This is a genomic window from Paenibacillus sp. NPDC058898 (assembly GCF_049316025.1).
GTDB lineage: Bacteria > Bacillota > Bacilli > Paenibacillales > Paenibacillaceae > Paenibacillus_AQ.
Genome location: NZ_JBMOSM010000002.1, coordinates 1 through 57,671, shown reverse-complemented (window position 1 = coordinate 57,671; position 57,671 = coordinate 1). Strand labels below are relative to the sequence as shown.

Below are 57,671 nucleotides of genomic sequence, written 5' to 3'. Positions count from 1 at the left end.
TATCATACCAAAAAAGGAGTGTTGCGATATGGATCATGAGTTCAACCGGAAGTGGCTGGAGGACAAATTTGAAAACATCCGCAGCCGTACCTTAAAAGTGCTGGTGCAGTTAAACGATGAGCAAGTTAATTGGAGGCCCAACCATTCCAGTCTAAGCATATCGACGTTGATCAGGCACATCGAAGGCAACATTCAAGAGCGGGTCATGAAGGGGATTCTGCATCAAGATGTTACGCGGAACCGGGAGGAAGAGTTGACGCAAGTTTTTGTCAGCCGGGATGATCTTATACAAATCGTGAAGAATCGGTTTCAGTTCCTGATCGATACGGTAAAATCCATGCCGGGCGAAGACTTTGAACAGGTTCAATCGGTACGCGGAAAAGAACGCAGCAACCTCGACATACTGCATCAATGTGCTACGCATTATTCGGAGCATATGGGTCAGATTTTTTACATCGCGAAGCAGTGTTTGGCGGTTCAATATAAACCCACATCGATCTAATAAAGTAAGTCCCCCTTAGATGGCGCTTTCAGCGATCAAGGGGGACTTTTTTATTTTACGGTTGACCAGGAGAAGGGACCTGGTGAGTTTCTTTTTTCTGCATAATGCTCGTCAGCGGCTCGGGCTCCTGATATGTGATCGATTCATTGATTCCCGCATCCAACTGTCCGTTATTGAACTGGACACCTATAAGATGCGTACCGGAAGGCGATGAAATACCCAAAGCGCGTCCGTTGGTGGAGGTTCCGTTCAGGCCCTCATTGTTGCCCGGCGTGAAGACGGCCAGCAGTTGAGAAGGCGAGAGCTTATCTCCGGAGGCGACGTTATAGTTGGCAAGGAACTGCTCCATACTCAGGTCATAACAGCAGGGCTGCTTCTTGATCCAAATCACCTTGGTTTCATTTGGGCGGATGATGGTTTCGGTGCTGAAGCGATCCTTTGTAATGGTCCAGCGATTGGACTTGGATTTATCGAATGGGAGGGCAGGGTCGTAATAGTAGTAGATTTGATATCCTTCCAGGTCGATTTCCCGGTCAGTCGGGTTGTAGATCTCCACATAATTGTAATTTCCTTGCTCGTTCGAGTTAGCGACCACTTCAGTGATGTGCAGAGCCGTGGTCAAGGGCAGCCTAGGAACCGTTTCTTCGGTGGTTTTGTTGGATTTTTGCAGGGTACCTTCCATCAGGACGGGGTAATGATCGCTAGGGTATTGGCCATCTTCATTGTAGTTGATAATCTCACTGTGCAGGACATTCCAGCCCTGGCTGTGCAGAATCCAGTCGATCCGGTTTCCGCTGCCGCCGCCGGTAGGGTCTTTGTAATTATGGAAGGTTCCCAAGTCATCGTTGGTTCGTTTCTTGGCGGTGACATGTGCATCCGACAACCCGTTGCTCGTAAAAATCGAATACGTATCGCTTCCCGGAACAGTATTGAAATCGCCGGTCACAACTATGGGGATATCCGAGGCAAAGGCCTTCATCTTATCAACGATGAGGGCGGCGCTCTTCTGCCGGGAAACCTCGGATTGGTGGTCCAGATGCGTGTTGACCATATAAAAGGTTTTGCCATTCTGAAGATCCTGAAAGCGAACCCAGGTTGCCATGCGCGGAATCTGGTTACCCCAGCTGGCGGAGCTGATCGTCTGCGGCGTATCGGATAGCCAGAAGTGAGACTGCTCCAAAGGCTTCAGCCGCTCTGTATTATAAAAAATCGCCATGTACTCCCCTAAGCTCCCGCCTTCACGCCCGACTCCAATCCGATCATATCCTGGCAGATCGTTCTCCAGATCGACGATTTGCCGGTGAAGTCCTTCCTGCGTCCCGATGACGTCCGGTTTATGCTCCAGAATCAGGTTCTTCGTAACAGGGCGGCGGTTCTCCCAAGGTTGACTGTCATTGGCGGCATAACGCAGGTTGAAGCTCATCACGCGTAAAGGTCCCGACGATGCTTCAGCCGCGCTTGCCAGTTCGCTGGAAGCGGATAGCGGCGCCGTCGTCAGAAATGTAAGCATCATGAACAGGCTGGTGATTTTGGGGATTCTCATTAAAATTCCTCCTTCGTCATGTGCAAGATGATGTTTCTTCTAAAGCGGATGTTAATTGTTAACCTGTCCTCCCTTCCTGATTTGCCCATATCATATCTTATTTTTAGCTGGTTGCGTATTTACAATTTTTTAGGTTTTTGCTTTCGTTTTGGATATTCGTGGAGGAAATGGATGAGCGTATCAGGAATCATGGCTTGAAGAGGCTACATGGGAAAGAAGGGTGTATTGATATTGCGATCATTACGATCTAAGGCCCTGCCGGATTGCGCGTAATGTGCGTTAACGGTAGAATGATGTTAATCAGCAAATATTTCATCCAAGAACCCTCCTCGTGGTTAACGCCAAAGGTGGGTTCTGTCTGTTTATAATCATGCGTAAAGGAATGTGGATATGACGAAAAATGGAATTGTACTTGTGGTTAGCGTTACCCTTGTTCAAGGGGATCAAGTGCTCATCATCCAGGAAAATAAACCTTCGGTGCGGGATACCTGGAACTTCCCTGGCGGGCGCATCGAGCCTGGGGAAGCTTTGCTTGAGGCGGCTATAAGAGAAGTGAAGGAAGAGACAGGATATGATGTCCAATTGACAGGCACTACAGGGGTTTATCAATTCCTCAGCAGTTTGAATCACCCTGTCATCATGTTTCATTTTACCGGAGAAGTGGTGGGAGGCTCGCTTCAATTGGGAGCTGGCGAGATTAAGGATAGCCGGTGGGTTATGCTGCCTGATATCTTGGCAGATGACAGCATGAATTTCCGGGATGTCGAAGTCATGAGACAGATCCTGGAGAGCCTCAGAAAAGGCGTGCAGTACCCGCTTGAGCTGTTTCATCCGTCTTTGCTTCTAACTTCTCGGTCATCGCATATTCATAATTCTTAGCGGATTATTTCGTATTATTTTTTTGAATAAAGGAGCGAAAGAGGGATGATCCAACTTAAAAAAATCGCTTTTGGCGGATTCGTTGTCATCGGTATGTTCATATTACTGTACCTGATGACAGAAACGCATCATGAAATTCAAAGAGCGTATTATGATTTATCTCCCCAGCAATTCTTGCTATTAAAGATGAGTTTATTGGGATTTCTGTTCGGAGTTTTAATAGAATGGAGAGCACTTTGGGATTTAATTAAGGGGCATGTTCGAATAAGCTGGCTGTTATTGCCTGCTGCTATACTTACGGTCATCATCTTCATTCCTAGTATTTATTGGCTCGAGTGGTTTGGACTTGGAAGGCTGTTTGTTATAGAGATATTCGGGAAACCGGAAATTCACATGCTGCTTTCCGTGTTCTCCGGTGTATTGTTTATACGATCTATCTGCAACAACAAACATAGGTCTAACCCATAGATGGGGACTAGTAATAGGATGAGAAGCATGGTGGTTCTTTACTGCTGTGGAACACCGTTCATATGTTTTTCGTATGTGAAGGATACGATTGATGTATCGAGGAGGTAAGGAAGTGGTCAGCATCCGTTTTCCCCTGGGTTCCTTTGAACCAAAGGTGGAGCCGACATTGGAGGAGAGGCAGAGGTTTATACAACAGATACCTTCAATCGTACCGACGCTCCGGCAAATCATAATGAAATGTCCCCTTTCCCAGCTGCATAGGCCTTATCGTGAAGAGGGGTGGAGCATTCAGCAAATCGTGCACCATCTGGCTGATAACGACATGAACGCATACTTGCGATTTAAACGTGCATTGACCGAGGAGGAGCCGGTGGCAAACTCATACCGGGAGGATTTATGGGCTGAACTGAGTGATTACACGGAGGTTCCCATTGAGAACTCGCTTACGCTTTTGGAAACACTTCATTTTCGTTTTCTTATACTGCTGAAGGACTTACAGCCCGAGGATTTCAAAAGAACCATGAGAACCCAAGTGCTTGGCAGCATTACCCTGGATATCGCGCTGCAGCGATTTGTGTGGCACAACCAGCATCATATCGCGCAGATTACATCCATATTGAACCGTGAAAACGCGAAGTTACATAAGGAGTGAGCCCAATTGAGCTGGAGATCCAAGTATGCTTTTGGAGGCATTGTGTTCAATCAGAATCAACAGGTCCTGATGAGAAGTCCGAGCGGCCATTGGGGCGGCTATGTTTGGACCTTCGCCAAAGGCGGTGCTGAATTAAGCGATAGCTCCCCGGAAGAAACCGCAACCCGGGAAGTGTTGGAGGAGACAGGTTATAAATGCAGCATTATCGCGGCCATTCCGGGTGAATATGAATCGGATACATGCGTGACGAAATATTTTTTGATGAGTCCGGAAGGTTGGAGTGCTAAGTATGATGAGGAAACGCAGGAAATCAAGTGGGTTGGCGTGGAGCAGGCCTTTGAAATGATAGAAATGACATCAACCCCAAAAGGTAGACAACGCGATACAGATGCATTAATCAGTGCGATATATACGATGAGGGCATTGATCATAGAGAACAGATTCTAGTTATCCATTTTATTAGGAATCCAAAGGAGCCATCAAATCATGGGAATGTCAGATTACTACAAGGATCTAAGAGAACAGATCGGAGACCAGTTAATATTTATGCCGTCCGTTGCCGGCATTATCCGCAATGATCAAGATTTTGTTTTATTTGGAAGAAAGCATCATGAAGATTTATGGGGACTTGTGGCCGGTGCCATCGAGCTGGGAGAATCCCCGGCAGAGGCGATGACCCGCGAAGCGAAGGAAGAAACCGGGCTTGATATCGTGCCTGAACGAATCATTGGGGTATATGGTGGAAAAGAACGCCGATATACGTACAGCAACGGACATCAAGTGGAGTACCTCACCATTGTGTTCGAGTGCCACGTCATCTCGGGTGAGTTGGATCGTGAAAATGAAGAGTTTGCGGAACTCGTGTTCTTTCCGGAGGATCAGCTGCCACCCACGGCTTTAAAATATCCGGAGCATATTTTCATCAAAGCCAATGGAGAGCGGGCTCATTTCTGAAGGGTATGACAGACGGTGCCTAAATACAGCATACATGAATATAACTTGGAGGTGAGCAGTCGTGCCAGAGAGGGAATACACAAGATGGAATCCGCATGCTGCCGTTCTCGGTTTAGTCATGGGCATATATGTTGTGGTCTATGCGGGCGTAATCATCCGGTTGATCTATCATTATCATATTGCGGTGTCATTCGTATCTGTATTTTTGGTAGCTTTGCCGGTATTGCTGCTGCTGTTCATATTGTTTCTAATATCAAAAAAAAACCTGGAGCAAGATAGAACGAATGCATTATGTATCAACCGTCATAATTGGTGCAATGCTCATTGGTTTTTCAATATATGCCTTGGGTTATAACAAGTCACAACAGCACTTTGATTACAACCGTTGGGTCGGTTATCCAGAACAAAGATCGATCATGGTGGACGATTTTTTACAGAGACATGATTTGATCGGTTTAAGCCAGGGAGAAGTGACGGACCGTCTTGGCGCCAATGATAATGCCAAATGGGCTAATGACGAAGAAGATAAAATTGTGTATGACCTTGGGTCACAGCGAAGGGCGGATTTACAAGTGGGAAGGTCTCTTTATTTACTTGGATGACCGCGGATATGTCATTAGCTATGAGATTTTGCCGAAGTAGAACATACAGATGAGTTCTCTTTCCTGAACCTAGACAATAGAAAGCAGGTTGCCTATGACATTAAAATCGATATTCTTCGATCTGGATGAGACATTAACGGATAGAAGGCAGCGATTCACTTGTTCATTGAGCGATTGATTGCCAGGTACTTCCCGAATACCGATGAAGATACTCAGCTCATGATAGCCAAGCGATTCAAGGAAGCGGATCATAATGGCTATTGGGATAAGCAGGAAGTTTATCAGATGCTGGTCGAGCGGCTTCAGTGGGTGAATCCGCCTACGGCTGATGAATACCTGACATTTTTCAGGGAAGCCATCCCGCTTTGTATTCAGCCGATGGATCAGCTGTTTCCCGTACTGCGTCATTTGAAGTCTAAAGGGCTGAGGCTTGCCATCATTACCAATGGAACCGTTCAAGTCCAAGAAGGAAAGATTCAACGATTGGGTATACGCGAGACGGGAAGTGGGATTCTTCAGAAGAAGTGAAGCCGTATAGGACGATACATAAGCTGGAAGAATTGATTCGTATTTATACAGAACACCATGAAAGCTAGCAATGAAGGTAGAGTCCAGTGGCATTGGAGGTGCAGGAATTGAAGCGTTTTAAAAGCGATAATGGGCAAAAGCTCATCTATGAATCCTACGACCGCTTGCTTGCGGGATGGGCGGTACCATATGAGTCGCACAACATATCCACTTCGTACGGTATAACTCACGTGATAACGGCAGGTTCACCTGATCTTCCTCCGCTGCTGTTACTGCATGGAACCGGCGATAACGTCGCCATGATGTGGATTTATAACGTGGCGGAGTTATCCCGGAACTTCCGGATCATTGCGGTGGACAACATCGGAGGTTCAGGAAAGAGCGAGCCGAACGACAGGTATGCTCGTGATTTCAAACAAGCTGAATGGCTCGACGAGATCCTGGAGGCGATGAATGTTGACACCGTGTATATCGCCGGCGTATCCTATGGAGCTTATTTGGCCTATCATTACGCCATCGTCAGACCGGATCGGGTGAACAAGATCGTATGCTTGGCCGGTGGCATTTCCGGAAGCCAATTCGAAGTGATGAGCAAGATGATGAGGGCTTTTCTACCCGAAGCTTTGTTCCCATCGGAACGGAATGTGCGAAAGTTGCTCCGTAAGCTGTGTGGCACACATGCAGATGCTTTTGAGAATAACCCGGAGTTAATGCAGCACTGGTACTATCTGCTGAAGTATTTCAATAATCGGTCCATGATGAAACATACCATTACTATTTATTCGGCTGCCGACGTTCAGGCTATTCGCGACAAATCCTTGTTCGTTATGGGCGAGCAGGATTTGCTTAGTTATTATCCGAAGGCGGTTGCCAGACTGAAGGCGAATGGGATGCGGTACCGCATCGTTAAGGACGCTGGCCATGCGATCAATCATGAGGTGCCGGAGCTCGTTCATGAAGAGATAATAGGCTTTTGCAGGGAAGCTTGAGGGAAGTGTAATGACAATGAAGATTAAATATCTCACCGGTCTGTTCATCAATGCTCTGGTCTGTCTAATATTGGTTCTACTGGGGAATGCCATGACCCCGAAGCCCGGCACTAGTTCTGGAAACGGAAATCCAGTCATCCTGCTGTTAATCCCTCTGAGTATTCTTTTCCTGGTGCTTGTTCTTCAATGGATTCGTATGTTCAAGAATCTTAAGATGTCCCTCAGCAAGTTAAGCATGCTGATCTTAGCCCTGGCCGGCTATATCGTAGCGGGTTATGTATATCAGCTTCATCGACTCGAAGCCTATAGAGAAGTCCTAGCCGAGGCGTTCGAATTGAGGTGGGGGACAGCGGACTGGCAACATATTGAATCCATTACGACCGGCGGCCTCCTTTCGATACATTTGAACAATCAATTTTTCAACTGGAATACGTACTTCATGATGATCGCCTTCTCGCTGCTGCTGTGCTTCATATACAAGTGGATACAAGGACTTGCAAACCGCAGATATGACGGAACATCAGCGAAAAAATAAAACTGACAGCTGGGTGGATAGGAGGGAATGATGTGCCATACTTCGATAGGACGAGAAAGTGCTCCATCGTATTCCTAACCCTGAGCGCATTTTTTTTCATTGTGACGGTAATTACGTTTTTTAACAGCGAGTTCCCCGAGATTCTGGCATACAACTTTACAAATGACTTGAGAGGCAGCTTGCTTACGGTTATTTTCCTGTTAATCTCCATTATACTGCTGGTTGTTGGCATAGCGATGAGGGCGATGTTTAAGGATGCGAAGGAAGACTTTTATCGGATTGACAAGCTGTTGCGCGACTTGGAAAAGAGAGATTGATCGTACCAATTCAGGGGAGTGAATATCAAATGGTTATTGAAGAAATATACGGAAAACAGGCAGAAGCCTATGAGTTGATGGTTAGCAGACAGCCCGATTTATCCGAAATCATTCATGGAATCAGGTCATATGAGGGGCTGGATGTACTTGATTTGGGGGCAGGATCTGGCCGGTTATCTATGCTGCTTGCCCGTGATGCCAGATCCTTGATTTGTACCGATATATCCGAGCCTATGCTGAATATTTTAGATGACAAATTATCTGAAGCGTATCATTCGCGTAATTGGACTACCGTAGTCGCTGATCATCGCAGCCTGCCGGTTGATTCCTCAAGTGTAGATCTGATCGTATCGGGTTGGAGTATTAGTTATCTCGCTGATTCAAGCCAAGAACAATGGAGTGACAATCTCGGACGTGTCATGGATGAACTGCAGCGAGTGAGACCAGGCGGGACGATCTTAATTCTGGAAACGATGGGAACGGGCACGGAGACACCGAATCCTCCGGATTTCCTGACCGGCTATTACGCTCAATTGGAGCATCGATACGAATTTAGCCATCAGTGGATTCGAACGGATTATGTGTTTGATACAGTAGAAGAGGCACTGCAAAACACGGGATTCTTTTTCGGTGAAGAGTTAACGAACAAGATCCAGGCGAACCAATGGTCAACGGTGCCGGAGTGCGCCGGGATCTGGTGGAAGCATGTTTAACTAGGAGGTGACGCGGCCTCATGGAACTTCTAATGTATGTGATCTTGTTTATTCTTAACATACCGATATACAAGTGGATGTTTAGACGGATTTTTGAAAATGTGGATGATCTGAAGCAGTCGGTGAAGTATTCGTTTACGCCGGATCTCATCTCCTTGTTCCGTAGACGTTTTTGGAAGGATCAGTTCGGGGAGCTGAAGATGTCCGTTTTCTATTTTTGTTGTTTAGGAATCTTTGTCATAGAATGCGTAGTTGTGACCTGGGTGGTCGACATGATCTTTCATTTATAGTGCCGATGACTGGGTGTCCCTAGGTAAGAACAGGTCTAACGAAGGGCGACTTTCGCAGGTGCCCTTTTTTAATTCGCTATAATTCAGCATATACCCACACTATTCGATGGTAATCTAAAATTTTTACTTGGTTCCAATGGCCGATGGTGAGAATTACGGCGTTTGTGGCACAGTATTACCAAGCTACTTATGAAACCGTATTCATTAATCTTATTTCATCGAATCGGGAGGGAAATGAATGAAACGAAACAGGCGACAAGGGATTGCTGCAGCTATTGCAGTATGGATAGTACTGTTATGGCTGCCGACAGCCGAAGCGGCCCAAAATCAGCCTGAATTGCGAAACCTCGCTGCAGGTATCGGGTACACATGGTCGGAGCAGCCGGAACCAAGCTATGGGGATGCGGGGAATAAGTTAACGGACGGGAAGTACGGTTCGACGATCTTCACGGATTCGGCATGGACAGGACATCTCCGCAAGTCCACGCGCAGCGTCATCTTCGACCTAGGGGAGAAGAAATCGATCGCTCGGATTCAGGCGCATTTCCTCCAAGATTCTTCGGTCGGTATTGCCTATCCGAACACGGTATCCATGTATGCGTCCAACGATGGCTCACAGTGGGGAACCCTCGCGCACATCCCTAGCCGCGAAGTGAGATGGGCAGATGTTCCTCCGAGCACCCAAGGCTATATCTGGGACGGCAATGAGGATGGATTAGCTCAGCATCACCCCAATGCGACAATGGCCTATGCCCAATATGTCAAAGTCACATTTACCACCGATGTGTTCGTATTTTTGGATGAGATCGAGATCTGGGGCACGGATGGCAAATTGAACAAAGCCAAGCAGGTATCTGCGGATCGGCTTGCTTATCAGGAACCGGGGAAGGCAACTGGTGGCATGCGTAATCTCGTGCTGTTGAATAACGGGAACGGTCCGGGTAGGGCTGATACCTGGACGAAAGACAACCTTATGCCATACGTGAGTTATGTCAATGGACAAGGTGAGCCGGTGGATTGGTTGTTCGACGGGGTGCTGTTCCAGAGCGAGCAATCGCCGAGTGGACAGGATTTCACGAAGGGAACCGCTACCTTCGGCGATTGGAAGGGGTATTTAGACAAGATGTTCACGGATCAGGGCGATCTGCAGCATTTGAATGAAGCGGTAACTGAAGCGGGGCGAAAGCTGGGAGAACAAGGTCATAAGGTGAACGTTGTGCTCATGATGCCAAACCCAGGTGATACCGTGTCGGATTTCGGGGATGTGGATGGCGATGGCGTGACTGAGAATTTTAATTCTTCCGTTATCGGAGTCGAAGCGGCTTCCGCCAATAAGCAAAAGGCGGTTACCTGGTGGATGCAGCAGATCAAGCAACGGTGGAAAGAAGAGAAGTACCCGAATCTGAAGCTGAACGGCATATATTGGGGCGGTAAAAGCATCAGTATGACCGATCTGAACGAAGTGAAAATAATCCAAGGAACGAGCAAGCAAGTGCATGAGAAGGGTGTGAACTTCTACTGGATTCCAACCTTCCAAGGTAACCGGAATTATGACTGGAAGGCTTTAGGATTTGACGCCGCGCTGCTGGAGCCGGGTGCTTACGCTTCCGCTGTTCCGCAGCGCGTAGAGGATGCCGCAGGTTTAGCGAAGCAATATCAGATGGGAATCGAGCTGGAGTTCGATGAACAGATGAATACCGACACCGATAAGCAGGCGCGATATGTCGATTTGCTGAACGGAGGCATTGACTATGGCTATATGAACCAAGCATTTATGGCATTCGATCAAGGCAATACGGCATCCTTGCTTCAGAGTGCCGAGTCTAGCGACCCCTTGGTTCGTCAGAATTATGACCTCATGGCTCAGTTCGTGACAGGGACGTATGCGAAGCCAAGACCTTGCTCCAAGCAGCCAGAAGACCCCGTGGCTTCGGATGCGACGCAATTCGTGGTGAAATGCGGCACTGAAATTACGGTCGCCCATAAATACAATGACCAAAGCGATATGTGGATCGTATTCGATCGTTTTGGTGCGAATAAGTTGGAAGGGCTCAAGGAATGGCGACTGGCCGAGAATACGGGAACGACGGTGAATCCGGATATGTCTCGACCATCGACGCTTCTTCAGGCGGATGTATCGGACTGGATCGGGCCTTACGTGGTGAGAGCGAATGCGAACGGCAACGGCAATCCGTGGGATTTCACAGGGGGCAACCACAACTACGATGGCGGCAGCACCAGCTCGCATACAGGAAGGACGGATTCGTTCCGCGTGTGGGCGGACGGTATGGAAGTAGCGGATGGTACCGTGACGGCGAGTGTTTATACCAAGATCGTAGTGGTCAATCTGATCCAAGCCTATAACACGAAAGAGGCGGATGGTTCTGGAAGACCCGTGCTTAGGGAGACTGTCACGTACGAGATCTCGGGCGGTCATGTACAGGTCCATAATGAAATCGAGGCGCTGGAAGACATCACGTTCGATACGTATTACGGACTTCAGTCGGTGAATGGCGCATGGAACGATACGGTTCGCTACTTCGCAGGCGATCAGGAAGTTGCTTCAAGCCCTGCGAATAGATACAGCGATTCAGGCACGAAAGCCGTGAATCCGAATGTCGACAGCTATCAACTCAGCTCAACCGATCAGGGAGGATTCCAGCACAAACTGCGTGTAAGGTTGGATCGGCAATATGGTTTAGGGGCTTTAGCGAATCTCGCTGACCATATGCCTGTCATCTTTACGCAGGAATACGGAAAGACCTATTTCTTGCAGATCAAAGGGATGACACCGGAATTGAAACAAGGAGAGAAGTTCGCATGGCAGGGCAGCTATGAATTCTATGCCGAGAACTGAACCATGTGGAAATGCTGCTGCAAAAGCGACGAAGGAAAGATTCATCTCCTGCCTGCACTGCCAGCCATGTGGTCAATGGGCAGCGTGACAAGGCTTAAGGCGAAAGGAAATATCCAGGTGGATATGAGGCGGGAGCATGGGAAGTTGATTGCCTTCTTGATCCGAAATGGAAAGAGTTTGCCAAACTTTACAGAATAGTATAAACCGGCTGCAATCATGCAGCCGGTTTATGTTGATTCGGGTCAAGCAGGGTTCAACGCGGTTATTGATCCAACACAGTTGGCTCAAGCGCAACATTTTTGTAGTCCAGTATTTGCTGTAGAAAGCCACCCAATCTTGAACTTCTCTAAGCGGCTCGGCGTTTAGCCTAAATCGCGTTTCTCTGCCTACTTTCCGGTCGAGCACCAGCCGGCCTCTTTAAGGATGGTCAAATGCTTGATACCGCTGTACGGCCCATTGAAAATTGTGCCTTTAGTTCATGAAGTGGTTTCTCCTCTGTTTGTGATAACAGATGAATCAGTTGACGCCTAGTGGGATCTGCAATTGCGTCAAATACATCGCGGGACGGATTATTCTCAATCACGACAACCCTCCTAAAAGTCTTATTTTTGTTGTTAGTAATCTAATGGTGTATGAAGGGACCGCCGTTAATTTCACCGCCTCTGCATCATGATTTTATAAGTGGAATTTTCGAATTCAAGCCTAGAAATGACGATCACTCGATTAGAGATTTAGTGTTAATCTCTAATGTTTATTCTTAACTAATACCCAAATAAGGCATCCTTTTTGATATTCCGCTTAAAAATCTGATTATGTAGCAAATGGCTAGAAATAGAATCTACCAATGACTTCGGACCCGCAATAAAGTATTTCCCATTGTTTTTTATATAAGGCGTTAAACGATTCAATTTCCTGATGTAAGTCTTCCTTTGAATCAAGATAAGTTACAGTTAATGAAGTATTGTTAGCCATTTCATTTAGCTCATTCTTGTAGATATAAGACTTTTTACTATCCAAATAGAGCAGCTTTTTATGTTTCTCGTCACTATTCCCTTCTGCCTCTAATTGTTTAAGGATCGACCGAAGGATTTCCACCTCAAGCATTTACGGGGGCGGTTTTGATGAGCCAGCGGCCTCAGCTAACACTTCATCCGAGATACCAGCAAAGCCATGACCTTTGGGAATAAATTCTCTTAAAAGACCATTGCCGTTCTCATTGGAGCCCCGTTGCTAAGATATGGCTTTGCTCTTCCTCGCTGGAAATGGCCTAAATAAAATTTCAAGAACTTGTGCAGGTTTATTACGGAGCAATATGCCCAATGACAACGAATAATATATCTCAATTGATTTGCCAAGGAAAGGTCACTGTATTTGCTGCAACACGCACATAATCCAGTTGGCAGGATTCCTTGGTCAGTAGAAGCTTTTGACAAGTTAATCAATTTAGAGTAATATCCACATGTAATAATTACACAGGTAAGAATAAGGATCTGAGTACAAGGCTGTCTCTTTACAGGGGGGGGCTTTTTTTGCGTTTTACGTGTTAGGAATCGAGTTATGGGGGTGGAAGCTATAAATACCGCTAATCGTAATCAAGTACTTATTGTTGAAGATGATGCACATATTAGACGTTTTGTATCGATAAATTTAATAAATAACGGATTTGTGGTGAGTGAGGCTGCATTTGGAGGAGAAGCGATACAACTCTTCACTACGAATCGACCCGATGTTGTTGTTCTGGACATTATGCTGCCAGATGCTGATGGATTTGAAATCTGCCGACAGTTAAGAGAGATAGAGCCTGCGGTCATCATCGTCTTTTTAACTGCCCGCGGACAAGATCTGGACAAGATCAAAGGATTAGAAATCGGAGCTGATGATTATATTGTCAAACCGTTTAATCCGTTAGAGCTTGTAGCACGAATTAATGCGATATTGCGCCGAACAGAAACTGCTCTAAAACCGCAAAGATCCGTGATTCAATCCGGTCCAATTCGGATGGATCTGAATTCGAATAAAGTGTTCAAACATGACTTCTTTATTGAATTAACGCCGAAGGAATTTCAACTAGTTAGAACCTTTCTAGAACATCCCGATACAGCACTATCCCGGAATGAATTATTAAATCTCGTATGGGGAGAGGATTATATCGGAGATCCTAAAACAGTAGATGTTCATGTGCGAAAGTTACGGGAAAAGATTGAAGATGATGGCTCTAACCCACATTGGATCGAAACGGTATGGGGAGTAGGATATCGCTTCAGGAAGGACGGTTAAGAAGTGGGTATTCAGAAAAGATTAGTAGGAAGTTATTTTGTGGTCATCTGTATCACTGTTCTCATTCTGGAGATTTTTCTCATGGTTTACGTGAGATATTATTATCTTCATAATGTTGAGCGGATTCTGATGAATCAAGCGGAGCTGTCTGCTTCTTTTTTTCAGCAATATTTTGCCGATGAAGATCTGGAGAAACAATCGTATCGATTATTAAAGGGGTTTGCACATAACTCGGATGCGCAAGTACAGATTATTAATTCCCCAGGCCGACTTTTGCAGGACTCTACTGGACTTCCAGGCGGCAATGACATGACTACGTATTTAGATGTACGAACTGCACTCCAAGGACAACCCGGCACATGGAGAGGCAAGGACCCTTCCACCCAAGAAGCGATATTAGCGGTATCTTATCCCTTACGAGCCAATGATATCATCGTGGGAGAAGTCAGATTTGTCACTTCCTTGACTGAAACACTACAGACGGTTAATCGTATTGCAATCGTACTGATCTGTGTAGGTCTGTTTGTTCTTGCGATTGTAACCGTTCTTGGACTATTGTTGTCTCGGACCATCACGAGATCAATTAAGGATCTTAAACAGGCGGCAGATCAGATGACAGAAGGAGACTTCAGCATAAGAGTACATAAACGCTATCAGGATGAGCTGGGTTCTTTGGCTGATACGTTAAATATGATGGCAGGTAGAATTTTGAAGAGCGAACAGCTTAAAAATGATTTTATTTCATCCGTGTCCCATGAACTGCGAACGCCATTAACGTCAATTAAAGGCTGGGCCATCACGCTGAAATCGAATGGGAGTCACAACGAGCAAATCCTTAAAGAAGGATTTGCTATTATTGAATCAGAAAGCGACAGGTTATCTCGTATGGTGGAAGAACTGTTAGATTTCTCTAAACTGGATAATGGAAGAATTGTCTTACACTCAGCACCTGTTCATCTATCAGAATTATTGCAGCATGTGGGTAGACAACTTGCCCCAAGAGCAGCTCGGCAAGGAGTCTCACTCGAAATACAAACTGAGGAGAATCTCCCTACCATTCATGCGGACGAGAATCGATTGAAGCAAGTACTAATAAATTTAATTGATAATTCACTCAAATTTACAGATGCCAATGGTCGAATTTTTATACACGCTCATACAGCTCTAGAACAAGTTGTTATTACCGTTGAGGACACTGGGTCAGGAATCTCAGAGGAGAATCTAGAGAATGTGCTGCAAAAATTTTACAAAGTAGATCCACAAGCACCTGGCAGTGGTCTGGGTCTATCCATATCAAATGAGATCATTAAGTTACATCATGGAGAATTACGCATAATTAGTGAGGTAGGTAAGGGTACGAAAGTCCAGATCTACTTGCCGATATAAGAAAATTATAAAATTTAACTTTTTCATAACCACTTCGTTCCCTTTCAAAGATATTATAGTAAATAACCTTGACAATCGAGGAGTTGGTAATCAGAATGCTCAACAACAAACTCATTAGAATAGGTTTCATATCAACTACGTTATTGTTGCTCGGAGGATGTGGGATTCCCGCAACACCAGTAGATATGATTAAGCCTCCATTATCAGAAGCAAGTATTCAGCGAGATAAAATTAATCATGAACTTATTAAATTACTACCTAACGAGGTTCAATTGTTAGTTCCTACGCAGGGGAACAACGGTAATGACATCTCGTTCGGAGATATGGACGGGGACGGTATCGATGAAGCCGTCGTTGTATATGAAGAGAATAAAGCGACAGGTAAAATGTTGAAAGCGGCGCTATTTAAGCAAGATAATGAGGAGTGGCGAATCGTCTCGGAAGTCAAGGGCTTTGGTTACGGCTTGGAGTATGCTGGATTTCCAGATATCGATCAGGACGGTCGATCCGAGCTCGTGCTTGGCTGGTCGCTAGGGGCTGCAGGAAATGGTCTGGACATTTATGGCTTGAGTGAAGATAAATTGAAGCTGTTATCCAAGGAGGAGTATCACGGTAAGATCGATCTTGAATATCCTTCCCAAGGATTGTAGTTAAAATGGGGGAGGTGTCCTATGATTTGAACGGTAAAATAAGGGGCCGACCTGAATCATAAAACACAGTAGTCCGTGGCATTACGTCATGAAACAAGGCGTATTTGCGCTCATCGGATTATTTGTGATGTTCATTTTTAGGGGGATTCCTACAGAAATTCAACAAAATAGAGGTAGCCATCATGTTTATCACCCACATAATTTCAAAACTGGATAAAACTATGCTGTTCATTATAGTATGTCTTGTTGCAATTGGTACGATTGCTATTTATGGAGCCACAGTGGATACGAATTTAGAAGGCCTTCACATTAGTTATTTATATCTATTCGGTGCATTCTGCATTCCTATGCTGGCTCTCGCATTGTTAGATTATAGAGTTCTGTTTGGTAAGCTATCTTACGTTCTCTATGGAATTGGCATAGGGATGCTGGTTCTTGTCAAGTTTACCGGAGAGAACATTAACGGTGCTGTTCGTTGGCTAAGTATTGGAAGTTTTCAGCTTCAACCTTCTGAATTAGCTAAATTATTTACAGTGCTTCTGATTGCTCATTTATTAGGCAAGCGAGAGGGAGCTCAGCTTCGTATTGTTCAAGATATATTACCGATTTGTATCATTTTTATGATTCCTATCATCTTAATTATGCAGCAGCCGGATTTAGGCACTTCTCTAGTTTTTGTGGGTGCACTGCTTAGTATGCTGTGGATGGGTAACATCCGTTCATTATATATGATTCTGTTCATCAGTATTATGATCATTACGGTAGGCATAATATTATGGCTATATTATGCCAATTTCGAATTGTTATCCAAGATGGTAGAGCCTCATCAAATGTCAAGAATTCAGACTTTTCTTGACCCAGCCAGCGATCCCGATAAATCATGGCATGTTAAAAACGCACAATATGCGATAGCTTTGGGAGGATTGACTGGAAGTGACGTATCTTTTTTACGTAGAGGGTTTGTTCCTTATGCGTATTCCGATTCGATCTATGTGGTCATAGGCGAGGAATATGGTTTTTTGGGTTCTGCGGTGCTGTTGCTGTTATATTTCCTTCTCATATATCGCATGGTTCATATCGTCAAAGATAGTAGAGAACTTGCAGGGGCATATCTTGTTACCGGGCTTATAGGAATGTTAGTCTTTCAAATTTTCGTTAATATAGGCATGCATATCGGTTTGGTACCCCTGACGGGTATTTCCTTACCGTTCATAAGTTATGGAGGCAGCTCACTACTTAGTAATATGATTGCAATTGGTTTGGTGTTAAGTGTCAAATTTCATAAAAACGATATCTATATAGAATGAACTAAAGACAACCTTATTATTACAGAAATAGAAAGCAGGTTAAGACATTGGGCATATCTCAAACAGATGATCTCGTATTTCAATTCATCAATCAAATGGCAGTAACATTCTCTGCATTAAATCCATTTATGCGTTTTTTATCAGAAAAAGCGGAATACCTCTTTTACATGGGGATTATTGTTTATTGGTTTACTCGCATCCATAAGAACAGGCAAATGGTGATAACAACTCTCTTGTCAGCTTGTGTTGGATTTAGTGTTGGTAGTATACTTTCTCACTTTTTTTTTAGGGATAGGCCTTTTGTCCATCATACGGTTAACCAATTAATTGAACATTCCGCTAACGCTTCATTTCCAAGTAATCATTCGATTGGGGCCTTTGTAATCGCAACAGGTATATGGTTGTTTCGTAAGAAAGATGGCGTAATTTGGCTTATATTGGCAGGTTTAATTTCATTCTCCCGAATTTGGAATGGTGTTCATTATCCTTCTGATGTCATCACGGGAGCATTTATTGGTGTAATTAGTGCATTTATGATTTATCAAATGGTTCATCGATGGTCTGTAGCTCATAAATGTTTGAACGCTGGCATCAATCTTTATGAAAAAATCGAGAAAAATATTTGGAAAAGTTATAAAAAAGCTTCTAAACTCAAAAATTGAATATTATTAGAATTGAGTGGAGGAAATTATGTCTATCAAACCCAAGAGAAAAGCATTTCGTAAAGTTATGATGAGCATTGGCCTTGTTATGAGCGCCCTGATACTTGGAGTTGGAATCTATGCGGGGTATATATATTATAAGGCGGATGCTGCGATTCAACGTGTGGCAGCTCCAAAGCAGGCTGATGATCCGATTGATTATGTAAAGAAGGAATCGATTCAACCTATGACATTTCTTTTGGCGGGTGTAGATAGTCGGGATGGTGGTGGTGGGGTGATGAATACAGATGTTCTTATGCTTGTCAGTTTCAATCCACAAACCCAATCTGCTAGTTTGTTGTCCCTGCCGCGTGATTTGTTGCTAAAACCTAAATCATTGCCTGCTCATAAATCCAATTATTATTATGCGTATTACTATATAAAGGATAAGTCAGAGGCTATTCCTAATACAAAACGTTTTTTCTCTGATTTGCTAGGTTTTCCGATTGATCATATGGTCGTGTTGAATTTTGATGCCTTACGGCAGACCGTGGACGCGCTTGGCGGACTGGAAATCGATGTCGACATGGATATGAAATATAACGATTCCGCAGACGGAACGCGTATCGATTTAAAAAAGGGCTTGCAGACTCTTAATGGTCAACAAGTGCTCGACTATGTCAGGTATCGTAAATCAAATCAAGGGACGCGGGAGTCCTCCGATTTCGCACGTAACGATCGACAGCAGCAAGTGATCAAGCAGATCATTGAGAAATTGGGGGATTTTCAAGGGATTTCCCAATGGGGAAACGTATTGGACATTATCGGTGAAAATGTGAAGTCTGATATTCCTGAATCTGATCTTCAACAATGGATCTATAATTTCCCGAAAATCAAACCGAATCAGATTCGTTCATTGCAGTTGGAATCCAGTTGGAAAAGTCCCTATGTTTACGTAAACAAAGAGGATTTGCAGCAAGCGTTGATAGATCTGGCTGATGAAGCAGGTATCCGTTCAGAAATTTCGTTTAAATGGGAAACTATTGGGGTACTGGAGTGATCCGTGCATTGAGTCCTTTAGTTGGTCAGACCTGATTTAACTTCATCTCAACTTTCGCTATTTAAACAATTAAACAAACCCTTGATGTAACTAGGTAAACTAGAGATCCAATCCTGCAGTTGACATAAAACAGATGTTTGATTCTTCTGGTTCTGTGCTTTAGCAAAAATGAAGTCATGAGTTGCTGGAGCGCAATCTGGTAGACCAGATCGCGAAATCGCCGGTCCGACAGTGGAAATTAGAAGTCGACATGCTTGCTATACTGGCGGCTACAGCGGCTAAGACCCCGCCTCCGACTGATATCAGATGAATTATTGGAGAACCTTTTGACGTCCTGAATTTGCGTTTATCTACCATTCAGGATCCGATGGGCGCCGTAATCACTATGCAATCACTAAGGATGCCCACTACTTGAATATGAGCATGGCGGCCGAAGGAGGGATACATGACACCTGTTCAGTACCGCCAAAAGGCCCTTAAAAAGCTGTCTGATTTACTGTTGACAATCCACAGGCGATGATGAAGCTACTGCGGCCCCCGCTACTTATGTTAATCTGTCTACTAAAGAACCCTATTTAGAGAGAGGGATGTTACTTGAACAGAAGCGTGTTATATATTGAAGATAACGAGAAAATAGGCAGCCTGCTAAAAGAAGAATTAGAACAGCGAGGGTTTTCAGTTCAATGGCTGCTTTCGGGTGAAGGCGCCGAAAAAGAAATAAATCAGCATGAAGTCGTTATTTTGGATATCATGTTACCCGGCTTGGACGGATTTACGGTGGGTAAACGATTAAAGAAAGCAGCTCCTGCTATTCCTATTTTGCTGTTATCTGCTCGAACATCGATAGATGACAAGGTAGACGGTTTACAATTTGCGGATGACTATGTAACGAAACCATTCCATACGGATGAATTGGTTGCAAGATTAGAAGTATTAATCCGTCGAAAAGGTGGAACGCCTTCTGAACGCATTTCATTAGGAAATCAGATTGAAGTAGATCCGGAAGGCCGAATGGTATTTGACAAACGCACAGGAGAAGAAATTATATTGACAGGGAAGCAACATCAAATCTTATTGTACTTCTTACGGCACCCTAATCAAGTTTTAACCAAAGAACAAATTTATGAAGCCATTTGGGAAGAAGCTTATATAACGGGTGACAAAACACTAATGGTGCATATCCATCGATTGCGCCAAAAGCTGGAACGTCATCCGGATTCCCCGGAGATTATTGAAACGCTGAAGGGGATAGGCTATCGGGTGAAATTATGAAGCAAAACAAATCATTATTTCGTCGTTTTCTAAAAGTACACTTTCTATTTATCTTTTTACCTCCGACCATGCTTATTTTCATCAGTGCGTTTGTTGGAGTTTCAGATATCCATGAAAAAAACGTAAATACGTTAAATCTGTTTTACGTTACCGTGCTATTGTTTGGTTTCATGATGGTCGCATTTGTTATATTGTCTTGGCTGTTTTTCTTGAGACTTCAAAAACGTCTCGCCGGCTTACAGGAAGTCATGTCTTTTTCAGCTAATAACAATTCATTTCCTAAACCCATATCTGTTCAAGCGGATCGTATGGATGAGTTAGACCAATTAGGAAGTTCTTTTAATTGGATGATTCAGCAGCTTGAAGGCAGTCGCAAGCGAGCATATGACGAGGAACTGTTACGACATCGGCTCATTGCGAATTTATCTCACGACTTAAGAACGCCACTTACCATTTTGAGAGGACATGTCACCAGACTAAATCAAGAATCCTTGAGTTTAGAAGGACAAAATTCGTTAACAGAGATTAACCATACGATTACAAGAGTCGGGGAACTAATGGATGATTTACTTACCTATACATTGCTTACATCAGGAAAACATCCTTTTCGGCCCGTTTCAACAGATATTGGGCGTTTAGTAAGGGCATCTGTTGCTGCGTGGTATCCTGTATTTGAGGGAAAAGAAATCCAGCTCGATGTAGATTTACCGACAGAGGAGACTTTTTATTGGGAAGTAGATCCTCAATGGATGGCACGGGTTCTGGATAATTTGTTTCAGAATGTTATTCGCCATGCAGCAGAGGGGAAATATGCCAACATCGTGGTTGAAGTTGAAAAAGAACGAATCATTGTTGCAGACAGAGGTCCGGGTATGGATAACTCCTCCTATGCGAGTGGGGTGGGGATTGGTTTATCGACTTCAAATTATATGTTGAAAAAAATGAAGCTGAAAGCTGACTTTACATCCAATGAAAATGGCACAAGTGTAGCCATTGGTAGGGCGTAACCTAAAGTTAACCCAGAAGTAAACAGCAGGATAACCGGGATGTAACTTTGCCTCTTTATAATGAGAACCATAACAGAAAGGAAGTGTTATGGTTGCTTACATTTAATAACATAGTCAAACATCGCGGGACTCAAAAAATCTTATCAGGTATCAGCTTTAAAGCCAGACCGGGTAGAGTAACCGGTTTTTTAGGCCCAAATGGGGCAGGAAAAAGCTCTACGCTTCGCATCCTGCTTGGATTAGACCGTGCAACCTCGGGGACTGCACTAATTCATGGCAAGCCATTCGCAGAATTACATCATCCTCTAGCAACAATAGGCGCCGCACTGGATGGATCTGGAGCTCATCGTGGGCGAACAGGACGGGCCCATTTACGTTGGATTGCTCGTGCCGCAGGATTGCCTCGCTCACGCGTTGAGGAAGTTCTGGAAATCGTAGGTCTTACGAATGCGGCTGGCAAAAGGGTTGGAAGTTATTCCCTGGGTATGGCGAAAAGACTTGGCATGGCAGCGGCTCTGCTTGGAGATCCCGAAATATTGGTTTTGGATGAACCCGTAAACGGGCTTGACCCGGAAGGAATTCGATGGATCCGGACATTTCTGCGTGAACGCGCCGAGTCCGGAAACACGGTGTTGCTATCCAGTCATCTCATGGGGGAGCTTGCAGAGACGGTTGATGATGTGGTGATTATTAAGCATGGAACCATCGTTGCAGATGGAACATTGGAAGAAGTCATAGGTAACCACTTCTCGCTGGAGGAAGCCTTTTTTGCCCTGACATCTGACAAAGCAGGTGACGTTGTATGAGAGCATTCAAAGCAGAGCTATCTAAATTGTTCTCCCTGCCGGGCAGTTGGCTTGCCTTTCTTATTGGAGCATTTGCCCCAGCGGTCATTGCTGCCTTGGACAGTATAGCGCAAAAAGAAGAGATTATTGCCGGAGTCAGCACACGGCTATCGGAAGTTGGCTTTATAGGATTAGGTCTTGGTGTGCAAGGTGTCATTATTCTAGGTGTGCTTGCCGTCAGCAGCGAGTATTTGACAGAGAGCAGCGAATCAGGTGGAGGACAACAAATAACAACCAGTTTAACGGTTGTTTCATCAAGAATTTATTTATTGCTGGCAAAAGCAAGCGCTGTGACAGTCATCGGCATACTGTTTAGTATTGCTGCTATTATGACAACGTTGTCAGCCACGCATCTTATTCTTGGTGAATATACCCCTGCATTTGAATGGTCTAAACTGATCGGTGTAGTTTGTTACTGGACATTCACTGCTCTTTTGGCATTTGGGATTACGGTTCTAACTAAGAATGGCATGATTCCGCTTGCTGTGCTCATCATCAATACATCGGTTGTATCCTTCAGTTTCCTGCTTTCCAAGGTTACAAAGTTGGCGTTATACTTACCGGATCGGGCTGGTCTTGAAATGTTTATGTTTATGAACGACAGCTTTCTCACCCCGTTCGCAGGCGGTTTAGTCATGTTTGCTTGGGTAGTCGTTCTTTTCATTGTTGCAGCTGTTGTATTCCATAGGAGGGACGTTGCAGCATGAGTACCCCTTCTAGTAAAAAGATAACACGAATTCTTGGTGCTGAACTGGACAAATTAGTAACATTACCTTTGACATGGCTCACTCTTATAGGCACATTCATTGTTAATTTAGTTTTAGCCGCGGCTTTTACTTCGGTGGGTCTGCAGGGGGTTGCAGGGACGCAAAGTATGCTGAATATAGGTTTTGCTTCTATAGGATATCTTCAAGCAGGATTCGTTATGCTGGGGATCTTGGCTACTTGTTCGGAGTATACCGGTGGACAGATTCGAACGACATTAACTACGATGCCTTGGCGTGGGTTTCAATTATCCATGAAGCATCTCGCATTGGCAATAATAACCATTCCTGCGGCTTTTATTATTGCTGCATCAGGTGTGCTGTATACGTATATTAAGATGAGAGACACAGCCGTAGGGTTTGAAATAGACACAATGATCAAGGCCTTATTCGGCGCGACAGGCTACCTAGCATTAACCACTCTTCTTAGTGCAGCTATAGGTGCTTTATTAAGACGAACCACTCCAGCTCTATTGGTACTGCTTGGTTATTATTTCGTTGTCAGTCCATTGGCGAGTGATTATCTGCCTAGGTTAAAAAGATATTTTCCGGATACGGCAGGATATGATATGTATATGCCGCCTTCTCCCGATGAAATAAACGTCTTTACGCCAATGCAAGGGACAGGTATTTTAGCGTTATGGACACTGTTCTTTATTACAATAGCTATTGGATTTTACTGTAAAAGAGATGCCTAAGTTTGGGTCCCGTTAGATAGAGAATTACAGGGCGCTTGTTGAGTTCATTGAAAAGAATAAAATCTCAAGGAGCTTCATACGTGCAGCTGTTCAGGATCCGTTACAGGCAAGTCAACTGGAGAGTAGAACATACTGGATTCATCTCATTATTAAATGGATGTAATTTTTGTTTTATAAAGAAGCATCGATCGATACACATACGAATTGAGGACATCTATTTCTAGTCCTCTTTTTTTGCTTTCTTTGCGGGCAGGCCATAGCGAAATGAGGCCATATTGCATTTTAACAAATGGGTCGCTCCAGATGCGTTACATACGGATATAGATCGGAAGATCGTTGTATAGTAAGCGCTTTACCCTCGCTTCTATAATGGTAGCAAGCTGTAAAAGGCGCTTGATGCTATAACGGCCTGAATGCAGCATAGATGCACGCAGAAGGAGGCAATCCACAGATGTTAGGAAGCAGCGATACGGCGGTGAACGTGGGGGTGAATGCAGAAACTCACATTCGCTTGGCGAATGGCCTGGTGGCTATTGAGGTAGATTTGGAAAAAGGCGGTTATGCCTACACAGGCAGCAGGGGATTCGCTCTGCAAGAAGTACGAAGCGGCTTTCGATGGCAGGGCCGGGAATACCATACGGGACATTACGACCGTCACTATATGATGGGGCAGCCGGAGAAGATCCAAGATTCGTTCGGAACGGGAATCCATGCCGTGATTAAGCATGAATCGGATCTGCTCCCAGGCCTGGAACAGCATTTTTACGTCTATGAGGGAACTTCATCTTTCATCACAAGAGTCGTCATTGTCGGTCAAGAGGACTTAAAGGTAAACCGCATCGCGGTGGTGAAAACCGATAGCGTATCGAGAGGGAGCGAGACGGTTCCGGGAGAAGCGCTGCATGTGCTGCGCGTGCCGTATGACAATGACAAATGGGTGCGCTACCTGACGGAGACGGCCCCGCTGGAGACGGAAAGCTACGAAGTGACGGCCTTGTTCCAGCCGGATAGCCGTAATGGATTGATCCTGGGATCGATCAGTCATGACGTGTGGAAGACCGGCATTCGCGTGAAAGGGGAAACCGCTGGCAAGCTGGATGAACTGGAACTGTACGCTGGCGCGGCCGACATCATGACCCGAGATTCCCAGCCGCATGGCTACGTAAGAGGAACTCGCGTCGCATCGCCGCTGGTTATGGTAGGGGATTACGACGATTACCGGACAGGACTCGAAGCGTATGGGGAAGCGAATGCGAAGATAGCGCCTGCTCTGAGCTGGGACGGCGGCGTCCCGATCGGTTGGAACAGCTGGTCGGCCGCCATGAGCACGCTGGATTACGATCTCTATGTGGCGACGAGCGATTTTCTGAAGCGGGAGGTTCAGCCGCAGGGCTTTCACAACGAGGATACCCTGTACATGAATTTCGATGCGTTCTGGGATCGCCTGACGCCTGCCGAGATGGAGGATGCCTTGAAAAGGGTCCGCGAGAACGGGCACAAACCCGGTACATACTGGACGCCGTTTGCGTTCTGGGGAAGTCCGGCTGGGTTCGGCAGCCCCGTGGAGGGCACCGATGGGAAGTACACCTATGGCGATATCCTGCTTCGCGACCAGGATGGCGAGATTTTGCCGGATGTTGACGGCGGACTTGCGATTGATCCTACGCATCCCGGGAATCTGGCGCGAATCGATTGGTTCATGGATAAATTCGTCTCCGAGGGATTCGAGTATATCAAGCTGGATTTCATGGCTCACGGGGCTCTGGAAGGCAAGCATTACGACCCGGATATTACGACGGGGATCGCTGCATACAATTACGGATTGTCGTATCTGACGGATAAACTCTCCCCGGAGCGGATCGGCAGACCGTTCTTCATCAACCTGTCGATTGCCCCGCTGTTCCCTTATTCCTATGCGCACAGCCGCAGAATTTCCTGCGATGTGTTCGGAACGATCAAGGATACGGAATATTTGCTGAACTCGCTGACGCACGGGTGGTGGATGAACGATACGCTGTACCGTTTTAACGATCCGGACCATGCCGTGATCTATAAAAGCTTCAATCAGGATTCGACGACCCGCCATGAAGGGCGAAGCCGTCTGACCGCGTCCGTGATCTCGGGAACGGTGCTGCTGCTGGGCGATGACTTCCGGCATGAGGAAGCGGCATGGCGGGCCAAGAACTGGCTGGGAAATGAGGCGATCATCGAGATTGCGAGACTGGGCAGAACCTTTGTGCCCGTAGAGGGGAATCTCGGGAAACAGGCTGCGGATATGTTTGTGCTGACCCATCCGAGCGGAGCGGGAACCACGTATATTGCCGTGTTTAACTTTGACGGGGCCGAGTCCGTGCAGAAGACGGTTTCCTTGGAACGCTGCGGCCTTGAGGCGCACGCTTCTTACACGGTTCTGGATGTGTGGGAAGGAACGGCAGGTCAATCGGAAGGCACGCTTGTGGTCGAGCTGGCGCCAGCCGAATCGAAAATCCTGAAATTAAGCCGAAATCAATAGAAGGAGGAGAGGTCCAGTGCGTATTCATCCGTTCAAATTCTTCCAAAAGCCATTCATGCTCTTCTTATCGTATCTGTTAGCGGTGCCTGTGTTAGGCAGTTCCTTGGCTTCGGCAGAACAGCAGCCGAGTCAGGTGGCCGGAGGCATCCTTTCCTACGAGGCCGAGGCATCTCAGAACACGTTTACCGGCAATGCAGGAGCGGTCGATTGCGGCTTCTGTTCGGGCGGGCAAAAAGCCGGCAATCTATACGGCGGCTCCACGCTGACGTTCAACGGGATTCAGGTTGATAAGGCCGGTATCTACAATATGAACATGTTCTACATCTCCGGGGATTCCCGCGCGGCTTCGATCTCCGTGAACGGAGCGGAGAAGGAGAATTTCAGTTTTCCGAAAACAGCGGATTGGAACACGATCGGCACCTATCAGATTCAAATTTACTTGAATCAGGGCAGCAACACGATTCTGTTCGATGACGCAGGCGGATACTCGCCCGATTTTGACAAGATTGAGCTGACCTTTGATTCAGCCGGCGAAAACGGATCAGGCCCAGATGGCAGCATTGGCGATTTAGGCAAGCAAAAGAAAGCCACGAGCTATGGCTCCATTACCTTAACCGAATATGCCAACGGCTTCAAGGTATCCAATCCTACGTATGAGCTGCTGTACAATACCTCGACCGGATTGTCGCAATACAATTGGAACGGCAAAGCGGTTGCCAAGGGGTTATACAGCGAGATCCAGCTCGACCGGATGGTTGCAAGTACAGATTATAAACATCATAAATTCTATAAAAATCAAGTGGTCCCATTCCAGGATGCCACCGGCAAGGGCATCAAGGTGACGGTCGTGAATGAGGATGGGGGAATGCCATCGCTCAGCCAAATCTATTACGTCTATGAAGACGGGCCGTATCTGCTTACGGAAACGGTCGCTTCCCATCATTCCGCAATTTCTACGGGGAACATCGCACCTATCGCAATGGAAGCGAGAGGCGGCATCGACGTCGGCAGCTATGACGATAACCGGGTTCTCGTCGTTCCGTTCGACAACGATGCTTGGTCCAGATACCAAGCGAAGTCGATGAATACCGGCCTCAACAACGGCCTGTATGTCAGCTCTGAGCTTACGGCCATCTATGACAATACGAGCCGGAACGGCCTTGTCATCGGATCGGTGACGCATGACACGTGGAAGACCGGCATCTATTGGAGCGGCTCGAATGACAAATTGAACAAACTGCGCGTATATGGCGGATTTACGTCATCCACCTCCACGTGGGACACGATCCCGCATGGAAAAGTAACGGGCAAGCAGATTGCTTCGCCGAAAATCATGGTCGGCTTTTTCGAGGACTACCGGACCGGGCTGGAGGCGTTTGGCCAGGTGAATGCAGCAATCCAGCCTCCGTTAGCCTTTGGCGAGAACATTCCTGAAGGCGTTCCGGTCGGCTGGAACAGCTGGGGAGCTTATGCCAGCGATTTGAGCTTTGACAAGGCGGTTTCCATCTCGAATTATTTTAAAGACCATATTCAGAACCATTCCTTCAACAATGAGGGCAATATCTACATCAATCTCGATTCCTATTGGGATAACATGACGGATCAGCAGCTGACGGATCTGGTTCAGCTCATTCATAGCAATGGACAGAAGGCCGGCATCTATTACTCGCCGTTCGTGTACTGGGGCAACAATATGCAGCAGGAAGTCGAAGGGACGAGCGGTAAATATAAATATGGCGATATCGTGCTGCGCGATTTGGACGGCAACGTGCTGCCGACGCTGGACGGCGCTTATGCCGTGGATCCGACGCATCCGGGCGTGAAGCAGCGGATCGATTATTACATGAATACGTTCAAGAGCAAGGGCTTTGAATATATCAAAATCGATTTTCTGAGCCATGGGGCAATGGAAGGAAAGCATGATGACCCTAGCGTTCAAACCGGCATCCAGGCCTATAACCAAGGGATGGCTTACGTGAATGAAGTGCTGGACGGCTCCATGTTCATCAGCGCTTCCATCGCGCCGTTGTTCCCTAGCCAATATGCGCACAGCCGCCGCATCTCCTGCGATATCGACGGCAGCATCGGCAGCACGGAATACCAGCTGAACAATCTCACGTACGGCTGGTGGCAGAACGGAACGATCTACCATTATACCGATCCGGACTATATGCACTTAACCAAAGGCGGATCGATGGAAGGCGCGCAGTCTCGCGTCAATGCGGCCGCGATCTCCGGTACGGTCTTCCTGAATTCGGATGACGTAACGGATGCGACGGCACGGCAGTATATGGAAACGCTGCTGACCAACCCGGAAGTAAACGGGCTTGCCATGAAGGGCAAGGCGTTCCGGCCGATAGAAGGCAACACGGGCACGCAGGCAGCGAACGTATTCGTGATGGACGATCAGGGAACTCACTATGTAGCCGTGTTTAACTATACGCAAAATGCGGCACAGCACACCGTGGATCTCGTTCGGGCCGGTATCGCTTCGGAAGGGGCAGCGTCCTATACGGTGACGGATGTATGGAGCGGCCAATCTCAGACGGCGTCTGGCTCTTCGCTGGATGTGACGCTAAAAGCGGCCGAATCCAAGCTTTATAAAATCGTCCCTAATCCATAACAAGAAGTCATCAATTCATCATGTACATCTGCAAGTTCATCGCGGTTCTCGGCTCCACCGGGGATCGCGATTTCTTGCTTTTGCTGTAAGGGTAGTGCTTGTCTCTATATTGGAAAATCATATGAAGAGGAGAAAACAACATGTCAGATATGAAGCTTTGGTATACGAAACCGGCCCAGGGCTGGTCGCAAGGACTGCCGATCGGCAATGGCCGAATGGGGAATGTGGTGGTATCCACTCCTGACAGAGAAATATGGAATATCACCGAAACCACCTATTGGTCCGGCCAGCCGGAGCCGGCTCAAGGGCAAAGCAACAGCAAAGCGGTTTTAGAGCGGATGCGGCAGTATTTCTTCCAAGGAAATTATCGCGAAGGCGATCGACTGGCCAAGAAGCACCTGGAGCCGGAAAAATTGAATTTTGGCACCAATCTGGGACTATGCCAAGTCGTTCTGGAGTTTGACCATAACGTGAAGCCATCCGAGGGCGGGAGACAAAATACAGCAGCTGAACTGCTGTTCCATCGGGAACTGGATCTACAGGAGGCAATGGCGCGTTCTTTTTGCGAGATCGATGGAGCGGAGATGACGCGAGAGGTATTTGCTTCCCATGCTGATCAGGTCATCGTTGCGCGAATCCGCAGCAACCATGGCTCATTAGGCGTGTCATTCTGCATTTCGATTCGAGGGGAGAATGGTCCTTTTCATGCTGCCGTTACTGGGAAGGATACGATCGAATTCAAGGGACAGGCGCTGGAAAGCGTACATAGCAACGGGGAGTGCGGGGTGTCCTGCCAAGGCCAGCTGCGCGTCGTAACGGAAGGAGGGCAGGTGAGCTGCACGGATGACACCATAAACGTATCTGGAGCGGATGAGGCGGCGATTTATTTTGCGGTGAATACGGATTATCGTCAAGAAGGCGAGAGCTGGCGTGCGAAAAGTGCGTTGCAACTGGAGCAGGCCCTTTTGAAAGGGTATGACGAGCTGAAAGCCAAGCATTTGGCGGATTATCAGCCGCTGTTTACCCGCGTACGATTGGACCTGGGAAGCTCCGAACATACCAGTCTGCCTACAGACGAGCGGATCGGCAGGTTTAAGCAGGGCAAGCGGGATGATCCGGCGTTGTTTGCGTTGTTTTATCAATATGGCCGGTATTTGACGATTAGCGGGTCACGACAAGACTCCATCCTGCCCATGCATTTGCAAGGCATATGGAATGACGGCGAAGCCAACAAAATGGCCTGGAGCTGCGATTATCACCTGGACGTGAACACCCAGATGAACTATTTTCCGACGGAGGCCGCGGGCTTAAGCGAGAGCCATGAGCCGCTCATGCGGTATATCCAGCAGCTATCGGTTGCCGGTCGCTCGGCTGCGCGCCATTATTACGATGCCGACGGCTGGGTGGCCCATGTTTTCTCCAATGCCTGGGGATTTGCGTCACCAGGGTGGGGGACTTCCTGGGGGCTGAACGTGACGGGCGGATTATGGATAGCGACGCATATGATGGAGCACTACGCGTACAACCGCGATCAGGCTTTTCTGGAGGAGTTGGCTTATCCCGTGCTGAAGGAGGCCGCAGCCTTTTTCATGGATTACATGACCGTGCATCCGAAATATGGCTGGCTGGTGACAGGTCCGTCGAATTCGCCGGAGAACAGCTTTTATACCGGCCATCCGGAGGATGGGCATCAGCAGCTGTCCATGGGTCCGACCATGGATCAGGTCTTGATTCGGGATCTGCTGGCGTTCTGCGTGAAGGCAGCACAGACGCTGGGCGTGGATGAGGAGCTTCGGCAGAAGTGGCTGACGGCACTGAATCAACTGCCTCCGCTGATGATCGGCAAGAAGGGGCAGCTGCAGGAATGGCTGGAGGACTATGAGGAGGCGCAGCCGGAGCACCGCCATCTGTCGCATCTGTTTGCGCTGTATCCCGGCAGCCAAATCACCCCGCATCGTACGCCGGAACTCGCTGCGGCAGCCCGAGTGACACTGGAGAACCGGAACAGCCGGGCCGACCTGGAGGACATCGAATTTACTGCGGCGCTGTTCGGACTCTTCTACGCCCGATTGCATGACGGAGACCGAGCGGCGCAGCATATCGCCCACCTGATCGGGGAGCTGTGCTTCGACAACATGCTCACCTACTCCAAACCCGGCGTAGCCGGAGCCGAGGCCAACATCTTTGTCATCGACGGCAACTTCGGCGGCACCGCCGCCATTGCGGAAATGCTGCTGCAAAGCCACGAAGGCGAGATTCATCTTCTGCCCGCACTGCCGGCAATATGGCCGACAGGCAGTGTGAAAGGGCTGAAGGCAAAAGGGAATATTGAGGTGGATATGAGCTGGGAAGATGGGAAGCTGGTTGAGGCGAGGGTGAAGGGGAATGAGAGCGGGAGTGTGAAGGTGTTTTATGGGGGGAGGGAGATGGGGGTGAAGGAGAAGGGAGAGTGAGATAGAAGCAAGGAGTACAGGAAATATAGAAGAGAATTATTAACATTTAATAGTGGCATCTAATACAAACAAGATGTCACTTTTGTGGTACAATATTCCTATTATTAATTAATCCAAAAGGCCCTTAATATCATATGGAAGGGTGTTTAGTTGTGTATTAGAAGCAATAACCAATCTAGCAATTGCCTTATCAGTTTCGTAATGATCAGATTAAACACATTTCATGCTTAATATATGATTGAATCCCAAAAAAACATATCATTTGTGAGATAGACCCTTTTTAGGGCAATCAATATATAACTATAGATATGGGTGGTGCTGTACTTGTTAGAGAGGCGAAATAAGATTGCCAGTGTACTCACATGGATAGGGGTTGCTATTATCGTAGCGGGTATCGTTTTAGGTTTAGTTTTAGGAAAAATGGATGTCGGCACCTATAGAGAGTCGTATGAACGAGTGTGGTTATTAACAATCATTTATTGGGCTACAGGATTGATATCAGGAATGGGTATTATCGGATTATCAGAAGTTATAGAACAATTACATAGTATAAATTTGAAGATGGGAAAAGAAGCAGAGCAAGACAATGATGATTTGGAATTAATAAATGGGTAATTCGGGGGTTGAAATGTTAGTAAATTTAGAATGTCCTGTAGAATTGCTTGAATATGAATTATATGAAAGCAAAAGCACTGGTAGGATTTACTGTTCATTAACGTTTAATAACGTGTCAGACAAAATTGTTAAAGGACTTAAGGCTACTCTCTATTGTTATGACCAATTTGGCGATTCTGTTGGTGAAGGAAATAATAGCTTAGAATGTAAAATTGAATTTAATGAAGATTTAATACAGAATCGAAAACGAAAAACTGACAACAAGATATCACTGTCCGATTTTCAAAATGTTAGGAAAATAGAAATTGATGTAATAAAAGTCTTATTTGATGATGAAACGATCTGGAATAAGGGCACATCAGAATTAGAAAAAGTCGAATTAACCAAGATAGAGAATAAAATGCTTTTAGAATTTGTTAAGGGTCGCGCAGGATCGGATGCCAAGTACTTTGCTAAAAAGTATGATGATAAATGGGTATGTGTTTGCGGAAGGCTAAACTATGACGATCTATCTACTTGTAAAAGGTGTAAAAGAGGAAGAGATGATGTATTAACTGAGTATAGCGATGAGGAAAAGATTAGGAACGATGTGAAAGCTTATGAAGTAAAGAAAGCTGAAAGACAAAGAATGGTAGAGGAAGAAAGAGAACGGCAATTAGAAATCAACAAACTAAAGGCAAAGAAAGTGACCAAATATAGTTCTATTGTTGCTGCTATAGTACTAATCGTTGGAGTAACTGTATTTGGATTTAAAACGAATTTTACGTTTTCTATGGCAAAACAACAGTTGTTGAAGGATAAGGAATTGGGCGAAACAATAAAAGATGAGGGTTTAGTGAAAGATGATTTTTTATTAGAAAATGGGGGTGGAGAAAATCTTCAAAATAGCAGGGAAGAAAAGTCTCTAGAAATGAACGGCATTATCGACTCTTCATTTGTAGAGGGTGGAGGGAGCAATGGGCGTGGAGATTTCACAATTAAGTATCGTAAAGACGGTAGCATCAAAAGTAAACAGATCGATGATATTGTGGAGCCCCTCATTATAGATATTGATAACAATGGCGTGAAAGAGATTGTGATAAGTCATGGAATATATTTATCGGAACTTAGTAATGCTCAAATGCCGTTTTGGGATGATGTATATGATTTCGATATTGCCAAAGAAGAGTTGGTTTTGGCGAGCAGGCAATATCCAGAATATTATCGAAGTTATTACATACCATCCAATAAGAAACGAGAAGCTGAAAGCACTGATGCTGTCGAAAAACATACACAAGCAGTGCTTATACAGGCAGCGACTGATTTGATTGATGGGAATTTCATTCCCGATGTTAATCAAGAGAAAATCACCAAACTACTGGAAAATAATGCATCGACAGATAAACTGAATATAATCGGAGAAGATGATATTTTTTATATTCACGGTATTACACTTGGTATGAATATAAATCAAGCCATTAAGATACTGGGTAAACCTGATGAATCTTTTGAGGTGAACTCGAAAGTCGCGGTTTGGTATTTCGAAAACAATTTAGAGTTAGTTGCGGAATATTGGAATGATACCATACATTATATCGATTTAGGTGAATTTGATCAGTTGGCCATGGAGCATAAAATGAACACCTTGGGGGAGCCAACGAGACAGTATCAGGATGAATATGAATACATTACTCCCGGCCAGACGCTTAGATTTCATTCTATGTCAAGTCCAGGAAGCTTCAGAGTGCAGCTTATGGATCCTGAATCGCCTTAGAGGGAATGAAAACAAGTTACTGTAATTTTATATCATATGAAGCTTCCACTAATTCATCCCTTTCACCGTCTCTACACATGTGGTATAAGGGAGCATACCTGCCTTCTTATCTATCGAGTATAACTGACGTTTATTTGACCCACACGTACCTGTCATTGATGGGATGTTCGTTTGAATCAATTCTAGTTGAAGTTTATGCATGTGGTAAGTAGGAGCTTTTTTTATTAATGTATAAACAATAAGGGGATTATTTAGGAGCAGCTAAACGGCTCAGACTTGCATGGCGTAAACTTTAACGGTACAAAACTTACCGATAAGCGGGACAATCTTCGTAATAAATGCTAAGCCGAATAGTGAAGCTTTATGTAAAAAGGAAAAAGCTCTTTCAGTATGATGCTGAAGAGCTTTTTCAGCTTATTCTGCTCTAACTTTTGGGATAAGGATTTTTATGATTTGTCCTGTTTAACAGATAGTCAGTACTTGTCTGATGCAGATCAGCAAGTTTGATCAAAATAACAACCGGTATGTTTACCTCTCCACGCTCGTAATTACTATAAATTCGCTGACTGCAACCGAGATATTCCGCAACCTGCATTTGTGACATATCCTTATCTTCACGGAGATTTCTGATCCTCTCAAACATAGTTACCACCTCAATGCTCATCATACTTTAGCGAGCATACCGCTATTGATTTTTAGCGATATAATCGCTAAGATGAGATTAGTATGATGAAATAGGAGGGGATTTAACCATGGGCAGTCTCTTGGAGAAGCTTTTTTATGGAAATATCCATCCCGACGAACACATTCATCCCGATAATCCAGAATACAAGTTACTGAACGAGAAGATTTCAAAAACAATAGAGTCCTATCACAAGAAGCTTTCATCAGAAGAGTACGATGAGTTGGAGGAGTTAATTGACTTGCTAGGACAAACGACATCCTTGTATTCTGCTGCCGCTTATACAGAAGGGTTCCGGTTGGGGGCATTGGTGATGATTGAGGTGTTGGAGGAGAAACGGAGATTGGTAATCGAGGAAAGAATTTAAGAGAAGCGTATAAAGAGTCACACAGCTTTCTATTTAAGAAAATCACGGGACGATGGTGAATTTGAAGAGGTTCTCTCGAAGCATAGGGATACCCTTCGGGCCTTGGTAGAGAATCGAAATTGGACCTATAGGCTATACGAAGAAGTGGCTTCTGGGGAAAAAATCGAGTCCCGGAAAGAAATGCAGAAGTTACTTCGGCATGTTGAAGACCAGCTATATGATGGAGTAGTGGTCACGGACATTGACCGTTTGGGTCGGGAAGAAAATAAGGATTGGGCACTAAAAAAAAGACGTTTTTGAACTCCGAGACGGTAATCATTACACCGAACAAGATACGATCTGGAAATAGACAATGACGATGTATCTTTTGATTTCACGTCCATTTTTGCCCGAATAGAGTACAAAACGATTAAGCGAAGAATGAAGCAGGGCAAAGAGGCTGGAGCGAAGAAAGGCATGTGGACAAACGGAAAGCCACCGTTTCCATACTATTATGATAAGAACACAAGGTCAGTACTGGTGGATGAAACGAAGCGTCCGATTTACCGAGCGATTGTAAAGATAAATCTTAATGGAACAAACCTGGGGCATATCGCCATTTGGTTGACAGATAACAAGATACCCATGCCATACAACATTAAGCCGGATGGAAAGAACAAGGGCTGGTCAAATATTACGGTTCAACGGTTGCTGGCAAGCGAAATCCATTGGGGTACATCACTTATGGCAAAACCCGTTCCAAGTGTGGTCAGGTGGAGCTTGTACCCGAAGAAGAGCGGATTAAAGTCATGGGAACACATGAAAAGCTGAATACACCGGAAGAACATGAAGTCATAATGGAGCGGCTGCTTGAAGAACAGAATGCTGAACCCAAATTTTAGACGCAACATTTTTCCTTTGTCAGGCTTGCTTTATTGTGAAAAATGCGGTTCGCAGATGAGGTTCCGGGTGGGAGAGAACAAGAAGCAGGGACAGCACTGGAGTGCATTGTGCTATCACCAGTATAAAGAAGGCAGCAAATGTGAGCAGCGTGGCAAGGTAATGGATTCCGATTTTTTCAATGCTCTGTATGATCGGATTATCTATGTTGATCCAAACATTTTGCGGGAGATTGAAATGCATGGGATTCGTTACAATGATACACAGGTCATTATCGAGGTCAAAGAGCAGGAATTGAAAAAGCAGAAGCGGGCATTGGATAAGCTGCATGAATCGTATGAAGAGGACATGATTACGAAGTAGGTATTTTTGGAGCGTAAGCTGTAAGGGCAAGGCAGATACAGAAGTTGGAGGAAGAGTTGAAGGATTTGCGGAAAGTTGTAGTAGATGAAGGAAATTATCTGACTGTGGAGCAGATATATGAGCGAGTTGGGCAGTTTAGGGAGTTGTGGAGTGTCGCGGTGACGAGTGAAGAGAAGAATCGGGCGTTGAAGAAGCTGGTGGAGCGGATTGTGTATAATCGGGAAGGGAATGGGGGGGAGTTGAGGGTTTGTTATAGGTGAGATTTGAATAGTGCTATTGTAGACTTCTGGAATAAGTTCCAGAAGTCTCTTTTCGTATGGTACAATATACCTAAATTAGCTATTATCAGACATAGAATCGTAAATTAGAAGCACATTAAGTTTTTTGCTGATTTTGGAAATCGATAATTATAAGTATGATTTGATCGTTATATCTCATGAAACGAGGAGGTTAACCATGTATATACATAAAATGATGATTAATAATTTTAGAAATTTCAAAGAACAAGTAATAGAATTTAATGATGGAGTGAATGTAATTATTGGTCATAATAATGCTGGAAAGTCAAATTTACTTAAAGCATTAGCTTTGGTACTTGATTCTCAAGGAACAAAGCGATTGAATGTTTATGATTTCAATAAAAATGTTACACTGGCAGAATTGATAGAGAATCCACCTCAAATTAACATATCTTTAGTAATAAAGCAGAGCTTAAATGAAAATTTGAATTCTGATGATTTAGTGACAGTTGGGAATTGGCTTACCAAGTTAGACGAACCATACGAGGCAGTGTTAACCTACGATTTTTTTCTTCCTGAAAAAGAAAGAGTTAGTTATGTAGAAGCTATTAGAAATGCCCCTGATCTAGATATAGCTTGGAAAATAATCAATCATGACTTTATAAGGCACTATGTCTATAAAATATGGGGTGGAGATAAGACTGCTCAAAACGTTGCTGATAGTGAATCATTACAGAAGTTTGATTTTCAATTTTTAGATGCAATCCGTGATGTTGAGAGAGATATGCTTTCAGGAAGAAATTCTCTTCTTAAAGATGTGTTGGACTTTTTTATGGATTACGAAATTAAATCAGATTTAGATAAATCTGAGGAAGTAAAGAAAATAGAGATTAAGCAGAAGAAGAAGGATTTTAGTGAGATTGCAGATACGTTATTACGTGACTTACAAAACAGAATGAGTGTTGGTAAGGAACAGATTTTATCATATGCCAAAGATACCGGAGCTTCATTTAACAAAGCAATACCTAATTTTGAAGGAAGTCTCTCAGATGTGGAAATTTTCTCTGCACTTAGGCTTATTGTTGAATATGAATCCGGCATAAAGATACCGGCTACACATAACGGTCTCGGGTATAATAACTTAATTTTTATGTCACTGCTTCTATCAAAAATGCAAGTCAATGCAGACGGCAAATATTTAGGGAGTAATGCGAAGGTATTTCCGATATTGGCAATTGAAGAGCCTGAAGCACACCTGCATCCAGCCATGCAGTATCAGTTTTTAAAATTCTTAAAGAAAAATAAAAATGAAAAAAAGGTTAGACAAATTTTTGTTACCACTCATTCAACGCATATTACCTCTTCTGTTTCTCTAGATGAGATGATTTGTTTGCATAGCGATGGAGGAAACACCTCTGTTGGATATCCTGGAAAAGTATTTCCCACTGAGGAAAGTAGTAAAAAATATGTACAGCGATTTTTAGATGCGACCAAATCAGATATGCTTTTTGCTCAAAAAGTAATTTTAGTAGAGGGTTTAGCAGAACAATTGTTGCTGTCAGTTTTCGCGAAATATGAAGGTGTTTCTTTAGAAGAAAATCATATTGCAGTTATAAATGTGGGTGGTAGATATTTCAATCATTTTTTACATCTGTTTGACAGTGAGAAAATAAATACTCTAAACAAAAAAATTGTTTGTTTGACAGATCAAGACCCTGAAAGAAAGAAAAAATCATCTAACACTAATTTCAAAAAATGCTATCCGTTTGAATACGACGCTAATACTAAAGAGTATGAGTATAAAAGAAACACTTCATCATATCAACCAGGTACTCACCCTAATATTGCATTTTTTAGTCAAGATGAAGTTGAAGGAAAGACACTTGAATATGATCTGATTTTATTTAACCCTTCCCTCGAAATATTAGTGACAGATTCTATGAAAAATCAAGATGAAATTAAAAACTTAATGAAGCTTTATACAGACCAAAAACCACAGACAGATTACGAATCCATACTGAGAAAAAGCGATGAGAATGATAGAATTATTGAAGGTATTAATCAAAATACTTCTTGGAGCGAGCAACAAAAATGTAGAGTATTAATTGCTTCACGATATCTTAATTCAGTAGGGAAAGGAGAAAACGCTTTGGAGCTTGCATATATTTTGGATAAAAATTTAGAAAACAAAGGAACTGATAAATATAAAAATTTTATTGTTCCTGATTACATAAAAGAAGCCATTGCGTGGTTATGTAAATGATCCCAATAAACTCTGATACATTGATTCCTATTGAGCACCATTTTCGAGTCTCTGCTGGTCCAGGGGCAGGGAAGACTCATTGGTTAGTTGAACATATTAAAAATGTTCTCCATAAATCAACAAGATTAGAGAAAACTCGTAAAGTAGCGTGCATTACGTACACGAATATTGGAGTAGAAACGATTTTGAACCGTTTAAACACTACAATAAACCAAGTTGAAGTATCTACTATCCATAGCTTTCTATACAAACATATTGTAAAACCATACGCCGTTTTCCTTGTTGATGATTATGGATTAAATGTGGAAGCAATGGACGGGCATGATGATATTATTTTATCAAATTATTCTTTTTTAAACGAATGGAAAGACCGAACTCAACAGCAAAGATTCAAGGAAGATAAATTAATTGTTGAAGCTTTAAATTCAACAAAATGGAAATTTGATGATTTAGGAGCTTTAGTAGTAAAGCCTGATTATCCTCGTAAGATTGGTAAATATTCTATCAAGAATGATTCGTACTATGAATATAAAAAAATGGCGTGGGAAAGAGGTATAATTCACCACGATGATGTACTCTTTTTTAGTTATCAATTAATTAAGAAGTATCCATTTATTTTAAAAGTGTTACAATCCAAATTCCCATACTTTTTTGTTGATGAATTCCAGGATACAAATCCTATACAAGTGAAGATTATGGGGTTAATTGGAAAAAAAGAAACGATAGTTGGGATAATTGGTGATAAAGCTCAGTCTATTTATAGCTTTCAAGGAGCAGAACCATCTCAGTTTCATTCATTTAACTTAAACAACATAGTTGACTATGTAATGGAAGATAACAGACGAAGCACAAATCAAATTATAGATATTTTAAATACAGTACGTGTAGATATAAAACAAAACAAATACAGAAACATAAACGGAGAAAAACCCATAATCATTGTGGGAGAGCGGCTTGATGCCCTTAGAATAGCTAAAGAAAAGAGTAATAACGAGTCGGTAAATTCTTTGTCAAGAATAAATATAATCTCGAATGCAATGAAAAAGGAAATTAAAGGAGATTTATTTAATAATAAGCTAATTGAAGCACTTTTAACCGAAGATAATCCTAGCAGTAGCAATAAATACAGAAGTAAAGTGATTATTGCTTGTATAAAGTCAACTGAGTTTGCTCGCCAGAACGAATTTAAAAGTGCAATAAAAGAATTAGAGAGAATTTTCAAAGATAAGAATGACAAAGATAAAGGAAGAAAAGAAGCTCTGAAACATCTTTGTGTACTCCTTTCTCAGTATGGGGACTTTAAAGAAAAAAGCCTACTAGAATTCCATTCTTTTGTAAAAAGAAAAATAAAACCTGACATATCAAATTTAGCAAGGGGCGCAGCTAAGAATTTCTATGAAGGACATAGTTACCAGCAATTAGCTTTGTGTGTAAGAATTGATGAAGATACTAGCAGACACAAAACAATTCACAAAGCAAAGGGAGATGAATTTAAAAATGTCTTGGTTGTTCTAAAAGAAGAGAGTGACATCGAGTTTTTACTCAGCCCTAATTTGAACGATAAAGACAAAGAAGAGCAAAGGGTAAACTATGTAGCAATAAGCAGAGCTACCGATCGTTTATTTATCAATGTGCCAACATTATCCGAAATAGAATCTAAAAAGTTAAAATCTCTGTTTGACATTATAAGAAATGAAACATAAATATTTCATTAGCGATTAGAATCATTTCACAGGAAACAAAGAAAGTAAACGTACTGGGTTCATTCCCAATTAATGAAATAACTAAACTAATGACCTCTAGAAGTTTCTCGGAGTTTAGCAGAAAAAAGGGAGAAGAAAATGATAGACGAGTTATTGAAATACTATAAGAGTAACTTATCAACCTATTCATTAGTGTTCAAGTATATGCCATTTTTATATGCTATGGTCTCATTCCTGTTCGTATTATTTATAATTTCTGGATACATTCTGATATTAATCTTACCGTTAAGTTTCGCTGTTCCAAGTTATGCTAAAGGGTCAGCTATTTTTTTCGGGGGAATATTGATTCTGTCAGTACTAATAATAAGTATTTTTGACACAAAGGCTAAAAGAATTTTGAATAATCATTATTCTATTAAAGTTAAAAAAGGTGGTTGGAGAACAGAACAGTTTGAAAATATGCAGAGGCAATTTCTTATTGAATACTTGAAAAGTAAGGAATTATATTCTGAGGAAAAGTTGAATTTATTAATTAAAATATTAGAAAAAGAAATCGTGCGAAGTAAACTCCCAACTTTTTTAGCTCCCGGTGCTTTTTTAGCATTATTTATACCAGTTTGGTCACAGTATGCTATATTCTTTTTTAAAGCTTTTGATAGTACAGAATTCAATGAATCAACCAGTGTTTTTGTAACTTTTACTTTAGTAGCATTATTTATTTCAATGGGTATAGGAACTTTTAAAGCGATGTTTAGTTTAGTTGAAGATTATTTCATGATAGAAATAAATATTAAAAAGAGATTTTTGGAAAAAGTGGAAGATGCGTTGCTCTTTTATAATGATACATGTGTTGATTTAGAATACGTTCTTAACAGAAGTAATTAGAATAGTGAAACTACTACTCTTGATTAATTGGAAATATTATTAAGAGAGAGAGAATAGATGGTTGTTTGAGATGATGGAAACATAATGCTAGAGTTAATTCGAAAGAGTTCTTTAGGTCGGCTTATATGACACGGATCAGGGTCGGAATAATTATCATCTAAGGAGTTTTTATTATGAACGAAGAGCAGAAAATTAGAGAACTAAGTTATCTTCGCAATCAAAAAGAGAATCCTACGTCAGGTAATTATAGAAGATATATGGTGAATACTTACAACTATATTTTACAAAGTTCCAATTCAGGAAATAAGGGTTGGAGCAAAGCAAATACTCGGGAAATGCTAAATTTTGTATATGAAGGAACTCCGGATCATATGGGCTATGAAATGGTGGAGAAATTCAAAAAAACTCTTAGAGATTTAGGATATATTAAGACAGTAAAAGAAGAGAATGAGTGGCGTACTTACATACTCAAAGAATTAGACTTTTAACTGTTTTAAGGAGAATTATGAAAAATACAACTATTATATTTGAAAATGCAAATAAAAAATTCTTAAATAATGAAGTGGATTTGATTCTTAGTGGTGTCTCAGAACGAACATTATGCGGTTCTTTAATGAGATATCTTCAGGAAGAGATTAAAGAAACTAATTATTCGAAATATCACGTGGATGTGGAATATAACAGAAACAAAGGGAAAGTAAAGACCATTATTGATCAAAACATCGAAGTAATACCTATTAATTGTGATATCATAGTACATAGCCGTGGTGAGATTCTTGAACAAGATAATTTAATTGCAATAGAAATGAAAAAATCCACAAATAGAAATTCCGAAAAGATAAAGGATAAGAACCGATTGATTGCTCTAACTAAAGATACATTCGATGATGTTTGGTCATTTGATGGGACAAATCTTCCTGAGCATGTGTGTAGATATAAATTAGGTGTTTATTATGAAGTCAACATTAGGCAAAGAGAAGTTTATGTTGAGTATTATAAAAAAGGGCAATTGTGCTCTACAAAAATATTTAAGCTAAAGTCGGGGGACAATAAAAAAAGGTAGCCCTGTCATATGAATTTGCCTTGAATTCCAAATATTTAAGATGTTTTCTGATTGATGATACATCATATGTGAGTATTACTCATAATAAAGGTTGGGATTATTTTTTACTCAACTGTTTATAATTGCAAACACGAGCCCTTACCCCTCCCGGTAAGGGCTCTTCATTTCCCAACAAAACTCTAACTCTTAATAGCCCCCATCATAATCCCCTTCACAAAATACCTTTGCACAAAAGGATACACCATAATGATCGGCAGCGTAGCGACCATGGTCACGGCCATCCGGATGCTTTCACTGGAGACCGGGATTCGCTTGGAGCCCTGCGCCAGCTGCTGCGCATCGGACATCATGCCGGCGGTCTGGAACTGGTTGAGGATTTTGACCAGGACGGCCTGCAGGGTCTTGAGCTCCGGCTTGTAGGTATACACATAGGAGTCATACCAGGAGTTCCAGTGGCCGATGGCCAGGAACAGGCCGATCGTGGCGAGCACCGGCACGCACAGCGGCATGATGATGCGGAAGAACGTCTGCAGGTCGTTGGCGCCGTCGATTTTGGAGGATTCCTCGATCTCGCCGGGGATCTGCTCCATGAAGGTGCGCACCAGAATCATCAGGAACACGCCGATTAAGCCAGGGAAGATATAAACCCAGAAGGAGTCAATCAGCCCCAGGGACTTGATGATCATATACGTCGGGATCAGTCCGCCGCCGAAATACATCGTGAACACAAAGAAGAAGGAGAAGTATTTCCACCCGAGCAGATTGCGCTTGCTGAGCGGATAGGCGAGCAGCGTGATGAAGAAGATGGATGCCGCCGTCCCGACGACGGTCCGCAGCACGGTGATCTTGATGGCGCTCCAGATTTCCGGATTCCGGAAGATCGTCAGGTAGCTCTCGATGGTTGGTACGCGCGGCCAGAAGTACAAATTGCCCCGCATTGTATCGGTCGCATCGTTCAAGGAGATCACCAGGATGTTCCAGAACGGATAGAAGGTGACGATAAAGATGCCGGTCAGGAACAGATATAAAGAGGCATCGAAGATACGCTCGGTCACGGTTTTTTTGCTTAACATGGATGTACCTCCTTATGGTTTAGAATAGGGACTGCCCGTTCAGCTTCTTCGCCGTATAGTTGACGATGACCACGATGATGAAAGCCACCACGGAGCTGAACATGCCGACGGCTGCCGCATAGGAGAACATGCCGTTCTGGATACCGTAGCGGAACGAATAGGTGGACAGGACGTCGGAGTAATCCCGCGTCAGGTCATTGCCGAGCAGGAAGTGCTGGTCGAAGCCCGCGTTCAGGATGCCGCCAAGCGCCAGGATCAGCAAAATGACAATCGTTGGCTTCAGGTGGGGCAGGGTGATGTACCGGATCTGCTTAAAACGGTTGGCGCCGTCGACCTTGGCCGCTTCATAGAGCTCCTGGTTGATGGATGAGATGGCCGCCAAATACATGATCGAGCTGTAGCCCATATCCTTCCACGTATTGCCAAGCGCAACGATCCACCAGAAGTACTTGCCGTTCTGTAGGAATAAAACGCTTTCATCGGTGATGTGTAGGAATTTCAATATGCCGTTCATCGCGCCGTCCGAGGAGAGCAGGGTCACGATGATGTTGGCCGCGATCACCCAGGATATGAAATAGGGAAGATAGGAGGCGGTTTGCACCGTCTTTTTGAACTTCACATTCTTGATCTCATTAATCGCGATGGCGATCAGGATCGGCATCGGAAAGGAGAAGAGAAGCGTGATCAGCGTGGAGGCCAGCGTATTTCGCATGACGATCCAGAAGTCGCCGTTGTTGAAGAAGTAACGGAACCACTCCAGGCCGACGAACTCGCTCGTAAACAGGGTCGACCAGAAGCCGCCAAGCGTCGGCTGGTAATTGACGAAGGACATGTATAGACCAACCATGGGCGTATACGCAAACACAATGGCCCAGATCAGTCCGGGCAGCATCATCAGGAATAGATACTTTTGCTGTTTCAGCATCGCCCAGCGGCTTTTTCGATGAGGACTTAAGTTCAAGTCACTCCGCGTCTGTAAGGTTGTAGCAGGTTTCATATGGGGCACCTCGCATCTCAAGTTAACTCAAATTATAAGACTCCGAAAAAATGAGTGTCGATATGACAATGTAACGAAAGATGCTTGAAAATAACTTACATTGCTTGTTCCCATAGTTAAAATAACAAAATCGCTATAATATGAAGGGATAAAGCCGACGCAGGGGGTATGAGCATGTATAGCATTTTTCTCGTTGATGACGAAGAGCTAGAGCTAGAGATGATCCGAGATTATATTCGTTGGGAAGAGATGGGGATATATGTGGCCGGAACAGCCCTGAACGGCAGGGATGCCCTGGAGAAGATCGAGGTGATTCAGCCCGATATCGTATTGACGGATGTCCAGATGCCCGTCATGAACGGGCTCGATATGGCAAAACGGGTGAGTGAGTTATTCGACTGGATTCAGTTCGTCTTCCTAACCGGACACGATGAATTCAATTATGTGAAATCAGCTTTAAACGTGGGAGCCGTCGGCTATTTATTGAAGCCGCTGGATCTGAGCGAAATTGTAAGCGTTATCGATAAAGTGAAACGGCGCTGCGAGGAGGTGCGGATGAAGAACCGCTCCATACGCGTGACAAAATCCAATATCGTACGAGAGATGATGTTCGAGCAGAACGAGGAGCGATTCCGAAACCTCGCTGCCAGCTACCATAAGCTGTCCCGCCATACGGAGCCGAGAACATATACCCTTACGCTGCTCGGCCTCGATGCTCCGCATGCTGCACAGCCGGGGCTGTCCCTCGAGGATGGCATGGCGCGTCTGCAGACACATATGGAGGAGTGGCTTGCGGACAAGAAGCTGGAGGCGGATCTAATCATCTGCCGAGAAGGCGAGCTGGGCATCTTCATGGATGCCGCCAGCCATCTGAGCCGCTTCACATGGGAGGATCTGCTGAAGCAGATGCAGGATACGCTGGGTTTTACGATGACCGCGGCCGTGAACGAGGAGCCAGAAGAGCTGTCCCGCATCCAGGATTTATACCGGGAGACGCGGCTGATGCTGGAGGAGATGTTTTACGTCGGGAACGGGAGAGTCATTTATGCAAAGGATGTGCAGCGGCAGCTGGAGAGCCGGCAAATTCCTCCTTTCCAAGAGCCGGCCTATTTCGAGGACATTCATCAGCTGGCGTCCGAGCAGGCCGCGCAGAAGCTGCGGGATTACTTCAACCGGCTGGTCATGCTGCGGATCCGAAAAACCGAAGTATGCGATTTTGCCATCGGACTGGTGGAGCGTCTGCTGGAGGGAATCCACGAACCGATCACGGAGAGCCACAAGCGGGCGGAGCTTTACCATTCCATCTATCAGTGCCGAACCATTATTGAAATCGAAGCGATCATCATGGATTACGCCGGGCATGCGATTCGGACGCTGGAACACCGGTTCATGGACAAAAATGCAAGGCTGGTGCACCAGGTGCGCACGACGATCGACCAGACCTATCACCAGGCCATCACGATCAACAGCTTGTCCGATCAGGTGTATCTGTCTCCCAACTACCTGCGTTCCATATTTAAGGAGAAAACCGGCATGACGATCCATGATTACCTAACGAGAATCCGGTTGAACAAAGCCAAGGAGCTGCTGGCCGACGATTCGCTCAAAGTGCAGGATATCGCCCAAAGAGTCGGTTATGAGAGCACATCCTACTTCATTTCCTTATTCTTAAAAAGCCAAGGAGTTACGCCGAATGAATACCGCAAAAACATCTAACCCGACCGGCCCGTGGAGCCGTCTGGCAGGGGCTTTCCCATTCGCGCACTTACGCGCATACACAAACTGGCGGCTCCGGCACAAGTTCTTTTTCATCTTTCTGATCGTCATCATCCTACCGTTCTCGCTGCTGATCTATTATTCGTATTCTTCGACGCGCAGCACCATTACGGAGCATACCTATACGGCCTTGGGGGGATCGCTGGCACAGATTAACACCAACGTGGAGAAACGACTGGAGTATTACAATCAGCTGTCGAACATTCTTTACATGGATGCGCAGCTCCGCAATTATCTGTCTACCGACTATGAGCAGGCGTATTATTATCTGGATGCTTTCCAATACATCAACCGGACGCTGCCGTCCCTGATGACCCTGAATGCCAACATTCTGGGCATTACGATATATACGGGGAACCACACCCTCTATTCCGACGGCCAATACGTCAAATTTACGGAAGAGCTGCCCCCGGCGATGGAGGAGCAGGTACTGGATGCCGCCGGCAGTACGGTGTACTTCCATTCTGAGGATTTCAAGGCTGATGATGCGTATATCACCATTGCCCGTTCGTTAAGTTATTTCAGCTTGCAGCATCCATATGGGATTTTGACCATGGACATTAACGCGAACGAATTCTATTCCCTGATCAAAATGGAGAACTACAACAAAAGCGTCTATATTATCGACGAGTCTGGCGGCGTGATCAGCACGGGGGATCAGAATCTCCAATCGAACCAGTTGTTCGACGTGTTCCCGATTCAGGATCGGATGACTCAGGATGCGGGCTCATTCGATATTAAGATTAACGGCCAGGAGCGTTTTTTCACGTATAAAAAGCTCAGCAACGGCTGGTCCACGGTCATCACCGTGCCCTACGACGAACTGCTGGCCAATGCGAATCAGGCGACCAAGAACGTCATCTGGTTCTCCGTGCTGGCGATAGGCATGGCCATCCTGCTGCTCTATTTTACGACCAAGGTCATGACCAAGCGCATCGAGGTGCTGCTGCAGCAGATCCGGAAGGTGGAGCGCGGGGATTTCCGGCTGTCGATTAGGCCGATGGGGCATGACGAGATCGGCCAGGTGTCCTTTGCGTTCAATAAGATGGCTTCGACCATACAATCCCTGATCCATGACGTGTACGTGAAGGAGATTGCAAGGAAGGAGTCGGAGCTGAATACGCTCCAGGCCCAGATCAATCCCCATTTCCTGTACAACACCCTGTCTTCCATCTCTTCCCTGGCGATCAAGGAAGGGGCTATGCAGGTGTACCAGATGGTCAATTATTTGGCCAAGTATTACCGGGTGTCGCTGAATAAAGGGAAACGCATCATTCTGCTGGAGCAGGAAATCAATCTGGTGAAGAATTATGTCGCGATCCAGAAGATCCGGTTCCGGGACAAGCTTCATATGCATTACGACCTGGATGAGCAGCTGTTCGGGACCACGACGATCAAGCTGATTCTGCAGCCCTTCATCGAGAACTGCATCAATCATGCCATTGGGGACGAAACGGGAATCAACATTAACGTGAAGCTGAGGCAGGAGGGGGATGACATCTTGCTCCAGGTCATCGATGACGGCATCGGCATGACCCCCGAACAGCTTGATCATGCGCTGAACAAATCGGATAATCTGTCGGGATACGGCGTGAAAAATGTGGATGACCGGATCAAGCTTACCTACGGGGAGGAGTACGGAGTCAGCATCTTCAGCCGGCTCGGCATCGGAACGGCGGTGACCATTCGGATACCTGTAATCTCCGATAGGCATCCTGCAAACGAACGGGACCCACAGCAGGCGTTACCCTGAATGAAAGACATTTTGCATCATGGATTGTAAGATTGCGTTATAGATCAATGAACTCCCGATTTTTACAATGATAGATATATTCAAGCACATGAATATGACGACCTTAGAAAGGGGTTCAGGGAATGAAGAAACTAAAATTGATTCTGGCAGCAGCGCTCGTTATGACAACGCTTTCGGCTTGCGGCGGCAATCAGAAGGCGGCATCGGGCGGAGACAGCGGTACGAATGCGGACAGCAGCGCGCCGATCACGTTAACCTGGTTTGACCAAAACACGGGAGATGCCTTTACCAATCCAGTCGCTAAAGTGATTACGGAAAAAACAGGCGTGACCGTCGAGATCCAGCAGCCTACGGGCAATCCGGTTGAGAAGCTGAATCTGATGCTGGCCAGCGGCGATCTTCCGGACGTTATTTTGATGAGTCGTGGAAGCGATATCATGAACAAGTATATTACCTCCGGCGCGGTCATCCCGCTGAATGATCTGATCGAAGAGCACGGACCGAATATCAAAAAAATGTACGGCGACACGCTTGCCAAAACCCGAAGCGAGGACGGCAACAATTATTATTTCTCCAACTGGTACGGCTTGGAGCAGTACCCGGTGTTCGGCTTCATGATGCGCATGGACATCATGAAGGAGCTGGGCGTCGGTGATAAGGTGAACCACGGCGAACCGTTTACCGCGGAGGAATTCGAGGAGCTGCTTGTCAAGTTCAAGGAGAAATATCCAACGATTGACGGCAAAGAAAGCATTCCGATGACGCTCAACGGCGAGAACGTCGGAGCCGTAACCGGCAGCTTCAAGGGCATGTACGGCATGATGCCGTATTATGAAACGAACGGGGAGCTGAAGAAGGACGTCCGCGATCCGCGCTATCTCGAAATGGTCAAATATCTGAATTCCCTTTACCGCAAAGGCCTGCTCGATAAAGAATGGGCAACGATGAAGACCAAGCAGTTCGAGCAGAAGCTTGGCAACGGCAACGTATTTGCCACGGCAGAAGCGCTCTGGAATGTAGGCAATGCGAATGCGCTACTCAAAACCGAAGCAGCCGATAAGGCAACGGAGGAAGAGCGTCAGTTCTACCAATATAAAGTGCTGGCTCCGGGCGTGAAGCCGGAAGAGGCCACTTACGGGCCGAAGAGCTCCCTGGGCTGGGACGGCGTCGCCATCAGCCGCTCCAACAAGGATCCGGTCCGGACGATGAAACTGCTGGATTTCCTGGCCAGCGAGGAAGGCCAGTATCTGCTGATGTGGGGAGTAGAGGGCGAGCATTGGGATTTGAAGGACGGCAAACATGTGCCAAGACAAGACGTGCTGGACGCCTTCAAGAAGAATTGGGACGAAGCTTCCCGTACGACGGGCATTCGCAAGTGGACCTGGATGATTAAGAACGGTCCCGGCGAGGACGGAACTCCGTATGACCTGATGGGCCGTTACCAGACCGATCCGGTCACGGATCTGGCGATCAAGAATCTGGCCGACACGTCGTTTGATACGGCACCATATGACAACCTGGGTCCGGCTGGCGGCACGCCGGAAGCCATTATGGAAACGAAGGTGAACGACACCATCAATAAATATTTCCTGAAGATGGCCCTGTCGCCGTCCGAGGACAAAGTGGTGGAATCCTATAACCAGATGATGGCCGAGATCGAGGCGGCTGGCCTGGCCAAGCTGGAAAAGATTTATACGGACAACTTCAACAAACGTCAAGAGCTGTGGGGCAAATAATCTGACCAAGGGGAGTCAAAAGATGCTTCGTCTTTTGGTTCTCCTTTTTTTCTTGCGCAGGCAAAAACCAGATCAACACGAATCGGAAGGATGATATTCTGTGACCATTCAATATCAAGAGAAGTTTCGCGTGTTTGCGATACAAACCGATAACAGCTCCTATCTGTTCGGCATCAACGACAGCGGCAATCTGCAGCATCTCTACTGGGGGGAGCCCATCGGGATCGAAGACGCGGCTCCGCTGCTGCGGCTGAGATCGCACAGTTCGTTTGACGCGGAAGTCCATTCGGAGGTGGAGGAATACAGCTTCTGGGGCGGCGTCAAATACAGCGAGCCCAGCTTGAAGGTACGCATGCCGGATGGCGTGCGCGACTTGGCGGTTCGTTACGCCGGGCACCGAACACTTCAGACGGAAGGAAGGGAAACGCTGATCATCGTCATGAAGGACGAAGCGTACCCGCTCGAAGTGGAGCTGTCCTACCGGGCGATTCCCGAGTGCGACCTGATCGAACGTTCGGCCCGGATCGTGAATCGCGGCGAGGCGGATATCGTGCTGGAGAATGCGCAGTCCGCGGCATGGGTTATTCCCTATCTGGCGGATTACCGGCTTACGCACGTGGCGGGGAAATGGTCCGGCGAATTTCAGCTGCGCAGCACCTTCCTCACCGAAGGAAAGAAGGTGCTGGAATCCCGCAGGGGCTTTACGGACAGCCACGCCAACCCTTGGTTTGCGATGGATGACGGACATGCCACGGAGTCGGCGGGGCAGGTATGGTTCGGTGCGCTGGCCTGGAGCGGGAACTGGAAGATCACGGCCGAGCGGACGGTGTTCGAGCATGTCCGGGTGACCGGAGGCATCAACGATTTCGACAGCGAGTGGGTGCTGGGAGCGGGAGAAGCCTTCGATACGCCCGGCTTCGTCGGGGGATACAGCAGCGGGGGCTTTGGCGGGATGAGCCGGCGGCTGCACCGCTATCAGTATTCGGATGTCCTGCCGGGCAGGCAAACGAGACCGGTCTTGTATAACTCCTGGGAAGCAACGTACTTCGATGTCAATGCCAAGGATCAAATGGCTTTGGCCGAAAGAGCAGCGCGCATGGGCGTGGAATTGTTCGTTGTGGACGACGGGTGGTTCGGCGGGCGCAACCATGATCGCGCCGGGCTAGGCGATTGGTTCGTGAACCGGGAGAAGTTCCCGAACGGTCTCGGCGAGCTGATTAACCAGGTGCATGAGCTGGGCATGGATTTCGGTATCTGGGTGGAGCCGGAGGCCGTCAATCCGGACAGCGACCTGTACCGGGAGCACCCGGATTGGGTCTACCATTTCGAGACGCGGGAGCGCTCGGAGCTTCGCAATCAGCTGCTGCTGAACATTTCGAAGCCGGAGGTTAAGGCTTACATTTTGCAGTTTATGACGGACTTGCTGGAGCAGCATGACATCAAGTTCATTAAATGGGATATGAACCGGACCGTAACCGAACCCGGCATGAAGGATCATCCGCTTCACCGCCAGAAGGAAATCTGGATTCGCCACGTTCAGAGCCTGTACGAGATTTGGGCGGAGCTGCGGCGCAAGTTCCCACATGTGGCGTTTGAAACCTGCGCCGGCGGCGGAGCGCGCATCGATCTTGGCATCTTCCGGTATGCCGACCAATCCTGGCCGAGCGATAATACGGATGCCTTTGACCGCCTCAGCATTCAGGAGGGCTTCTCGTACACTTATGCTCCGCGGATGATGACCTGTTGGGTAACGGAATCGCCGACAGGGATGAATCGCAGACAGGTATCCCTGAAATACCGCTTCCACAGCGCCATGATGGGAACGCTCGGCATCGGCTCCAACCTGAATGAGTGGAGCGACGAACTGATTGCGGAATCGGCCGAATTTGTCGCGCAGTACAAATCCATTCGCCATCTGGTTCAGTTTGGCAGCCAGTATCGCTTGGACTCGCTTCGGCATAAAGGCGTAACGGCCGTGCAGTACGGAAGCGAAGACGGCAGCGACAACGTGCTGTTTGCGTTCCTGCACAGCCAGAAGCTGGGCGAGCCGCTGCCACGACTGCAACTTACCGGACTGCAAGCCGATCTGTCGTATGGCATCGAGGGGATTGAAGGTACATGGAGCGGCAGGGCACTCATGAACATCGGGATCGAGCTGCCGCTGCGCGGGGATTTTGACAGCTTGGTTTATCACATTCAGATCCAAAAATAGTTCGTATATCCCCCGGAACGGAGCGCGCCGCATTATCTTATAGGCAATGCGGCGTTTTTTTTGCCGTGACTTCCACGTTAACGTCAATGTTATGACTGATATTAGATTAAGAATGAGTATCTATAACATGCTGATAGTATCGAAAGCGAGATGTATATTAAAGTACTATATAGAAAGAGAAGCGGTAAGAGATAATATAAAAGGGACAGTATCAGCTATTTATTAGAGAGTATTACGAAATTAGAAAAAGAATTAAAGCTCATATTTTAGATGAGCGTGGCATTTATATAGGAACTGTAAATATAATGAGATGTTCGTATATATCAATTTTTTAGAAGCTTCTGCCCTAGGTAGGAGTTTTTATTTTGAAGTAGTGGATTAGTTGTATGCCTAAATACTTCCATTTTATAGTATGATAAGTCTATAGCTCATAGGGTTTATCAAGGTGTGTTCAAGAATATAACCTATGGCATGAAGCAGCACTTTATTTTTTGAGGAGGTTTATAAATGAGGTTTTGTCTTCATCATGGTGACACTAATTTTATTGCGCTAGTCAATGCAGATAAATATAAGACATTTGTAGATGAAGATTGGGAATTTGAGTCGCTATTCAAACATTTCTCAGATGAGATGGAAGAAGGCAAAATATTAGTTTTCCAAATGACCGAGGAAGGAATAGAACATTCATGGACGATAGAAGTAAAGTTCGAAGCTACGTTAAATGATCTGGAGTGCTATAGAAGGACAGAAGGATATATAGAAGTAACGGATAACAAATTGTATATTGTTGATTATGATTGCCTGACTATGGCTGCGCAATTTAGCGATAATAAGATTCCAGACGAAAATTGCGCAAACAATAGGATTGAATTGAAGAATGGGATGTATATGGTAGAGATTGTACAATTTTATAATGCTGATAATGACGAACATATTGGTGGCGATAAAATAAATATGTTAATGAATTTTAATGAAATATCAAATTTTGAAGCTAATGCAGATAAAGTAATTTGGTGCAGCTATATTTAATACATGCTTCTAGATGATGATAAGGAGAAGAGAGCATGACAATAAACACCACCGCGGAACAAATCCGCATTATCGAATATGACCCTTCCTACGCTGGGGCGCTCACTGATATGTGGAACCGCAGCAACGAAAGTTGGGGAGGAGGCACCAAGCAGAGAACGGAGGACTCTGTGCGCCGGGAGATGGAGATTTCGTCCAATCTTCATGCGTTTCTCGCCGTCGATGGTAAGGAGGTTGTCGGCTTCTGTAGTTTCGCCCACTACCGCCATGACGAAGGGGCCTTGTATGTGCCGCTGTTGAATGTGCGGCCCGATTATCACGGCTACAAGGTCGGCCGGAATCTGATCTTGAATGCCGTCCGCATGACAGTCGAAGCGGGTTGGCCACGGCTAGATCTGTTCACTTGGGCGGGCAACACCAAGGCTGTGCCGATGTACAAGAAATGCGGGTTCTTCTGGGAAAAAAATGATGATTACGTCCACCTGATGAACTTCATTCCGACCATCTTGCAAACCGAGGCGCTCGCTCCTTATTTTGAAGAGCTGGATTGGTACGCAGACAGTACCCGCGAGCTCGTCATTGAGCCCGATGGTCGCCGGGAGCGTGGCTTCGATTTCTTTGAATACACCTGGGGTAAGGGAGATCTCTTCGTACGAGCGGAATTCGAAAAGTCCGGTCGCGGGCTGACCGCTCTCGACACGCCTGACTATGCAATCTCCACCGAAATCGACGATCATGATCTTGTGTTCGGTTCTGCCTATAAGGTTCGCTATCGCATCAAGAACCGCTCGGCTTCCGAACTGGCGATTGAGATCAATGGCCAGGACGACAAGAGTATCCGTTTTGCGCTGGCTGCTGCACAAACGATCGCTCCGGGAGAAACGGTCATCGTGGAGGGGGAATTCAAGCTTAACCCGGTCCGGGAGGAGCAAAATGACAAGAAGACACACCCTGTTGTCATGAGCCAATGGGTTATCGGTGGCAAGCGGGCCGAGTTCCGCATAGGCATCGCCCCGAAATTCCCGGTCAAGATGAAGACGGCGCTGCCAGTCAAGGAGCTTTATCCGGGCATTCCGGCCGAGCTGTATCTGAACGTGGAGAACCATTTTGCCTCGGAAGCGGAGTTCGCTTTTGAATGGCCAGAGGATGAATGCGTGGAATGGGCCGATCGTGTCGTACGCTTCACACTTCCAGCCAAGGGCAAAGCATCTGTCCCGGTATCCTTCACCTTACGGTCCTACGGACTCTACTCGCGAGAGGTTCAGGTGACGGCAGTTCCGGTTGATCAAAAGGCGGTTTCCTTCACAAGCAAGCTGTCCGTCCTGATGAAGGGAACGCACGGCCGCTTCGGTGGGGAAGACGGGGAACAGTGGGTCGCCGTGAATGGCGCATTCTCCCTCCATCTGAGCAAGCATGATAATAACATGTGGATCGATTATCCTGGCTCCCACCACAGTTTCTGGTGGAACTATCCGAAGCTGGGTAAGCCGTTTGCAGAAGAGTTCTCCAAGAAGCAGGCCAAAGAAGTGAAGATCTTCTCAGAAGGGGAGAGTCAGGTACTTGAAGCCCTCTACGAGTCGGAAGACTTCCCCGGCCTGGAGATAAAGTCGGTGGCCAAGCTGTTCGCAAGCGGCATCGCCGAATTTCATCACGAAATCTGCAACACCAGCAGCAAAGGGCTGGAAGAGAACATGTATCTGCTGACGAATTTCGGTTTCTTCGGCAGCAGGCTCATCCTGCCATACCAGGGCCATTATGTGGACATGGGCGATGCTTACTCCAGCGATCCGAGTCATTGGGACAGCGCCCAGATCACGGAGAACTGGCTGTTCAGCAAAGAAGAGAACGTCGGTTGCGGGATCTGTTGGGACCCTTCCCTGAAGCTGCTTCGCCCGGAATACCCGTTTGGGCTGGAGCATGATCTTGGCCGAATTTCTGGCGGAGCCGTCGTGCGGACGAAGAAGACCGTGTTTGCTCTGAACACCTTCGCCAAATGGTGGGATTTCCGCTCCTTCGCACGGAAGCTGCGGAACCCGGTCGTACCGATGCTGGACGATCATCTAGAACTGGCGCTTGGCGGCGGAAATCCGTTCTTGGCTGGGCCGCTGCATGCAGAACTTATCGAAAGAAAGTTGGTTCCGCTCGCCGGTTGCTTGGAACTGTATGTGCAAAACGGTGGGGAACCGGAGCGGAAGGTTGCTGACATGAAGTTGCAAAGGGAGCAGGACCTTCGTTCTGCGAGCTTTGAGTTCTCCCCTGGGGAAAAGCAAGACCCGGAAAATGGCGAATCCGGTTGGAAGGCCCGTGCCGTCTATCGCGGCGAGGATTGGGTTCAGGAGCGGTCGGCTCTCTGGCTTCCCCAAACGGAAGCAGCCGTCGTTTGCGGGCTGGAGGAAGGAGCGGCAGGTCCCGTGTACACAGTGAGCAACGGGATTCTCTCCATAGCGGCTTCCACTGGCTTCGGCAGCGTCGTGCATTCCCTGAAGCACCAAGGCGAAGAATGGTTGGACAGTTCGTATCCGGAAGCTGCCCCGCGTTCCTGGTGGAATCCCTGGTACGGCGGACTCGGCGTGGACATTCCCGGCATGAGTGGCTTCAGTCGACAGCAGGAGCCGAGAAGTGCGACATGGGCGGAGCGGATGGATGTGCACGGCAACGTCTGGAAGGGACTCCGAATGACCACTGTCATCGAGAAGCAGGAAGCGAATCGGGGGATCACGATCGACCAGCATTACCTTATGCTGCCTGGTGTCCCTGTTCTCTGCGTACTGCATTCGGTGACCAACGAAAGTGGCCTGGTTCTGCCGCATTATTCGCTCAGGGATGATAATTTCTTCAAGCCTTCACCAGTCTTCTCCGAAGGATGGATGGAAATCCCCGGGGAAGGAAAGTTCCTTCTCGGGAAGCTGGAAGCCGAGCTTCATTTCAAGGGACTCTTGCGAATAGGCGCTGTTTCTCGTCAGAACATGCTGCATATAGTGAATAGTTATCACAATCAGAGTTCATCAGCGTATGTGAACAACAAGGTGTTTAGTCACGATGTGAATCACCATCTTTCACTTCTGAATGGGAAAACCGCCTGGACACAGCCGACTTTTCTGATCTTGGGTCGAATCGATCTGAATTCGGAGGATGTCCGTGACCTTCAGAAGCTGACCTTTACCAATCCTGCCGACGAAAAGGAGATCTTACATGCCGATCATTGACATTCATATTCATCTGTCGGACATCGACAGCTTTCATCAAACAGCGATTGATCAGTCCAAAGTCGATTACACCACTGCCGGACTTAAGGCGGAGTTTGACAAGAACGACGTCATTCTCGGTATTGGAATGGGCGTCACGGAGCAGACCAAGGGAGCCTTTCCTGATTCCAATTCACCTAATCCGATGGGTCTTGACCTGCAAGAAAGCGTTCCACCGTTCCTAATGGAATGCGTCGGCATCAATCCGAACATGCTCACCGGCAAGCACGCCCAAGAGGAGCTCGATAGGATTGAAGCTCGTCTGCAAGCTCCCGAGGTGGCAGGAATCAAGCTGTATGCTGGGTACTACCATCATTACGTCTATGACAAAATCTACACGCCGATTTATGAGTTGGCTGCCAAGTACGGCATGCCCGTGGTGATTCATACCGGCGATACTTACTCGATGAACGGATTGCTGAAGTATTCGCATCCGCTTACCGTAGATGAATTGGCCTACCAGCAGCGCGGCGTGAACTTCATGATTTGCCATTTGGGTGATCCCTGGGTGATGGATGCCGCCGAAGTGGTGGCCAAGAACCCGAACGTCTACGCCGATTTGTCCGGACTTGTCGTCGGAGATCGGCCCCATTTTGAACGGTTCATGAACGAACCGCTGTTCATGGACCATTTTCGCCGGGCGCTGGTGTACTGTGATCATTACGAGAAAATGTTGTTCGGAACCGACTGGCCGCTCGCACCGATCGACCTGTATGCGGAATTCGTTCGCAGGCTCGTGCCTGAGCAGCATCATGAGAAGGTATTCTACCAGAATGCCATTGGACTATTTCCGCGTATCAGGCAGCGGATCGCGGCGCTCTGAAAGCATCGGCGACGGCAGTTAGACCGTCCTACAGCGCGAAATTTCTCGAAACTACCGGGTAGAGGCCGCTCTAGAAAGTGCAGTGAAACATGGAGACTACAGCGTGATGGAGCGCCTTCTTCTTGTTCTTTCTAGCCCCTACGCACACTCTCAAGAACAGGTTGATTGCTCCACACTACCTGCATTATCACCCCATCCTTACCGGACGATTTACGGTACTTGAAAACTTCATGTGAATCAATTGTTCTAGGAACTTTTACCGTCAGGGTAGTTTTTTTGTTTGGAAAGAAGATAGTTTATATACTGGGGATAGCCTCGATTTATGTTTAACTGTAACCACAAAGGTCGCAGGCCATAATTCCAAACGATGATTTCTTTTTCTGCAACATTTTTTTTAATTATGGCGTCAGCACGAAGCAGTGGAAAGGATGAAACGATTCCCGAGAAGCGAATGCGGTCGCCTCCCTCCTTATGATTCAATTTTCTTGCGCTAGCTCGCTAATTCGCAGGATTTCATTCGTTATGAAAACGAATGTGACAACGAAGGCGACAAAAGGGGGGACCGTATGGCGAATGTGGACATAACGAAATAAGGGGAAGTGCGAAATTCCCATAGTTTTCCTTTATTCGCATGCTCCATCTTCGTCCTTGAGGTTTGCCCTCCCATGTCTCAACGGGTCTATGCCCTTTCATTCCTTCGTTACACCTATCAAGGAGATGGAGTCCGTTACTGCTTTGTCCACGGGTCTGAGCCCTTTAGGCGAGCGTATCGGTTCTTCATGCTTCTTGTGAATCCTGCGAATGAGCCATTAGGCAAGTGGTCGGTTATTAAGCGGCGACCGTTACTTTGTTGATGTCGTAAACGGAATGTTTCTTCGCCATAGCTACAAG

52 protein-coding genes and 2 pseudogenes are annotated in these 57,671 nt (G+C 45.9%); 48 read left to right on the top strand and 6 right to left on the bottom strand.

From position 1 onward, the window contains the following. Positions 1–28 precede the first annotated feature (28 nt). Complete coding sequence (locus tag ACOZB4_RS04350; protein WP_379407151.1) at positions 29–502, top strand: DinB family protein; 474 nt, start codon at positions 29–31, stop codon at positions 500–502. A 55-nt stretch (positions 503–557) separates the two neighbouring features. Here the strand turns inward: ACOZB4_RS04350 and ACOZB4_RS04345 are convergent, their stop codons facing one another. Further along, the gene (locus ACOZB4_RS04345; RefSeq protein ID WP_379407152.1) at positions 558–2,045 is read right to left on the bottom strand and encodes an endonuclease/exonuclease/phosphatase family protein; all 1,488 of its coding nucleotides are present in this window, start codon (positions 2,043–2,045) and stop codon (positions 558–560) included. Between the two features lie 390 nt (positions 2,046–2,435). Here ACOZB4_RS04345 and ACOZB4_RS04340 point away from each other — a divergent pair, with 390 nt between their 5' ends. The 14 genes from ACOZB4_RS04340 to ACOZB4_RS04275 all read left to right on the top strand — a co-directional run bounded on the left by ACOZB4_RS04340 (position 2,436) and on the right by ACOZB4_RS04275 (position 12,027). Then, entirely contained in the window at positions 2,436–2,924 is a 489-nt protein-coding gene (locus ACOZB4_RS04340; protein WP_379407153.1) for an NUDIX hydrolase, read from the top strand. Positions 2,925–2,969: 45 nt separating this feature from the next. Continuing rightward, on the top strand, positions 2,970–3,392 hold the full coding sequence (locus ACOZB4_RS04335) for a hypothetical protein (protein WP_379407154.1): 423 nt from the start codon (positions 2,970–2,972) through the stop codon (positions 3,390–3,392). A gap of 112 nt (positions 3,393–3,504) precedes the next feature. Continuing rightward, positions 3,505–4,044, top strand: coding sequence for a YfiT family bacillithiol transferase (locus tag ACOZB4_RS04330; RefSeq protein WP_379407155.1), 540 nt, complete (start codon positions 3,505–3,507; stop codon positions 4,042–4,044). A gap of 6 nt (positions 4,045–4,050) precedes the next feature. Beyond that, positions 4,051–4,491 (top strand): NUDIX hydrolase, encoded by a 441-nt coding sequence (locus ACOZB4_RS04325; RefSeq protein WP_379407156.1) that lies wholly within the window; start codon positions 4,051–4,053, stop codon positions 4,489–4,491. A 39-nt stretch (positions 4,492–4,530) separates the two neighbouring features. Continuing rightward, positions 4,531–4,998 carry an NUDIX domain-containing protein gene (locus tag ACOZB4_RS04320; RefSeq protein WP_379407157.1) on the top strand — a complete coding sequence of 156 codons (468 nt, stop codon included), beginning with the start codon at positions 4,531–4,533 and terminating at the stop codon, positions 4,996–4,998. A 284-nt stretch (positions 4,999–5,282) separates the two neighbouring features. Then, on the top strand, positions 5,283–5,600 hold the full coding sequence (locus tag ACOZB4_RS04315; protein WP_379407158.1) for a hypothetical protein: 318 nt from the start codon (positions 5,283–5,285) through the stop codon (positions 5,598–5,600). A 159-nt stretch (positions 5,601–5,759) separates the two neighbouring features. After that, a complete protein-coding gene (locus tag ACOZB4_RS04310; RefSeq protein WP_379407159.1) occupies positions 5,760–6,128 on the top strand; it encodes an HAD family hydrolase in 369 nt (122 codons plus the stop codon). Positions 6,129–6,235: 107 nt separating this feature from the next. Beyond that, entirely contained in the window at positions 6,236–7,117 is an 882-nt protein-coding gene (locus tag ACOZB4_RS04305) for an alpha/beta fold hydrolase (protein ID WP_422759484.1), read from the top strand. Between the two features lie 16 nt (positions 7,118–7,133). Continuing rightward, entirely contained in the window at positions 7,134–7,652 is a 519-nt protein-coding gene (locus ACOZB4_RS04300; protein WP_379407160.1) for a hypothetical protein, read from the top strand. A gap of 32 nt (positions 7,653–7,684) precedes the next feature. Continuing rightward, entirely contained in the window at positions 7,685–7,969 is a 285-nt protein-coding gene (locus ACOZB4_RS04295; RefSeq protein WP_339266522.1) for a hypothetical protein, read from the top strand. Between the two features lie 29 nt (positions 7,970–7,998). Beyond that, positions 7,999–8,682: a class I SAM-dependent methyltransferase gene (locus ACOZB4_RS04290; protein ID WP_379407161.1), complete on the top strand. Its 684-nt coding sequence runs from the start codon at positions 7,999–8,001 to the stop codon at positions 8,680–8,682. Positions 8,683–8,702: 20 nt separating this feature from the next. After that, positions 8,703–8,972 (top strand): hypothetical protein, encoded by a 270-nt coding sequence (locus ACOZB4_RS04285; protein ID WP_379407162.1) that lies wholly within the window; start codon positions 8,703–8,705, stop codon positions 8,970–8,972. A gap of 238 nt (positions 8,973–9,210) precedes the next feature. After that, positions 9,211–11,829, top strand: a complete 2,619-nt coding sequence (locus tag ACOZB4_RS04280; protein WP_379407163.1) for a DUF4855 domain-containing protein — start codon at positions 9,211–9,213, stop codon at positions 11,827–11,829. A 3-nt stretch (positions 11,830–11,832) separates the two neighbouring features. Then, the gene (locus ACOZB4_RS04275; RefSeq protein ID WP_379407164.1) at positions 11,833–12,027 is read left to right on the top strand and encodes a glycoside hydrolase family 95-like protein; all 195 of its coding nucleotides are present in this window, start codon (positions 11,833–11,835) and stop codon (positions 12,025–12,027) included. A 78-nt stretch (positions 12,028–12,105) separates the two neighbouring features. Here ACOZB4_RS04275 and ACOZB4_RS04270 read toward each other — a convergent pair. Continuing rightward, positions 12,106–12,412 (bottom strand): annotated as a pseudogene (locus ACOZB4_RS04270) (ArsR/SmtB family transcription factor); the annotation flags it as partial. A gap of 478 nt (positions 12,413–12,890) precedes the next feature. Beyond that, positions 12,891–13,059: pseudogene (locus ACOZB4_RS04265) on the bottom strand (IS30 family transposase); the annotation flags it as partial. A 327-nt stretch (positions 13,060–13,386) separates the two neighbouring features. Here ACOZB4_RS04265 and ACOZB4_RS04260 point away from each other — a divergent pair. The 16 genes from ACOZB4_RS04260 (at position 13,387) to ACOZB4_RS04185 (ending at position 33,692) form a co-directional block, all read left to right on the top strand. Beyond that, positions 13,387–14,106, top strand: coding sequence for a response regulator transcription factor (locus tag ACOZB4_RS04260; protein WP_379407165.1), 720 nt, complete (start codon positions 13,387–13,389; stop codon positions 14,104–14,106). A 3-nt stretch (positions 14,107–14,109) separates the two neighbouring features. Then, positions 14,110–15,492: a sensor histidine kinase gene (locus ACOZB4_RS04255; RefSeq protein ID WP_379407166.1), complete on the top strand. Its 1,383-nt coding sequence runs from the start codon at positions 14,110–14,112 to the stop codon at positions 15,490–15,492. A 272-nt stretch (positions 15,493–15,764) separates the two neighbouring features. Continuing rightward, complete coding sequence (locus ACOZB4_RS04250; RefSeq protein WP_379407167.1) at positions 15,765–16,142, top strand: hypothetical protein; 378 nt, start codon at positions 15,765–15,767, stop codon at positions 16,140–16,142. Positions 16,143–16,324: 182 nt separating this feature from the next. Continuing rightward, on the top strand, positions 16,325–17,449 hold the full coding sequence (locus tag ACOZB4_RS04245) for an FtsW/RodA/SpoVE family cell cycle protein (RefSeq protein WP_379407168.1): 1,125 nt from the start codon (positions 16,325–16,327) through the stop codon (positions 17,447–17,449). A gap of 47 nt (positions 17,450–17,496) precedes the next feature. Next, positions 17,497–18,111, top strand: a complete 615-nt coding sequence (locus ACOZB4_RS04240; protein WP_422759483.1) for an undecaprenyl-diphosphatase — start codon at positions 17,497–17,499, stop codon at positions 18,109–18,111. A gap of 28 nt (positions 18,112–18,139) precedes the next feature. Beyond that, positions 18,140–19,150 (top strand): LCP family protein, encoded by a 1,011-nt coding sequence (locus ACOZB4_RS04235; RefSeq protein WP_379407170.1) that lies wholly within the window; start codon positions 18,140–18,142, stop codon positions 19,148–19,150. 594 nt (positions 19,151–19,744) lie between these two features. Next, positions 19,745–20,422 (top strand): response regulator transcription factor, encoded by a 678-nt coding sequence (locus ACOZB4_RS04230; RefSeq protein WP_379407172.1) that lies wholly within the window; start codon positions 19,745–19,747, stop codon positions 20,420–20,422. After that, on the top strand, positions 20,419–21,429 hold the full coding sequence (locus tag ACOZB4_RS04225; RefSeq protein ID WP_379407173.1) for a HAMP domain-containing sensor histidine kinase: 1,011 nt from the start codon (positions 20,419–20,421) through the stop codon (positions 21,427–21,429). The genes ACOZB4_RS04230 and ACOZB4_RS04225 overlap by 4 nt, the downstream gene beginning before the upstream one ends. A 92-nt stretch (positions 21,430–21,521) precedes the next feature. Next, positions 21,522–22,235 carry an ABC transporter ATP-binding protein gene (locus ACOZB4_RS04220; protein WP_422759482.1) on the top strand — a complete coding sequence of 238 codons (714 nt, stop codon included), beginning with the start codon at positions 21,522–21,524 and terminating at the stop codon, positions 22,233–22,235. After that, positions 22,232–22,981, top strand: a complete 750-nt coding sequence (locus ACOZB4_RS04215; protein WP_379407175.1) for an ABC transporter permease — start codon at positions 22,232–22,234, stop codon at positions 22,979–22,981. Before ACOZB4_RS04220 ends, ACOZB4_RS04215 begins: the two co-directional genes overlap by 4 nt. After that, positions 22,978–23,736, top strand: coding sequence for an ABC transporter permease (locus ACOZB4_RS04210; RefSeq protein ID WP_379407176.1), 759 nt, complete (start codon positions 22,978–22,980; stop codon positions 23,734–23,736). The genes ACOZB4_RS04215 and ACOZB4_RS04210 overlap by 4 nt, the downstream gene beginning before the upstream one ends. Before the next feature lie 451 nt (positions 23,737–24,187). Continuing rightward, on the top strand, positions 24,188–26,248 hold the full coding sequence (locus ACOZB4_RS04205) for an alpha-galactosidase (RefSeq protein WP_379407177.1): 2,061 nt from the start codon (positions 24,188–24,190) through the stop codon (positions 26,246–26,248). A gap of 16 nt (positions 26,249–26,264) precedes the next feature. Continuing rightward, complete coding sequence (locus ACOZB4_RS04200; RefSeq protein WP_379407178.1) at positions 26,265–28,871, top strand: carbohydrate-binding protein; 2,607 nt, start codon at positions 26,265–26,267, stop codon at positions 28,869–28,871. Positions 28,872–29,011: 140 nt separating this feature from the next. Beyond that, positions 29,012–31,324: a glycoside hydrolase family 95 protein gene (locus ACOZB4_RS04195; protein WP_379407179.1), complete on the top strand. Its 2,313-nt coding sequence runs from the start codon at positions 29,012–29,014 to the stop codon at positions 31,322–31,324. A gap of 324 nt (positions 31,325–31,648) precedes the next feature. Further along, the gene (locus ACOZB4_RS04190; protein ID WP_379407180.1) at positions 31,649–31,939 is read left to right on the top strand and encodes a hypothetical protein; all 291 of its coding nucleotides are present in this window, start codon (positions 31,649–31,651) and stop codon (positions 31,937–31,939) included. 13 nt (positions 31,940–31,952) lie between these two features. Further along, positions 31,953–33,692, top strand: coding sequence for a hypothetical protein (locus ACOZB4_RS04185; RefSeq protein WP_422759481.1), 1,740 nt, complete (start codon positions 31,953–31,955; stop codon positions 33,690–33,692). A 424-nt stretch (positions 33,693–34,116) separates the two neighbouring features. On the opposite strand, the gene ACOZB4_RS04180 is transcribed toward ACOZB4_RS04185, so the two are convergent. Next, the gene (locus ACOZB4_RS04180; RefSeq protein WP_422759480.1) at positions 34,117–34,335 is read right to left on the bottom strand and encodes a helix-turn-helix domain-containing protein; all 219 of its coding nucleotides are present in this window, start codon (positions 34,333–34,335) and stop codon (positions 34,117–34,119) included. Positions 34,336–34,444: 109 nt separating this feature from the next. On the opposite strand from ACOZB4_RS04180, the gene ACOZB4_RS04175 reads away from it, so the two are divergent. The 10 genes from ACOZB4_RS04175 to ACOZB4_RS04130 all read left to right on the top strand — a co-directional run bounded on the left by ACOZB4_RS04175 (position 34,445) and on the right by ACOZB4_RS04130 (position 42,136). After that, positions 34,445–34,741 (top strand): DUF6809 family protein, encoded by a 297-nt coding sequence (locus tag ACOZB4_RS04175; protein ID WP_379407184.1) that lies wholly within the window; start codon positions 34,445–34,447, stop codon positions 34,739–34,741. Positions 34,742–34,750: 9 nt separating this feature from the next. Next, the gene (locus ACOZB4_RS04170) at positions 34,751–35,041 is read left to right on the top strand and encodes a recombinase family protein (protein ID WP_379407215.1); all 291 of its coding nucleotides are present in this window, start codon (positions 34,751–34,753) and stop codon (positions 35,039–35,041) included. A 120-nt stretch (positions 35,042–35,161) separates the two neighbouring features. Continuing rightward, the gene (locus tag ACOZB4_RS04165; protein ID WP_379407185.1) at positions 35,162–35,551 is read left to right on the top strand and encodes a recombinase family protein; all 390 of its coding nucleotides are present in this window, start codon (positions 35,162–35,164) and stop codon (positions 35,549–35,551) included. Between the two features lie 51 nt (positions 35,552–35,602). Further along, the gene (locus ACOZB4_RS04160) at positions 35,603–35,983 is read left to right on the top strand and encodes a zinc ribbon domain-containing protein (protein WP_379407216.1); all 381 of its coding nucleotides are present in this window, start codon (positions 35,603–35,605) and stop codon (positions 35,981–35,983) included. A 65-nt stretch (positions 35,984–36,048) separates the two neighbouring features. Continuing rightward, the gene (locus ACOZB4_RS04155) at positions 36,049–36,243 is read left to right on the top strand and encodes a hypothetical protein (protein WP_422759479.1); all 195 of its coding nucleotides are present in this window, start codon (positions 36,049–36,051) and stop codon (positions 36,241–36,243) included. 196 nt (positions 36,244–36,439) lie between these two features. Continuing rightward, positions 36,440–38,485, top strand: coding sequence for an ATP-dependent nuclease (locus ACOZB4_RS04150; RefSeq protein WP_379407187.1), 2,046 nt, complete (start codon positions 36,440–36,442; stop codon positions 38,483–38,485). After that, positions 38,482–40,188, top strand: a complete 1,707-nt coding sequence (locus ACOZB4_RS04145) for a UvrD-helicase domain-containing protein (protein WP_379407188.1) — start codon at positions 38,482–38,484, stop codon at positions 40,186–40,188. Before ACOZB4_RS04150 ends, ACOZB4_RS04145 begins: the two co-directional genes overlap by 4 nt. A gap of 138 nt (positions 40,189–40,326) precedes the next feature. Then, the gene (locus ACOZB4_RS04140) at positions 40,327–41,073 is read left to right on the top strand and encodes a hypothetical protein (protein ID WP_379407189.1); all 747 of its coding nucleotides are present in this window, start codon (positions 40,327–40,329) and stop codon (positions 41,071–41,073) included. A 173-nt stretch (positions 41,074–41,246) separates the two neighbouring features. Continuing rightward, entirely contained in the window at positions 41,247–41,561 is a 315-nt protein-coding gene (locus ACOZB4_RS04135) for a hypothetical protein (RefSeq protein ID WP_379407190.1), read from the top strand. 17 nt (positions 41,562–41,578) lie between these two features. Beyond that, positions 41,579–42,136 (top strand): hypothetical protein, encoded by a 558-nt coding sequence (locus ACOZB4_RS04130; RefSeq protein WP_379407191.1) that lies wholly within the window; start codon positions 41,579–41,581, stop codon positions 42,134–42,136. Between the two features lie 179 nt (positions 42,137–42,315). Here ACOZB4_RS04130 and ACOZB4_RS04125 read toward each other — a convergent pair whose 3' ends face one another. Beyond that, positions 42,316–43,209, bottom strand: coding sequence for a carbohydrate ABC transporter permease (locus ACOZB4_RS04125; RefSeq protein WP_379407192.1), 894 nt, complete (start codon positions 43,207–43,209; stop codon positions 42,316–42,318). Between the two features lie 19 nt (positions 43,210–43,228). Further along, entirely contained in the window at positions 43,229–44,206 is a 978-nt protein-coding gene (locus ACOZB4_RS04120; RefSeq protein WP_379407193.1) for an ABC transporter permease, read from the bottom strand. 174 nt (positions 44,207–44,380) lie between these two features. Here ACOZB4_RS04120 and ACOZB4_RS04115 point away from each other — a divergent pair, with 174 nt between their 5' ends. The 7 genes from ACOZB4_RS04115 to ACOZB4_RS04085 all read left to right on the top strand — a co-directional run bounded on the left by ACOZB4_RS04115 (position 44,381) and on the right by ACOZB4_RS04085 (position 56,780). Further along, positions 44,381–45,922: a response regulator gene (locus tag ACOZB4_RS04115; RefSeq protein WP_379407194.1), complete on the top strand. Its 1,542-nt coding sequence runs from the start codon at positions 44,381–44,383 to the stop codon at positions 45,920–45,922. Continuing rightward, the gene (locus ACOZB4_RS04110; protein WP_379407195.1) at positions 45,900–47,735 is read left to right on the top strand and encodes a cache domain-containing sensor histidine kinase; all 1,836 of its coding nucleotides are present in this window, start codon (positions 45,900–45,902) and stop codon (positions 47,733–47,735) included. Before ACOZB4_RS04115 ends, ACOZB4_RS04110 begins: the two co-directional genes overlap by 23 nt. 122 nt (positions 47,736–47,857) lie before the next feature. Beyond that, the gene (locus tag ACOZB4_RS04105; RefSeq protein WP_379407196.1) at positions 47,858–49,471 is read left to right on the top strand and encodes an ABC transporter substrate-binding protein; all 1,614 of its coding nucleotides are present in this window, start codon (positions 47,858–47,860) and stop codon (positions 49,469–49,471) included. Positions 49,472–49,571: 100 nt separating this feature from the next. After that, complete coding sequence (locus tag ACOZB4_RS04100) at positions 49,572–51,683, top strand: alpha-galactosidase (RefSeq protein ID WP_379407197.1); 2,112 nt, start codon at positions 49,572–49,574, stop codon at positions 51,681–51,683. A 507-nt stretch (positions 51,684–52,190) separates the two neighbouring features. Further along, the gene (locus ACOZB4_RS04095) at positions 52,191–52,712 is read left to right on the top strand and encodes a hypothetical protein (protein WP_379407198.1); all 522 of its coding nucleotides are present in this window, start codon (positions 52,191–52,193) and stop codon (positions 52,710–52,712) included. Between the two features lie 35 nt (positions 52,713–52,747). Further along, positions 52,748–55,918 carry a GNAT family N-acetyltransferase gene (locus tag ACOZB4_RS04090; RefSeq protein ID WP_379407199.1) on the top strand — a complete coding sequence of 1,057 codons (3,171 nt, stop codon included), beginning with the start codon at positions 52,748–52,750 and terminating at the stop codon, positions 55,916–55,918. Continuing rightward, entirely contained in the window at positions 55,905–56,780 is an 876-nt protein-coding gene (locus tag ACOZB4_RS04085; protein ID WP_379407200.1) for an amidohydrolase family protein, read from the top strand. The genes ACOZB4_RS04090 and ACOZB4_RS04085 overlap by 14 nt, the downstream gene beginning before the upstream one ends. Positions 56,781–57,671: the final 891 nt, after the last annotated feature.

Coding starts and splice junctions, on each gene's coding strand:
- ACOZB4_RS04350 (WP_379407151.1), top strand. CDS start 29: ATGGATCATGAGTTCAACCGGAAGTGGCTGGAGGACAAATTTGAAAAC.
- ACOZB4_RS04345 (WP_379407152.1), bottom strand. CDS start 2,045: ATGAGAATCCCCAAAATCACCAGCCTGTTCATGATGCTTACATTTCTG.
- ACOZB4_RS04340 (WP_379407153.1), top strand. CDS start 2,436: ATGACGAAAAATGGAATTGTACTTGTGGTTAGCGTTACCCTTGTTCAA.
- ACOZB4_RS04335 (WP_379407154.1), top strand. CDS start 2,970: ATGATCCAACTTAAAAAAATCGCTTTTGGCGGATTCGTTGTCATCGGT.
- ACOZB4_RS04320 (WP_379407157.1), top strand. CDS start 4,531: ATGGGAATGTCAGATTACTACAAGGATCTAAGAGAACAGATCGGAGAC.
- ACOZB4_RS04315 (WP_379407158.1), top strand. CDS start 5,283: ATGCATTATGTATCAACCGTCATAATTGGTGCAATGCTCATTGGTTTT.
- ACOZB4_RS04300 (WP_379407160.1), top strand. CDS start 7,134: ATGAAGATTAAATATCTCACCGGTCTGTTCATCAATGCTCTGGTCTGT.
- ACOZB4_RS04290 (WP_379407161.1), top strand. CDS start 7,999: ATGGTTATTGAAGAAATATACGGAAAACAGGCAGAAGCCTATGAGTTG.
- ACOZB4_RS04285 (WP_379407162.1), top strand. CDS start 8,703: ATGGAACTTCTAATGTATGTGATCTTGTTTATTCTTAACATACCGATA.
- ACOZB4_RS04280 (WP_379407163.1), top strand. CDS start 9,211: ATGAAACGAAACAGGCGACAAGGGATTGCTGCAGCTATTGCAGTATGG.
- ACOZB4_RS04275 (WP_379407164.1), top strand. CDS start 11,833: ATGTGGAAATGCTGCTGCAAAAGCGACGAAGGAAAGATTCATCTCCTG.
- ACOZB4_RS04260 (WP_379407165.1), top strand. CDS start 13,387: ATGGGGGTGGAAGCTATAAATACCGCTAATCGTAATCAAGTACTTATT.
- ACOZB4_RS04245 (WP_379407168.1), top strand. CDS start 16,325: ATGTTTATCACCCACATAATTTCAAAACTGGATAAAACTATGCTGTTC.
- ACOZB4_RS04235 (WP_379407170.1), top strand. CDS start 18,140: ATGTCTATCAAACCCAAGAGAAAAGCATTTCGTAAAGTTATGATGAGC.
- ACOZB4_RS04225 (WP_379407173.1), top strand. CDS start 20,419: ATGAAGCAAAACAAATCATTATTTCGTCGTTTTCTAAAAGTACACTTT.
- ACOZB4_RS04215 (WP_379407175.1), top strand. CDS start 22,232: ATGAGAGCATTCAAAGCAGAGCTATCTAAATTGTTCTCCCTGCCGGGC.
- ACOZB4_RS04210 (WP_379407176.1), top strand. CDS start 22,978: ATGAGTACCCCTTCTAGTAAAAAGATAACACGAATTCTTGGTGCTGAA.
- ACOZB4_RS04205 (WP_379407177.1), top strand. CDS start 24,188: ATGTTAGGAAGCAGCGATACGGCGGTGAACGTGGGGGTGAATGCAGAA.
- ACOZB4_RS04195 (WP_379407179.1), top strand. CDS start 29,012: ATGTCAGATATGAAGCTTTGGTATACGAAACCGGCCCAGGGCTGGTCG.
- ACOZB4_RS04185 (WP_422759481.1), top strand. CDS start 31,953: ATGTTAGTAAATTTAGAATGTCCTGTAGAATTGCTTGAATATGAATTA.
- ACOZB4_RS04180 (WP_422759480.1), bottom strand. CDS start 34,335: ATGTTTGAGAGGATCAGAAATCTCCGTGAAGATAAGGATATGTCACAA.
- ACOZB4_RS04175 (WP_379407184.1), top strand. CDS start 34,445: ATGGGCAGTCTCTTGGAGAAGCTTTTTTATGGAAATATCCATCCCGAC.
- ACOZB4_RS04165 (WP_379407185.1), top strand. CDS start 35,162: ATGAAGCAGGGCAAAGAGGCTGGAGCGAAGAAAGGCATGTGGACAAAC.
- ACOZB4_RS04160 (WP_379407216.1), top strand. CDS start 35,603: ATGCTGAACCCAAATTTTAGACGCAACATTTTTCCTTTGTCAGGCTTG.
- ACOZB4_RS04150 (WP_379407187.1), top strand. CDS start 36,440: ATGTATATACATAAAATGATGATTAATAATTTTAGAAATTTCAAAGAA.
- ACOZB4_RS04145 (WP_379407188.1), top strand. CDS start 38,482: ATGATCCCAATAAACTCTGATACATTGATTCCTATTGAGCACCATTTT.
- ACOZB4_RS04140 (WP_379407189.1), top strand. CDS start 40,327: ATGATAGACGAGTTATTGAAATACTATAAGAGTAACTTATCAACCTAT.
- ACOZB4_RS04135 (WP_379407190.1), top strand. CDS start 41,247: ATGAACGAAGAGCAGAAAATTAGAGAACTAAGTTATCTTCGCAATCAA.
- ACOZB4_RS04130 (WP_379407191.1), top strand. CDS start 41,579: ATGAAAAATACAACTATTATATTTGAAAATGCAAATAAAAAATTCTTA.
- ACOZB4_RS04125 (WP_379407192.1), bottom strand. CDS start 43,209: ATGTTAAGCAAAAAAACCGTGACCGAGCGTATCTTCGATGCCTCTTTA.
- ACOZB4_RS04120 (WP_379407193.1), bottom strand. CDS start 44,206: ATGAAACCTGCTACAACCTTACAGACGCGGAGTGACTTGAACTTAAGT.
- ACOZB4_RS04115 (WP_379407194.1), top strand. CDS start 44,381: ATGTATAGCATTTTTCTCGTTGATGACGAAGAGCTAGAGCTAGAGATG.
- ACOZB4_RS04110 (WP_379407195.1), top strand. CDS start 45,900: ATGAATACCGCAAAAACATCTAACCCGACCGGCCCGTGGAGCCGTCTG.
- ACOZB4_RS04105 (WP_379407196.1), top strand. CDS start 47,858: ATGAAGAAACTAAAATTGATTCTGGCAGCAGCGCTCGTTATGACAACG.
- ACOZB4_RS04095 (WP_379407198.1), top strand. CDS start 52,191: ATGAGGTTTTGTCTTCATCATGGTGACACTAATTTTATTGCGCTAGTC.
- ACOZB4_RS04090 (WP_379407199.1), top strand. CDS start 52,748: ATGACAATAAACACCACCGCGGAACAAATCCGCATTATCGAATATGAC.
- ACOZB4_RS04085 (WP_379407200.1), top strand. CDS start 55,905: ATGCCGATCATTGACATTCATATTCATCTGTCGGACATCGACAGCTTT.